At 67.9% G+C, this 56,803-nt stretch carries 56 protein-coding genes, 1 tRNA gene and 1 pseudogene (1 of these 58 cut by a window edge); 16 read left to right on the forward strand and 42 right to left on the reverse strand.

The window, feature by feature from the left end; genetic code table 11:
- From A5663_RS01705 to A5663_RS01715, 3 genes are all read right to left on the reverse strand, one after another.
- Positions 1 to 908, reverse strand: a 908-nt coding sequence (locus A5663_RS01705; RefSeq protein WP_068143258.1) for a branched-chain amino acid ABC transporter permease, incomplete at its 3' end; no start/stop codon positions are given.
- 10 nt (positions 909 to 918) lie between these two features.
- On the reverse strand, positions 919 to 2,142 hold the full coding sequence (locus A5663_RS01710) for a branched-chain amino acid ABC transporter substrate-binding protein (protein ID WP_068143390.1): 1,224 nt from the start codon (positions 2,140 to 2,142) through the stop codon (positions 919 to 921).
- A gap of 73 nt (positions 2,143 to 2,215) precedes the next feature.
- Positions 2,216 to 2,824 (reverse strand): ANTAR domain-containing response regulator, encoded by a 609-nt coding sequence (locus tag A5663_RS01715; protein WP_068143260.1) that lies wholly within the window; start codon positions 2,822 to 2,824, stop codon positions 2,216 to 2,218.
- A 71-nt stretch (positions 2,825 to 2,895) separates the two neighbouring features.
- On the opposite strand from A5663_RS01715, the gene A5663_RS01720 reads away from it, so the two are divergent.
- Together A5663_RS01720 and A5663_RS01725 are read left to right on the forward strand one after the other, a co-directional pair.
- Positions 2,896 to 2,972, forward strand: a tRNA-Leu gene (locus tag A5663_RS01720).
- A 23-nt stretch (positions 2,973 to 2,995) separates the two neighbouring features.
- Complete coding sequence (locus tag A5663_RS01725) at positions 2,996 to 4,300, forward strand: adenylate/guanylate cyclase domain-containing protein (RefSeq protein ID WP_068143262.1); 1,305 nt, start codon at positions 2,996 to 2,998, stop codon at positions 4,298 to 4,300.
- Here A5663_RS01725 and A5663_RS01730 read toward each other — a convergent pair.
- The 8 genes from A5663_RS01730 to A5663_RS01765 are packed head-to-tail and all read right to left on the reverse strand — an operon-like array spanning position 4,272 to position 11,351.
- Positions 4,272 to 4,733, reverse strand: coding sequence for an SRPBCC family protein (locus A5663_RS01730; protein ID WP_068143264.1), 462 nt, complete (start codon positions 4,731 to 4,733; stop codon positions 4,272 to 4,274). The two genes, A5663_RS01725 and A5663_RS01730, sit on opposite strands and share 29 nt — an antisense overlap.
- 19 nt (positions 4,734 to 4,752) lie before the next feature.
- A complete protein-coding gene (locus tag A5663_RS01735) occupies positions 4,753 to 5,241 on the reverse strand; it encodes a Dps family protein (protein ID WP_068143266.1) in 489 nt (162 codons plus the stop codon).
- A gap of 38 nt (positions 5,242 to 5,279) precedes the next feature.
- Positions 5,280 to 7,007, reverse strand: coding sequence for a DUF2339 domain-containing protein (locus tag A5663_RS01740; RefSeq protein ID WP_068143268.1), 1,728 nt, complete (start codon positions 7,005 to 7,007; stop codon positions 5,280 to 5,282).
- A 44-nt stretch (positions 7,008 to 7,051) separates the two neighbouring features.
- Entirely contained in the window at positions 7,052 to 7,702 is a 651-nt protein-coding gene (locus A5663_RS01745; RefSeq protein ID WP_068143270.1) for a response regulator transcription factor, read from the reverse strand.
- Positions 7,675 to 8,802 carry a MacS family sensor histidine kinase gene (macS, locus tag A5663_RS01750; protein WP_068143273.1) on the reverse strand — a complete coding sequence of 376 codons (1,128 nt, stop codon included), beginning with the start codon at positions 8,800 to 8,802 and terminating at the stop codon, positions 7,675 to 7,677. Before macS ends, A5663_RS01745 begins: the two co-directional genes overlap by 28 nt.
- Positions 8,803 to 8,806: 4 nt before the next feature.
- On the reverse strand, positions 8,807 to 9,559 hold the full coding sequence (locus A5663_RS01755; protein WP_068143392.1) for an amino acid ABC transporter ATP-binding protein: 753 nt from the start codon (positions 9,557 to 9,559) through the stop codon (positions 8,807 to 8,809).
- Positions 9,560 to 9,564: 5 nt separating this feature from the next.
- Complete coding sequence (locus A5663_RS01760) at positions 9,565 to 10,494, reverse strand: amino acid ABC transporter permease (RefSeq protein WP_068143274.1); 930 nt, start codon at positions 10,492 to 10,494, stop codon at positions 9,565 to 9,567.
- A gap of 11 nt (positions 10,495 to 10,505) precedes the next feature.
- Complete coding sequence (locus A5663_RS01765; RefSeq protein ID WP_082973887.1) at positions 10,506 to 11,351, reverse strand: ABC transporter substrate-binding protein; 846 nt, start codon at positions 11,349 to 11,351, stop codon at positions 10,506 to 10,508.
- Positions 11,352 to 11,548: 197 nt separating this feature from the next.
- Here A5663_RS01765 and A5663_RS01770 point away from each other — a divergent pair, with 197 nt between their 5' ends.
- The 6 genes and pseudogenes from A5663_RS01770 (at position 11,549) to A5663_RS01795 (ending at position 18,287) form a co-directional block, all read left to right on the forward strand.
- Positions 11,549 to 12,163 carry an HdeD family acid-resistance protein gene (locus tag A5663_RS01770; protein WP_068143278.1) on the forward strand — a complete coding sequence of 205 codons (615 nt, stop codon included), beginning with the start codon at positions 11,549 to 11,551 and terminating at the stop codon, positions 12,161 to 12,163.
- A gap of 62 nt (positions 12,164 to 12,225) precedes the next feature.
- Complete coding sequence (locus A5663_RS01775) at positions 12,226 to 13,680, forward strand: cytochrome ubiquinol oxidase subunit I (protein ID WP_068143280.1); 1,455 nt, start codon at positions 12,226 to 12,228, stop codon at positions 13,678 to 13,680.
- A gap of 16 nt (positions 13,681 to 13,696) precedes the next feature.
- Positions 13,697 to 14,737, forward strand: coding sequence for a cytochrome d ubiquinol oxidase subunit II (gene cydB, locus A5663_RS01780; RefSeq protein ID WP_068143282.1), 1,041 nt, complete (start codon positions 13,697 to 13,699; stop codon positions 14,735 to 14,737).
- Between the two features lie 23 nt (positions 14,738 to 14,760).
- Positions 14,761 to 16,311, forward strand: a complete 1,551-nt coding sequence (gene cydD, locus A5663_RS01785) for a thiol reductant ABC exporter subunit CydD (protein WP_068143394.1) — start codon at positions 14,761 to 14,763, stop codon at positions 16,309 to 16,311.
- Positions 16,304 to 17,805, forward strand: a pseudogene (locus tag A5663_RS01790) (ATP-binding cassette domain-containing protein). The gene cydD and the pseudogene A5663_RS01790 overlap by 8 nt, the downstream one beginning before the upstream one ends.
- Positions 17,802 to 18,287, forward strand: a complete 486-nt coding sequence (locus A5663_RS01795; RefSeq protein ID WP_068143285.1) for a DUF4190 domain-containing protein — start codon at positions 17,802 to 17,804, stop codon at positions 18,285 to 18,287. The pseudogene A5663_RS01790 and the gene A5663_RS01795 overlap by 4 nt, the downstream one beginning before the upstream one ends.
- Here A5663_RS01795 and A5663_RS01800 read toward each other — a convergent pair.
- From A5663_RS01800 to A5663_RS01850, 11 genes are all read right to left on the reverse strand, one after another.
- Entirely contained in the window at positions 18,284 to 19,150 is an 867-nt protein-coding gene (locus A5663_RS01800) for an acyl-CoA thioesterase II (RefSeq protein WP_068143287.1), read from the reverse strand. The two genes, A5663_RS01795 and A5663_RS01800, sit on opposite strands and share 4 nt — an antisense overlap.
- A 16-nt stretch (positions 19,151 to 19,166) precedes the next feature.
- Positions 19,167 to 20,585, reverse strand: a complete 1,419-nt coding sequence (gene pyk / locus A5663_RS01805; protein ID WP_068143289.1) for a pyruvate kinase — start codon at positions 20,583 to 20,585, stop codon at positions 19,167 to 19,169.
- Positions 20,586 to 20,651: 66 nt separating this feature from the next.
- Positions 20,652 to 21,062, reverse strand: a complete 411-nt coding sequence (locus A5663_RS01810; RefSeq protein WP_068143291.1) for a DUF2752 domain-containing protein — start codon at positions 21,060 to 21,062, stop codon at positions 20,652 to 20,654.
- A complete protein-coding gene (locus tag A5663_RS01815; RefSeq protein ID WP_068143293.1) occupies positions 21,052 to 21,459 on the reverse strand; it encodes an NINE protein in 408 nt (135 codons plus the stop codon). The genes A5663_RS01810 and A5663_RS01815 overlap by 11 nt, the downstream gene beginning before the upstream one ends.
- A gap of 133 nt (positions 21,460 to 21,592) precedes the next feature.
- Complete coding sequence (locus tag A5663_RS01820) at positions 21,593 to 23,038, reverse strand: HNH endonuclease signature motif containing protein (RefSeq protein WP_068143295.1); 1,446 nt, start codon at positions 23,036 to 23,038, stop codon at positions 21,593 to 21,595.
- Between the two features lie 59 nt (positions 23,039 to 23,097).
- Complete coding sequence (lgt, locus tag A5663_RS01825; RefSeq protein ID WP_068143297.1) at positions 23,098 to 25,773, reverse strand: prolipoprotein diacylglyceryl transferase; 2,676 nt, start codon at positions 25,771 to 25,773, stop codon at positions 23,098 to 23,100.
- Positions 25,770 to 26,558 carry a tryptophan synthase subunit alpha gene (gene trpA, locus A5663_RS01830; RefSeq protein WP_068143299.1) on the reverse strand — a complete coding sequence of 263 codons (789 nt, stop codon included), beginning with the start codon at positions 26,556 to 26,558 and terminating at the stop codon, positions 25,770 to 25,772. Before trpA ends, lgt begins: the two co-directional genes overlap by 4 nt.
- Positions 26,555 to 27,814: a tryptophan synthase subunit beta gene (gene trpB, locus A5663_RS01835; RefSeq protein ID WP_068143300.1), complete on the reverse strand. Its 1,260-nt coding sequence runs from the start codon at positions 27,812 to 27,814 to the stop codon at positions 26,555 to 26,557. Before trpB ends, trpA begins: the two co-directional genes overlap by 4 nt.
- Positions 27,815 to 27,817: 3 nt before the next feature.
- A complete protein-coding gene (gene trpC / locus A5663_RS01840; protein ID WP_068143301.1) occupies positions 27,818 to 28,636 on the reverse strand; it encodes an indole-3-glycerol phosphate synthase TrpC in 819 nt (272 codons plus the stop codon).
- A gap of 72 nt (positions 28,637 to 28,708) precedes the next feature.
- Positions 28,709 to 29,302 carry a TIGR02234 family membrane protein gene (locus A5663_RS01845; protein WP_068143303.1) on the reverse strand — a complete coding sequence of 198 codons (594 nt, stop codon included), beginning with the start codon at positions 29,300 to 29,302 and terminating at the stop codon, positions 28,709 to 28,711.
- Positions 29,299 to 30,828 (reverse strand): anthranilate synthase component I, encoded by a 1,530-nt coding sequence (locus A5663_RS01850; protein ID WP_068143304.1) that lies wholly within the window; start codon positions 30,826 to 30,828, stop codon positions 29,299 to 29,301. Before A5663_RS01850 ends, A5663_RS01845 begins: the two co-directional genes overlap by 4 nt.
- A gap of 132 nt (positions 30,829 to 30,960) precedes the next feature.
- Between A5663_RS01850 and A5663_RS01855 the strand changes: the two genes are divergently transcribed.
- On the forward strand, positions 30,961 to 31,425 hold the full coding sequence (locus A5663_RS01855) for a peroxiredoxin (RefSeq protein WP_068143396.1): 465 nt from the start codon (positions 30,961 to 30,963) through the stop codon (positions 31,423 to 31,425).
- Here the strand turns inward: A5663_RS01855 and A5663_RS01860 are convergent.
- The 9 genes from A5663_RS01860 to hisD are packed head-to-tail and all read right to left on the reverse strand — an operon-like array spanning position 31,413 to position 38,804.
- A complete protein-coding gene (locus A5663_RS01860; protein WP_068143306.1) occupies positions 31,413 to 32,411 on the reverse strand; it encodes an alpha/beta hydrolase in 999 nt (332 codons plus the stop codon). The two genes, A5663_RS01855 and A5663_RS01860, sit on opposite strands and share 13 nt — an antisense overlap.
- 9 nt (positions 32,412 to 32,420) lie before the next feature.
- On the reverse strand, positions 32,421 to 32,768 hold the full coding sequence (gene hisI / locus A5663_RS01865; protein ID WP_068143308.1) for a phosphoribosyl-AMP cyclohydrolase: 348 nt from the start codon (positions 32,766 to 32,768) through the stop codon (positions 32,421 to 32,423).
- On the reverse strand, positions 32,765 to 33,547 hold the full coding sequence (hisF, locus tag A5663_RS01870) for an imidazole glycerol phosphate synthase subunit HisF (protein WP_068143310.1): 783 nt from the start codon (positions 33,545 to 33,547) through the stop codon (positions 32,765 to 32,767). Before hisF ends, hisI begins: the two co-directional genes overlap by 4 nt.
- Positions 33,547 to 34,362 carry an inositol monophosphatase gene (locus A5663_RS01875; RefSeq protein WP_068143313.1) on the reverse strand — a complete coding sequence of 272 codons (816 nt, stop codon included), beginning with the start codon at positions 34,360 to 34,362 and terminating at the stop codon, positions 33,547 to 33,549. Before A5663_RS01875 ends, hisF begins: the two co-directional genes overlap by 1 nt.
- A complete protein-coding gene (gene priA, locus A5663_RS01880) occupies positions 34,363 to 35,106 on the reverse strand; it encodes a bifunctional 1-(5-phosphoribosyl)-5-((5-phosphoribosylamino)methylideneamino)imidazole-4-carboxamide isomerase/phosphoribosylanthranilate isomerase PriA (RefSeq protein WP_068143316.1) in 744 nt (247 codons plus the stop codon).
- A gap of 5 nt (positions 35,107 to 35,111) precedes the next feature.
- Positions 35,112 to 35,732, reverse strand: coding sequence for an imidazole glycerol phosphate synthase subunit HisH (gene hisH, locus A5663_RS01885; protein ID WP_068143318.1), 621 nt, complete (start codon positions 35,730 to 35,732; stop codon positions 35,112 to 35,114).
- Positions 35,729 to 36,340, reverse strand: coding sequence for an imidazoleglycerol-phosphate dehydratase HisB (hisB, locus tag A5663_RS01890; protein ID WP_068143320.1), 612 nt, complete (start codon positions 36,338 to 36,340; stop codon positions 35,729 to 35,731). Before hisB ends, hisH begins: the two co-directional genes overlap by 4 nt.
- Positions 36,334 to 37,464 (reverse strand): histidinol-phosphate transaminase, encoded by a 1,131-nt coding sequence (locus A5663_RS01895; protein ID WP_068143324.1) that lies wholly within the window; start codon positions 37,462 to 37,464, stop codon positions 36,334 to 36,336. The genes hisB and A5663_RS01895 overlap by 7 nt, the downstream gene beginning before the upstream one ends.
- Entirely contained in the window at positions 37,461 to 38,804 is a 1,344-nt protein-coding gene (hisD, locus tag A5663_RS01900; protein ID WP_197503264.1) for a histidinol dehydrogenase, read from the reverse strand. The genes A5663_RS01895 and hisD overlap by 4 nt, the downstream gene beginning before the upstream one ends.
- Before the next feature lie 36 nt (positions 38,805 to 38,840).
- Between hisD and A5663_RS01905 the strand changes: the two genes are divergently transcribed.
- Positions 38,841 to 39,251, forward strand: coding sequence for a nitroreductase family deazaflavin-dependent oxidoreductase (locus A5663_RS01905; protein WP_068143326.1), 411 nt, complete (start codon positions 38,841 to 38,843; stop codon positions 39,249 to 39,251).
- 1 nt (position 39,252) lies between these two features.
- Here the strand turns inward: A5663_RS01905 and A5663_RS01910 are convergent, their stop codons facing one another.
- From A5663_RS01910 to nadA, 4 genes are read right to left on the reverse strand one after another with little or no spacing between them, the layout of a single operon-like run.
- A complete protein-coding gene (locus A5663_RS01910; protein WP_068143328.1) occupies positions 39,253 to 39,735 on the reverse strand; it encodes a hypothetical protein in 483 nt (160 codons plus the stop codon).
- Positions 39,736 to 39,755: 20 nt separating this feature from the next.
- Positions 39,756 to 40,613: a carboxylating nicotinate-nucleotide diphosphorylase gene (gene nadC, locus A5663_RS01915; protein WP_068143404.1), complete on the reverse strand. Its 858-nt coding sequence runs from the start codon at positions 40,611 to 40,613 to the stop codon at positions 39,756 to 39,758.
- Positions 40,613 to 42,178, reverse strand: a complete 1,566-nt coding sequence (locus A5663_RS01920; RefSeq protein WP_068143330.1) for an L-aspartate oxidase — start codon at positions 42,176 to 42,178, stop codon at positions 40,613 to 40,615. Before A5663_RS01920 ends, nadC begins: the two co-directional genes overlap by 1 nt.
- Entirely contained in the window at positions 42,175 to 43,188 is a 1,014-nt protein-coding gene (gene nadA / locus A5663_RS01925) for a quinolinate synthase NadA (protein ID WP_068143401.1), read from the reverse strand. Before nadA ends, A5663_RS01920 begins: the two co-directional genes overlap by 4 nt.
- A 47-nt stretch (positions 43,189 to 43,235) precedes the next feature.
- Between nadA and A5663_RS01930 the strand changes: the two genes are divergently transcribed.
- Positions 43,236 to 43,928: an NUDIX domain-containing protein gene (locus A5663_RS01930; RefSeq protein WP_068143332.1), complete on the forward strand. Its 693-nt coding sequence runs from the start codon at positions 43,236 to 43,238 to the stop codon at positions 43,926 to 43,928.
- Positions 43,929 to 43,970: 42 nt separating this feature from the next.
- Positions 43,971 to 45,308 carry a lipase family protein gene (locus tag A5663_RS01935; RefSeq protein WP_068143334.1) on the forward strand — a complete coding sequence of 446 codons (1,338 nt, stop codon included), beginning with the start codon at positions 43,971 to 43,973 and terminating at the stop codon, positions 45,306 to 45,308.
- Here the strand turns inward: A5663_RS01935 and A5663_RS01940 are convergent.
- Genes A5663_RS01940 through bioB form a run of 3 tightly spaced genes read right to left on the reverse strand, consistent with a single transcriptional unit; the run spans position 45,265 to position 47,085 of the window.
- On the reverse strand, positions 45,265 to 45,879 hold the full coding sequence (locus A5663_RS01940; protein ID WP_068143337.1) for a DUF2567 domain-containing protein: 615 nt from the start codon (positions 45,877 to 45,879) through the stop codon (positions 45,265 to 45,267). The two genes, A5663_RS01935 and A5663_RS01940, sit on opposite strands and share 44 nt — an antisense overlap.
- Positions 45,876 to 46,067: a hypothetical protein gene (locus tag A5663_RS01945; RefSeq protein WP_068143338.1), complete on the reverse strand. Its 192-nt coding sequence runs from the start codon at positions 46,065 to 46,067 to the stop codon at positions 45,876 to 45,878. The genes A5663_RS01940 and A5663_RS01945 overlap by 4 nt, the downstream gene beginning before the upstream one ends.
- Before the next feature lie 22 nt (positions 46,068 to 46,089).
- Positions 46,090 to 47,085, reverse strand: coding sequence for a biotin synthase BioB (gene bioB, locus A5663_RS01950; protein ID WP_068143340.1), 996 nt, complete (start codon positions 47,083 to 47,085; stop codon positions 46,090 to 46,092).
- A gap of 46 nt (positions 47,086 to 47,131) precedes the next feature.
- On the opposite strand from bioB, the gene A5663_RS01955 reads away from it, so the two are divergent.
- A complete protein-coding gene (locus A5663_RS01955; protein WP_068143341.1) occupies positions 47,132 to 47,695 on the forward strand; it encodes a TetR family transcriptional regulator in 564 nt (187 codons plus the stop codon).
- Here A5663_RS01955 and A5663_RS01960 read toward each other — a convergent pair.
- Genes A5663_RS01960 through A5663_RS01975 form a run of 4 tightly spaced genes read right to left on the reverse strand, consistent with a single transcriptional unit; the run spans position 47,688 to position 51,346 of the window.
- Positions 47,688 to 48,197, reverse strand: coding sequence for a 2'-5' RNA ligase family protein (locus A5663_RS01960; RefSeq protein WP_068143343.1), 510 nt, complete (start codon positions 48,195 to 48,197; stop codon positions 47,688 to 47,690). The two genes, A5663_RS01955 and A5663_RS01960, sit on opposite strands and share 8 nt — an antisense overlap.
- Before the next feature lie 2 nt (positions 48,198 to 48,199).
- Positions 48,200 to 48,865 carry a dethiobiotin synthase gene (bioD, locus tag A5663_RS01965; protein WP_068143344.1) on the reverse strand — a complete coding sequence of 222 codons (666 nt, stop codon included), beginning with the start codon at positions 48,863 to 48,865 and terminating at the stop codon, positions 48,200 to 48,202.
- On the reverse strand, positions 48,862 to 50,010 hold the full coding sequence (locus A5663_RS01970) for an 8-amino-7-oxononanoate synthase (RefSeq protein WP_068143346.1): 1,149 nt from the start codon (positions 50,008 to 50,010) through the stop codon (positions 48,862 to 48,864). Before A5663_RS01970 ends, bioD begins: the two co-directional genes overlap by 4 nt.
- A gap of 52 nt (positions 50,011 to 50,062) precedes the next feature.
- On the reverse strand, positions 50,063 to 51,346 hold the full coding sequence (locus A5663_RS01975) for an adenosylmethionine--8-amino-7-oxononanoate transaminase (RefSeq protein ID WP_369816575.1): 1,284 nt from the start codon (positions 51,344 to 51,346) through the stop codon (positions 50,063 to 50,065).
- Between the two features lie 32 nt (positions 51,347 to 51,378).
- On the opposite strand from A5663_RS01975, the gene A5663_RS01980 reads away from it, so the two are divergent.
- The 3 genes in view from A5663_RS01980 to treY are tightly spaced (at most 5 nt apart) and all read left to right on the forward strand, a layout consistent with a single transcriptional unit that may run on beyond the window.
- On the forward strand, positions 51,379 to 53,550 hold the full coding sequence (locus tag A5663_RS01980; RefSeq protein WP_068143350.1) for an acyltransferase family protein: 2,172 nt from the start codon (positions 51,379 to 51,381) through the stop codon (positions 53,548 to 53,550).
- Complete coding sequence (gene glgX / locus A5663_RS01985) at positions 53,550 to 55,670, forward strand: glycogen debranching protein GlgX (RefSeq protein ID WP_068143406.1); 2,121 nt, start codon at positions 53,550 to 53,552, stop codon at positions 55,668 to 55,670. The genes A5663_RS01980 and glgX overlap by 1 nt, the downstream gene beginning before the upstream one ends.
- A gap of 5 nt (positions 55,671 to 55,675) precedes the next feature.
- On the forward strand, positions 55,676 to 56,803 hold the beginning of the coding sequence (gene treY, locus A5663_RS01990; RefSeq protein WP_068143352.1) for a malto-oligosyltrehalose synthase. The gene runs 1,161 nt beyond the window's last position; 1,128 of the gene's 2,289 nt are visible here — the first part of the coding sequence; it begins with the start codon at positions 55,676 to 55,678; its stop codon lies beyond the right edge, outside the window.

Genomic DNA, 56,803 nt, shown 5'->3' on the forward strand with positions numbered 1-56,803 from the left:
ATGATGCCCAGCAGCAGCCCGCCCAGCAGCGCTCCGCGCAAGTTGCCGATGCCACCGAGCACCGCGGCCGCGAACGCCTTGATTCCGAGGAGGAACCCGCCGGAATAGATGATGCCCTGCGGCACCTTCAGCGTGTACAGCAGCGCCGCCGCGCCGGCCAGCAGACCGCCGATCAGAAACGTCAGCATGATGACGCGTTCGCGGGACACGCCCATCAGCGTCGCGGTGTCGGGATCCTGGGCCACCGCGCGGATTCCGCGCCCGAATTTCGTCCGGTTGATGGCCAGGTCCGTCATCAGCGCGAGCACGAGCGCCGCGCCGACGATGATCAGCGTGATGTTGGAGACCGCCGCACCGGACACCGTGAACTGGGTTTCGGGCGCCACCAGCCTGATCGGCTGTTGTGCGTTGGAGCCGCCGTACCCGTGGATGATCTTCGGCAGGATGAAGTGCACGAACTCCTGCAGCACGAACGACATGCCGATCGCGGTGATCAGGAACGACAGTCGATCGGCGTTGCGTCTGCGCAGCGGCCGGTACGCGACCGCCTCCAAGCCGACCGCGGTGGCACCGGACACCGCCATCGCGAACAACATCGCGATGCCGAGGTACAGCACCGTCAACACGATGCCCTTGTTGTAGGTATTACCGCTCGGCGTGAACCCCAGGATCATGTCGAGGCAGAAATATGCGCCGAACATGCCGAACATGAAGACTTCGGAGTGCGCGAAGTTGATCAGCTTGAGCACGCCGTACACCAACGTGTAGCCGACGGCCACCAGAGCGTAGATCGCGCCCCACGAGAGGCCGTCGATTGTCAACTGCCAGAAGCCGTTTCGCAGCCCGTCGAGGTTGAAGCTGATGTTGGCGGCCAAACAGGCGTACTGCTCGACGCACAGGTGAGTCATCCGGTGGGGACTACTGAACCTTGAAGATCCAGATCAGGGTGGTGGTCAGCTCGCCGGTGGGGTCCCACTGGTATTTGCGCCCGATCCCCTGGCCGTCGTAGGTGCGGACGAAGTCGAGCAGGTCGGGCCGCGTGATCTTCCCCGAGTCGATGCCCTTCACCATGATCGTGCCGAGGTCATAGCCTTCGACGCTGTACGTCCCCGGATCGGCGTTGAACGCCTTCTTGTACTCGTCGGCGAACTTGGGCGGCGCCGGCGTGCAGGGGCACGACAGGATCGCGTCCTTGGCCGCGTCGCCGGCCTGCTTGACGAACTCCGGGTCCTTCGTGCCGTCGGCGCTGACGAACTTGCCCGTATAGCCACCGTCTTTGAGCTGCTGGGCGAACGGCGCGGCCTCGGCGTAGTAGCCGCTGAAGAACACCGAGTCGGGGCCGGCGCCCTTGATCTGGGTCACCGCGGCCGAGAAGTCCTTGTCGCCCTTCTTGACCGAAATGTTGCAGGCCGAGTCGGCGACGGGACCGAGCGTGTTCCGCACCACGGTGGCCAGGCCCAGGCCGTAGTCGGTGCTGTCGTCGACCACGCAGACCTTCTTCTGCGACAGCGTGTTCTTGAGGTAGTTGCCCACCGCTTCACCCTGCTGCCCGTCGTTGCCGAGGCCGCGGAAGAACGTCTTCCACCCCTTCTTCGACAGCGTGACGTTGGTGGCCGACGCGGTGGCCGCCACCAGCCCGGCCTGGTTGTACACGTCGCCGGTCGCCATGGTCTCACCGGAGAAGGCCGGGCCGATCAATCCGATGATCGAGGCGTCGTTGATGATCTGCGGTGCGATCTGGGTGGCTTTCTGCGGATCACCCTCGGTGTCGAACGTCTTCAACTGCACCTGGCAGCCCTGGTTGGCGGCGTTGTGCTGGTCGACCGCCAACTGGATGCCGTTCTTGATGTTGATGCCCAGCGCGGCGTCCGGACCGTTGAGCGCGCCCGCCATCGCGATCGACACCGGCGCGCACTGCGCCTTTCCGTCACCGGCCGGATCGGTCGCCGCAGCGGCGTCGGGCGGCTTGATCTCCGCGCCGTTCTCGTCGATCGGCACCTGCTCGACGATCTTGAGGTCGGTTTGGGCCGTACCGCCCTGGCTCGGCTGGGACTGTTGGCACCCGGCCATGGCCAGCGCGCCGAACACCACCAGGCCCGCACTACTGACAGAAATCGCTTTCCGTGCCACGCGACCGCGCACCTTCACCTCCGGGTCTGTAGTTCCGGGACGACCTTAGCCAACGCTCGGCGCTGGTGCGCACTTTGAAACGAAGCTAGCCGGACTCCGCGGCGTCGCCCGGCGTGTCGAGGGTCTCGAGCACCACCTCGGCGACCCGTTTCATCGTGGTGCGCCGGTCCATCGCGGCCCGCTGGATCCACTTGAACGCCTCGGGCTCCGTCATCCCGTGTTTGGCCTGGAGCAAACCCTTCGCGCGCTCGACGAGCTTGCGTGTCTCCAGCCGGTCGGACAGGGTGGCCACCTCGCGCTCCAGCGCGGAGAGCTCGCCGAACCGGCTCACCGCGACCTCGATGGCCGGGATGAGGTCGGTGATCGTGAACGGCTTGACCAGATAGGCCATCGCACCGGCATCCCGGGCCCGTTCCACCAGTTCGCGTTGGCTGAACGCCGTGAGGATGACGATCGGCGCGATCCGCTTGCTCGCGATCTCCGACGCCGCGTCGATGCCGTCGCGGCGCGGCATCTTGACGTCCATGATCACGAGGTCGGGCTTGAGGCTCTCGGCCAGATCGACGGCCTCCTGCCCGTCGCCGGCCTCACCGACGATCTCGTACCCCTCCTCGCGCAGCATCTCGGCCAGGTCCATCCGGATGAGCGCTTCGTCTTCGGCGACGAGAACACGGCGTGCCTCCATGGAACCCATTGTGGCGGTAGCGGGCCCGTCCAGCGACCGCGGGGCATCCTCTATCGTGGTAAGCCGCACTACAGCGGACCGCCCTCGTAGCCCAATTGGCAGAGGCACACGACTCAAAATCGTGACAGTGTGAGTTCGAGTCTCACCGAGGGCACCAGCGCTACTCTCTAAATTGTGGACATGAGGCTGCGGCCGGTCTGCGTGCCGGATGCCGCGCTGGAGAGCCGGATGACGGCTCGCGTTCGTCACCACGCCCAGAGCGCCTCTCGCCACCGCCGCGTGCTCGACGTGACCGCGATGATCAGCGCCGCGATCAGTGCGTTCTTCGGGGTGCAGGGTCTGCTGATCGGGCTGGAGATCTGGTGGATCCCGATCGTGAACATCGTCAGCGCGGTGGCGTTCGCGGCGATCCCCCTGCTGTGCCGGTACGGGGAACTCGTCGCGCCGTTGGTGTTCTTCGCGATCGCCTACACGATGATCACCATCCAATGCATTCAGTTGGGCACCGGTTCGGGTCTGCAGTTCTACTACGTCGTCGCCGCCGCGATCATGGTGACGGTGCTCGGCATCGACCACATCCTGCTCGCGTCGATGTTGTCGGCACTGGGCGCGGTGACCGTGATCCTGCTGGAATATCTCGTCCCGAACGACACCGGTGCCCAGCCGCCGTGGGCGTTCACCAGCTCGTTCATCCTCACCGTCATGACCGCGTGGATCCTCGTCATCGCCACGCTGTCGTACGCCCTGCGGGAGATCCGCCGCGCCCGGCTGGCGATGGAGGCCGAGTACGAGCGCTCCGAGCGACTGCTGGCCAACATCCTGCCCGCCCCCATTGCCGAGCGGCTGAAGGACCCGACCCGCGCCGTCATCGCCGACAAGTATGACGACGCGTCGATCCTGTTCGCCGACATCGCCGGCTACACCAAGCGCGCCAGCGACACCACGCCCACCGAGCTGGTGCGGTTCCTGGACCGGCTCTACACCGACCTCGACGCGCTCGTCGACCGCCACGGCCTGGAGAAGGTGAAGACCAGCGGCGATTCGTACATGGTGGTCAGCGGCGTGCCGGAGCCACGCCCGGATCACCTCGAGGCACTGGCCTGCCTGGCATTGGACATGGCCGACGCCGTCGCCGACCTACACGACCCGCACGGTCGTGAGGTGCCGCTGCGGATCGGGCTCGCCGCCGGGCCGGTGGTCGCCGGCGTCGTCGGCGCGCGCAAGTTCTTCTACGACGTATGGGGCGACGCGGTCAACGTCGCTTCCCGAATGGAGACCACCGACGTCGAGGGCCGTATCCAGGTGCCTCAGGACGTCTACGAACGCCTGCGGAGCAAGTTCGAGCTGGAACGCCGCGGCGAGGTCGACATCAAGGGCAAGGGCCTGATGACGACGTGGTATCTGGTCGGGCGCCGCGACGACTCCGCGGTGCGCGGCGCCGTCGAACTACAACCGGTCAACGCTCAGACAGCTCAGTCGGTTTGAGCCGTTCGGCCAGCGCGGCGAGCCGCCACAGGGTTTCCCTATTGCGCGGATAGACGGCGATGTCGGACAGCCGGTTCGGCATGATCGCGGCGGGCCCGCTGACCGGGAACTCCTGCATCTCGACCCGGCAGCCCTCGGGAACGTCGCTCAGGCGCAAGACGATTCGGGCCCCGCCGAACGGTCTGCCCTTGGCGTGCAGCACCAGCTCCTCGAGCGGCACGCTCTTCTCGACGACGGTCACGTCGTTCAACAAGAGCGGCCACACCCCGATCGAATGGCGGATCTCCGAGCCGGGGGCGGGCCAGTCCACGTCCACGGCCCGCATCCGGCTGTTGCCGACGACCCACTGCGAGTAGGTCCATCCGTTGGCCATCACGTCCCACACCTGCTGTCGCGAGGCGTGGATGTCTCTAGTCACGGTCACGGCGGTCATATACCCGCAACGGCGAAGATCAGACCTTCCGGTTCTCCGATTTGATCAGCCACGCCAGCTTCTCCAGCCCGTCGATCAGCTGATGCAGCATGTCGGCGGTGCTCGAGTCCTCGGCGTCGACCGCGTCGTGCACGTCCCGCATGGTGTGGACGGCGGCGTAGATGCGGCCCGTGATCAGGTCGACCGCCTCCTGTGTGTTCACCTCGTAGGCAGGGAACTGCGGCAGCGTCGTGCCGGCGGTGACGGTGTCCGACCGGCCGTCGGGCACTGCGTCGAGTGCGCGCATCCGCTCGGCGACCGTGTCGCTGCCTTCGCGGGCGAAGTCGACGAGTTCGTCGAGTTGGAGGTGCAGGTCACGGAAATTGCTGCCGATCACGTTCCAATGCGCTTGCTTGCCCTGCAGCTGTAACTCGATCAGGTCGACGAGAACCCGCTGCAGGCTGCTGCTGAGTTCCGGCGAGGCCTGGAATCCCTGGACATCTGTTTCTAGACGACGTGTTGTGCTCATGGTTTCTACAACGCCTCCTAATCTTGAATGAGTCCAGTTTAGCATGTGCTTGATGTCACAGGCGGTTGCTGCTGCTGGTCTTGCTTGTCCAGCAGTCGCGCGTACCCGGCGCCCATGCCCAACAGCACCAGACCGGCGACGATGAAGACGCCCACGCGGAACATGCCGTCCAAGGTGCCGAGATCGAAGAGGAACAGCTTGGCCATCGCGGCGATGACCAGGGCCAGTCCCCCGCCGATCGGCAGCGAGCGATCGGCGCGGGGCAGCCGCGCCGCGTAGCCGAACAAGGCCGCCGCCAGGCCGATCCAGCAGATCGTCGCGGCCATGTGGCCCGCGAAGAATCCCGCGTCGGTGCCGCCGATCAGCACGCCCGCGGTCACCGTGAACGTCGTGATCGCATAGCCGGCGACTGCTGCCGCGACCGCCCAGACGGCGTTGTTCCGGCCCTGGAACGACCAGGCGATGACGGCCGTGCACGCCACCAACAGGAGGCTCGTGACCAGAACGGAAGCGCCGGCGGCGGCCGTCGTCGCGGTTGCTCGCATCAGCGTCGACGGCGGCGCGTAGCTCAGCTGGAAACCGGCGCCGACGAGCGCGAACCCGGCGGCGATGTACCGGGGCGTCGCGTGGCGGCGACCGGTGGTCGCGACGACGAGCGCCATGGCCAGCAGCACCGGACCGGCGATCCTGCCGTCGAACGCGACCACCACTGCGATCAGCGCGGACAACGCCGACAGCACTGCCCAGATTCGCTGCACGCTGCGGTCCACCCCGGGGAGTTGCTCGCCGGCGAGCACGATCGCGAGCAGGACCGCCGCGAGGGTGGCCGCCATGAGCGCCGCGACGACACGGTCGACGGCCAGCCCGACCGCCAATGTCGGCGCTACTCCCGCCGCGGTGAGGACGGCCATCGCCGGTTTGTTGGTGGCGTGCGGAAGCAGGATCAGCGTCCCGGCGATCGCCAGCAGCGCCGCGATTCCACATGCGCCGGCCAGCCATCGATCGCGGCCGTCGTCGAAGGAGACCGCGACCAGCGCCGCCAGCAGCGGAAAGGTGCTCGCGGCGATGCGCGCGGCGTGCAGCCACAGCCAGTCCCTGCCGAGTTGCACGCGCAGTGCTGCCGCCGACAGCGCGAGCATGAACGCGACGAGCAGCAGCGTGAACCCGCCGACCACGACGGGCGCCAGCACCAAGAGTGGGACCAGCACGAGAAGACCCAGTTGCTCGGAATTCCAGCGACGCGCCAGCGCGAGCCCGGCTCCCCCGACCACCGCGGCGATGAGCAGGCCGGTGGGCGCCGATATCCAGCCGTAGATCGTCGTCACGGCGATGACGTCCATGTAGGCGGCAGCCGTACCGGTCGAAGCCAGCGCGATCGCGCCCGTGCGGCCGCCGGGACGCGCATGCAGCCACCGCGCGGTGACCACCAGCCCGGCGGCGAGTACCACCCCGGCCCCCACCCGGATCTCCGGCCGTAAGACACCCGCCTGCGCGGCCAGCACGAGCAGGAACACCACGCCGATCAGCGTTACCGCGACACCGGCGACGGCGAGGAACTTGCCGATCCACCCCTCGTCCCGTGGCGGCGGTGCCGGCCGAGCGATCGGCGGCGGCGGCGCAGCGATCGGCGGCGGCGGTGCCCAATAGGACGGCGCGAGCCGCCGGTCGAGTTCGGCCAGATCCGCCGAAGCGCGGGCCAACTGCATCGAGATGGCCCCGAGATCGGCGGACAACCGGGTGATGACGGCACGGTGTGGTTCGGTCATGGCGCCATCGTCACAGCCCGCACACCGCTCGCGGATGAGTAGGACTACTCGTCCAGCCCGTGTTCTATCGCGTAGCGGGCCAATTCGACCCGGTTGGCCACCTGCAGCTTGCGGAACGTGGCCTGGACGTGGTTCTCGACGGTGCGGTGGCTCAGCGACAGCCGGGAGGCGATCTGCTTTGCGGTGAGCCCCTTCGCGACATGGCGCAGGATCTCGGTCTCCCGTTCGGTGAGGCTCGGCGTCTCGGGCCCGGGCGTCTTCGCGATGCGGCGGTACTCGCCGAGCACCAGGCCCGCCAAACCGGGCGTGAACACCGCCCTGCCTTCGGCGGTGGCGCGCACGGCTTCGCCCAGTTCCTGCTTCGAGGCGCTCTTGACCAGATAGCCCGTCGCCCCGGCCTTCACCGCTTCGAGGACGTCGTCGCGCTCGTCGGACGCCGACAGCACCAGGATCCGCGACGACGGCGAGACCGCGAGCACCTCGCCGGTCGCGTGCGCGCCGTCCCCGTCGGCCAGCCGCATGTCCATGACGACGACGTCGGGCTGAACCGCTGCGGCGCGGCGGCGCGCGGCACCGACTCCGTCAGCGGTGGCGACGACGGCGAAACCGTCCTCCGCGAGATCGCGTGCCACCGCCTCGCGCCAGATCGGATGGTCGTCGACGACCATCACCGTCGGGGTACCGTCAGTTCCCATTCCGTCCCGCTCTCCGGCCCGGTGGTCAGCCCGGCGGAGCCGCCCAGCCACTTCAGCCGTCCCACAATGGATTTCGCCACGCCGATGCGTCCCTCGCGCACCGCCTCCTCGAGCCGGCCTTCGGCGATCCCGCGGCCGTCGTCGCGGATGCTGACCGTGACCGCGTCGCCGAGGTCCTCGAGCAGCACATAGGCGCGGGCGTCAGGGCCGGCGTGGGCGGCGACGTTGTCGAGCGCGTTGACCGTGGCCGCGTACAGCTCGGTGGCGACGGCGCCGTCGAGGAGCACAGGTTCGGCCGGCAAGCTCACCGAGACTTGGTCGGACGCGCGTTGTCGTAGTAGCGCACCGATGTCGGTCATCGCCTCGGGCTGCGGCGCCGGCTCTGCAGAGCTGACCAGCCGGCGTAGCGCCCGCTCCTGCTCGCCCGCCAGCTCGGCGAGTTCCGCTGCGGCCCCGCCTAATTCACGACCACGACGGCACACCAGCGCCAGCACCTGGATGGCGCCGTCGTGCACCTCGCGAGACAACCGCTCGCGCTCCTGCTGGGCGGCTGCCAGTCGCGCCGCCTGCTCGAGCTCGGCGTGTGCCCGCCGCGCGGTCTGGGCGGCCAGTCCGACCGCGAGACCGACGGCGAGCTCGATGACGATCGTGGCGTTGCGGCCCAGGTCGTAGTTGACGAAGCCCTTGACGACCGTGCTGGCGATCATCACCAGCACGCCGGTCGCCATACCCGCGACGGGCCCGGCGAGGATCGCCGCGGAGATGGTGGCGTTGGTGGCCCACAGCGTCGTCGGCCAGGACTGGTTGTCGTACGCCCACTGGGGCGAGGCGACCACCTCGGTGGAGAGGATCAAGCCGACGACGACGAGGATTTCGGCCAGCACCCATGCGCGACGCCGGCCGAACCCCTGCAGATAGGCCACAGCGCACACGGCACTCCATGCGAGCAGTCCGGCGAACAGCGACCAGGCGATCCCCGGCCGGTCCAGGTCGCCGTTGACGGACACCTGGAATCCGAGCGCATACAGACAGCTCAACAACCGGAAGAACTGCGCCGCGCGCCACAGCGGTGTGGCCGGATCTGAGAGGTTGCCGTGCATCCGACTACAGCACCTTGGACAGAAACGCCTTCGTGCGTTCGTGTCTCGGGTTGGCCAGCATCTCGCGCGGCGGCCCGCTCTCCACCACGACGCCGCCGTCGACGAACACCAGCTGATTGGCGACCTCGCGGGCGAAGCCCAGCTCATGCGTCACCACGAGCATCGTCATCCCTTCGGCAGCAAGGCTTTTCATCACTTCAAGGACCTCGCCGACCAGCTCGGGATCCAGCGCCGAGGTGGGCTCGTCGAACAACATCAACTTGGGGCTCATCGCCAACGCACGGGCGATCGCGACCCGTTGCTGCTGGCCGCCGGACAACTGGGCGGGATAGGCGTCGGCCTTTGCCGCCAGCCCGACCCGGTCGAGCAGGTCTCGCGCATGCGCGACCGCGACCTCCCTCTTGATCCGCTTGACGTGGATGGGTGCCTCGATGACGTTCTCGAGCGCGGTGCGGTGCGGGAACAGGTTGAAGTGCTGGAAGACCATCCCAATGTCGCAGCGCTGCTTGGCGGCTTCGCGCGCGGAAATCTCGTGAAGTCTGTTGCCGCGCTGCCGGTATCCGATCAACTCACCGTCGACGTAGAGGCGGCCCGCGGTGATCCGCTCGAGATGATTGATGCACCGCAGAAAGGTGGTCTTACCCGACCCGGACGGGCCCACCATGCACAGCACCTCGCCCGTGCCGATCTCGAGCGTGATGCCGTTGAGCACTTGCAGTGCGCCGAAGCTCTTGCAGACGCCTTCGGCTTCGACCATCGCGGTCACGGGTGGGTCTCCCCCGTCGTCTGCGCCCTGGCCAGCGCCTCGAGTTGCTTGGTGGTGAGCTTGCGCGATGCGCCGCGCGAGTAGTAGCGCTCGAGGTAGTACTGGCCGACCATGAGGACACTGGTGATCACCAGATACCACGTCGCGGCGACCAACAGCAGCGGGACGGGTTCGAAGGTGCGGGAGGCGATCTCGCGCGATGTGATGCCGAAGAGGTCCAGCGTGAAAGGCACCGCGGTGACCAGCGAGGTGGTCTTCAGCATGCTGATCACCTCGTTTCCGGTCGGGGGGATGATCACCCGCATCGCCTGTGGAAGCACGGTGCGGCGCATGGTCATCCCCCACGTCATTCCCAGCGCCGTCGACGCCTCGGACTGGCCCTCGGGCACGGAACTGATACCGGCACGGATGATCTCGGCCATGTAGGCGGCTTCGTTCAGTGCCAGCCCGAGGATGGCGAGCAGGAACGGAATCGACAACACCTGCAAGTCAAAGTGCAGCAGCGACGGCCCGAACGGCACGCCGAGCCGGATGTTCTGATAGATCGTCGGCAACAGCCCCCAGAACACCAGCTGGACGTACACCGGGGTGCCCCGGAAAATCCAGAGATACACCCAGGCAACGGCTTTCAGCACCGGATTGGGCGACAACCGCATGACCGCGAGCAACACGCCGAGCCCGATCGCAAGTGTCATCGCGTAGACGGTCAGCTGCAACGTGTTGACCACACCGACTGTCAACACCCGATCGTTGAACAGGTACCGGGTGTAGGTGGACCAGCGGTAGGCCTCGTTGGTCGCCGCACCGTAGAGGAAAAGGCCGAGCAGGACGACGATGACGGCTGCCGCCACCCACCGCCACGGATGACGCAACGGCACCGCGTCGATCGGCTCGGACGCAACGGGCGACGTGCCGACATCGGTCATGTCGAAATCCCCTACGAGACTGCGCCGTTGATGACGGGTTTGTCGATCATCCCGTTCTCCACGCCCCAATTGCTGGCAATCTTCTGGTAAGCGCCGGTCTCGATGAGATGCTCGAGCGCCTTCTGTAGCGACTGCCCGAGCGCGGAGCCCTTTCGCACCGGCCAGCCGTAGGGCGCCGCGGCGAATACGTCACCGGCGGCCTCCAGCTTGCCGTTGGTCTCCTTGACGGCCCACGCGGTCACCGGCGAGTCCGCCGACATCGCGTCGGTCTGACCGAGAACAACGGCGTTGGTGGCGGCGTCCTGGCCGTCGAACCTGACGATGTCGATCGGGGGCTTTCCAGCGTCGGTGCACGCCTTGCTCTTTGCGGGCAGCTCGTCGGTGTCCTGGAACGTGGTGGCCTGCACGGCGACCTTCTTGCCGCACGCGTCGTTCGGATCGATCGGTGCGCCGGGTCGCTGCGCCCAGAGCGTGCCCGCGGAGAAGTACGTGACGAAGTCGACTGACTTCTCGCGTTCTCTGGTGTCGGTGAACGACGACATCCCGACGTCGAACGTGCCTTCCTGGATGGCGGGGATGATCATCGCGAAATCGGCCTCGCGGAAGTCGGGCGTCAGTCCCAGGGTGGCCGCGATCGCGTTCATCAGGTCGACGTCGAAGCCGACGATCTTTCCGCCGGGGTCCTTGAACTCGTTGGGCTTGTACGGGATGTTCACGCCGACGACCAGTTTTCCGGACGATTTGATCGCCTCGGGCACCGTGTTGGCGATGCCGTCGACCTTGTCCGCGGACACGGCCGACGTCGGACTGGTCGACTGCCCGCCGCCGCCTCCGGTCCCACTGGCGCACCCGGACATCAACACGAGCCCGGCAGCGGCGAACACCACTGCCAAGCGCCGAAACCCGCTTCGACGGTCCGGACACTCACCTGACACGTACGGAACAGTAGTTGAGCGTTCACGTGCCGGCACGGGAACGAAACCCGCATCGAATCGATATCGAAATGCGACGACGTTCGCATTTCGGCGCCATTGGGCTGTGTCAAACTGCGGCAATGGAAAATCCCGCACCGCCCAGCTTGCTGCGGCATCTCTGGAAGTCCACCCTGTTCTCAGGCATCCTCGCGATCGCACTCGGCGTGGCCGTCTGGCTGTGGCCGGGCATAACGATCGTCCTCGCCGCGATCTTCTTCGGCGCATACCTTCTGGTCGCGGGCATCGCCCAGGTGATTTTCGCCTTCAGCCTGCATGTTTCGGCCGGCGGCCGGGTGCTGCTGTTCATTTCCGGTGCCGCGGCCCTGATCCTGGCTGTGCTGTGCTTCCGCAGTCTGCAGGAGTCGATCCTGCTGCTGGCGATCTGGATCGGTATCGGGTTCATCTTCCGAGGAGTGGCGACCGCGGTGTCGGCGATCAGCGATCCGACGTTGCCCGGCCGTGCGTGGGAGATCTTCATCGGCGTTCTGAGCCTCATCGCGGGCGTCGTGATGCTGGCGTTGCCGTTCGAGTCGCTCGCGCTGCTCACCGTGGTCGCCGGCATCTCGCTCATCGTGCTCGGGGTGTTCGAAGTGGTCTCGGCATTCGGCATCCGCAAGGCCTCGAAGAACCTGGAACGCCACGGCGGTCCCGGCGGAGCGGCGCCCGCACCTGCGGCGGAAGCTCCGGTGAGCTAACCCACACTGACGTCTACTACACCCCGTCGTAGGCTGTACCCACAGCCACGAAAGAGGGTGAGATGGACGCGCTCGATGTGTCGCGGTGGCAGTTCGGCATCACCACCGTCTACCACTTCATCTTCGTGCCGCTGACCATCGGCCTGGCACCGCTGATCGCGGGCATGCAGACCGCGTGGGTGATCACGGGCAACACCGCCTGGTACCGGCTGACGCGGTTCTTCGGCAAACTGTTCCTGATCAACTTCGCCCTCGGCGTCGCCACCGGAATCGTGCAGGAATTCCAGTTCGGCATGAACTGGAGCGAGTACTCGCGGTTCGTCGGTGACGTTTTCGGCGCCCCGTTGGCGATGGAGGGGTTGGCCGCCTTCTTCTTCGAGTCGACCTTCCTCGGGCTGTGGATCTTCGGCTGGACCCGGCTCCCGCGACTGGTGCATCTGGCGTGCATATGGGTCGTCGCAATCGCGGTCAACCTCTCGGCCTTCTTCATCATCGCCGCGAACTCCTGGATGCAGCACCCCGTCGGGGCGCGCTTGAACCCGGAGACCGGTCGCGCGGAACTGACGAGCATCGTCGCGCTGTTCACCAACAACACCGCGATCGCCGCGTTCTCCCATGCCGTGTTCGGGGCCTTCCTCACTGCGGGCACATTCGTGGCGGGCGTGTGCACGTGGTGGATGATCCGCGCGGCGCGGCGGGACCAGGCCGAGGCGCACACGATGTTCCGGCCGGCTGCGATCATGGGCTGCCTGGTCGTGCTGGCCTCGACCGTCGGTCTCGTGTTCACCGGCGACGTCCAGGGCAAGCTGATGTTCGAGCAGCAGCCGATGAAGATGGCCTCGGCGGAATCCTTGTGCCACACCGCAACCGACCCCGACTTCTCCGTGCTGACTGTGGGCACTCACAACAATTGCGACAGCGTCGTCCATCTCATCGAGGTGCCCTACGTGCTGCCGTTCCTCGCCAAGGGCGAATTCGAGGGCGTCCGCCTCGAGGGCGTCAAAGACCTTCAGAGCCAATATCAGGACAAGTTCGGGCCCGGCGACTACCGACCGAACCTGTTCGTGACGTACTGGTCGTTTCGCGCCATGATCGGGCTGCTCGCCGTCCCGGTGCTGTTCGCGCTGAGCATGCTCTGGCTGACTAGGGGCGGGCGAATTCCGCAGGGGCACCGGCTTTCCCGGTTCGCCCTGGTGACGCTTCCCGCCCCGTTTTTGGCCAACAGCGCCGGTTGGGTGTTCACCGAGATGGGCCGCCAGCCGTGGGTGGTGGTGCCCAATCCCACCGGTGACCCGATGCTGCGGCTCACCGTCGCCGACGGCGTTTCCGGGCATCCGGTCGGCATGGTCGTGCTCTCGCTGACGGCTTTCACCCTGGTGTATGCCGTGCTCGCCGTGATCTGGTTCTGGCTGATTCGCCGTTACACCGTCGAAGGACCGCAGGAGCACGACTCCGAACCCGCTGCGCCGCTTCCCCCCGGCGACGACGAAGTCGCTCCGCTGTCCTTCGCGTACTGAGAGGACGTGGTCGGTTATGGCACTTCAGGACTGGTGGTTCGTGGTGATGGCCGGGCTGTTCCTCGGGTTCTTCGTCCTCGAGGGGTTCGACTTCGGCGTCGGCATGCTGATGGGGCTTTTCGGCCGCGCGGCCGACGGCGAACCCGAGCGGCACCGGCGGGCGGCGCTGAACACGATCGGCCCGGTGTGGGACGGCAACGAGGTCTGGCTGATCACCGCCGGCGGTGCGATGTTCGCCGCGTTCCCCGACTGGTACGCGACGATGTTCTCCGGGCTCTACCTGCCGCTGCTGGCCATCCTGCTGTCGATGATCCTGCGGGTGGTGGCCATCGAGTGGCGCGGCAAGATCGACGATCCAGGTTGGCGTAGATGGGCGGACGTGGGTATCGCGGTCGGTTCATGGGTGCCCGCTGTGCTGTGGGGTGTCGCGTTCGGGGCGCTGGTTCGCGGCCTGCCGATCGACGCCGACAAGCGGATGCACGCCGGGATCACTGATCTGCTCAACGGTTACACCCTGCTCGGCGGCGTTGCCACCGCTGGTCTGTTCCTCTTCCACGGCGCGGTGTTCGTGGCGCTGAAAACCGACGCGGCGGTGCGCCAGGACGCGCTGCGGTTCGCGGGCCGGTTGGCACTTCCGGTCACCGCCGTGCTCGCCTCGTTCGCACTGTGGACACAACTGGCGTACGGCAAGAACTGGACGTGGATTGTCTTGCTGGCAGCCGGTTTCGCGCAACTCGGGGCGACCCTTCGAGTGTGGCGCGGTGTCGGCGAAGGCTGGGCGTTCGCATACACGACGATTGTCGTCGCGGCGCTGGTCACGTTGGTCTTCGGCGTGCTGTACCCGAATGTCATGCCGTCGACCCTGGATCCCGCCTTCAATCTGACCGTCGCCAACGCATCGTCGAGCCACTACACGCTGACGATCATGACCTGGGCGGCGCTGGTGTTCGCGCCGCTGGTGCTGGTGTACCAAGGATGGACGTACTGGGTGTTCCGGCAGCGCATCTCGGCCGATCGAATTCCCGCACCCGCGGGACTGGCACGGCGGATGACGTGAACCTGTGGCGGACGTCCGGGGCGATGCGGCGATATCTGGTTGCATCGGTGTTGTGCGGCGTCGTCATCACGGCCGCGACGATTGCCGCGGCCGTCGTGCTGGCCGACATCGTGGCCGGCGTCATCACCGAACCGCCGTCCCGTGATGTCGGACAATGGGCGGGGTCGCTCGCACTCCTGGTGGGGCTCTGGTCAATTCGTACGATCGCGCACTGGGTCCAGGGCCGGCTCGCATCGACGGGGGCGACCCGCGTGATCGCCGATCTGTCGGGTCAGGTGCTGCGCGCAGTCACCGCACTGCCGCCGCGATTGCTCGCCGTCGAACGCGACGCCGCCGCCGCGCTGGTCACCCGCGGCCTCGACGGTCTGCGGCCGTTCCTCACCGCGTATCTGCCCGCGGTGTTCCTGGCGGGGATCCTCACTCCCGCAGCGGTGTTGGTGATCGCCGTCATCGACTGGCGTTCGGCGCTCATCGTGCTCGTCGCGTTGCCACTCGTTCCGGTGTTCATGGTGCTGATCGGCTTGCTGACGAAAGACCGCTCCGAAGCGGCGCTGGCAGCGATGACCACGCTCCAGTCACGTCTGCTCGACCTGGTCGCCGGCATCCCCACGTTGCGGGCGTTGGGGCGGATCGACGGCTCGGTCGGACGCATCGGGGAACTCGCTGCGGCACACTGCCGTTCGACGATGGCGACGCTGCGAATCGCCTTCCTTTCGGCGCTCGTGCTCGAACTGCTGGCCACGTTGGGAGTCGCGCTCGTCGCCGTCGGCATCGGGCTGCGCCTGGTCTTCGGTGAGATGACGCTGACGGCTGGGCTGACAGCACTACTGCTCGCGCCGGAGGTGTTCTGGCCGCTGCGCCGGGTCGGCGTGGAATTCCACGCCGCACAGGACGGCAGAACCGCCGCCGACGCCGCGCTTCGCCTGCTCGACACGCTGCCCCGCAGGCCGGAGGGGCGCCGGACCGTCGTCGCCGCCGGTGCCGAGATTCACCTCGAAGTGCTGGACGCCGATGTCGAACCCGGGCGGGTGACGGTGCTGACCGGGCCCAACGGATCCGGCAAAACGACACTGTTGCATACGATCCTGGGCTTGCAGCCCGGGCGGGTGTCGATCGGCGGGATCGACGTCGCGGACCTCGACCGCCGAGCGTGGTGGGACCAGATCGCCTGGCTGCCACACCGTCCGGTGTTGGTGCCGGGCAGCGTGCGCGACAACCTCGAGCTCTTCGGCCCACTGCGCGACCTTCAACAGGCCTGCCGGGCAGCAGGTTTCGACGAAGTCCTCGCGACGCTTCCGGACGGACTGGACACGATGCTCGGGCGGGACGGTTCTGGCTTGTCACTCGGTCAGCGCCAGCGGTTGGGACTGACCCGGGCACTGGGTTCGGCCGCGCCGGTGCTGCTGCTCGACGAACCGACCTCACACCTCGACGCGGCCATGGAGGCCCGTGTCCTGGACGCGATCGTGCGGCGGGCGCGGGGTGGGTCCACCGTGCTGGTCGTCGGCCACCGCGATCCGGTGCGTGCGATCGGTGATCGGGTCCTGACGGTGGGAGCCCTGGCCGATGCGTGAACTGCTGCTCGAGTCGTTGCGGCCACGGTGGGGGCGACTGGCCCTCGCGGTGTTGCTCGGCGTCCTGTCGCTGGGCAGTGCGTTGGCACTGGCGGCGATCGCGGCGTGGTTGATCACCCGGGCATGGCAGATGCCACCGGTGCTGGACCTCACGGTCGCGGTGGTCGCGGTCCGCGCGCTGGGCATCTCGCGCGGCATCCTCGGGTACTGCCAGCGGCTGGCCGCGCATGACACAGCGCTGCGCTCGGCCGCCGACACCCGCCAAGCGCTGTACCGGCGACTGGCCGAAGCGCCGGCCGACACCGTGACGCGGATGCCCAGCGGCGAGTTGGTGGCCCGGATCGGCGCGTCGGTGGACGATCTCGCCGACGTGGTGGTGCGCGCGGTACTGCCGATCGCCGTGGCCGTCCTGCTCGGACTGGCAGCGGTCGTGGGCATCGGCGCCGTGTCCACCGCAGCGGCGACCGTGCTGGCGCTCTGTCTGCTTGTCGCGGGTGTCGCGGCGCCGGCGATGGCCGCTCATGCCGCCGCGGAGACCGAAACCGTCGCTGCCCGACATCATTCGGGACGCGACGTGGCGGTGCTGCTCGCGCTCGAACATGCGCCGGAGCTCCGCGTCAGCGGGCGCCTCGAGACAGTCATCGCCGAAGCGCAACGACGACAACGTGATTGGGGCGACGCGACGGATCGCGCTTCGGCACCGGCGGCGGTGGCCACCGCGGTGTCGACGGCCGCCATCGGCGCCAGTGTGTTCGGCGCCGTGATCACAGCGATCGCGATCGCCGACTCGGTGGCGCCGACCACCCTGGCGATCCTGATGTTGTTGCCGCTGTCGGCATTCGAAGCGTCGGCGGCGTTGCCGGCGGCCGCGGTACAGCTCACCCGGTCGCGCATCGCGGCCCGTCGCCTCGCCGAACTCACCACACCGGCCGAAGCAGAACGACACCGGCCGGCCGTGCCGCACGTCGCACTGGCGGCCGGTGACCGCCTTGCCATCGTGGGGCCCAGCGGATCAGGCAAGACGACGCTGCTGCTGGCCATGGCCGAAAGCGACGGGTCGGCAATGTTTTTCGCGGAGGACGCTCACCTGTTCGCGACCACTGTGCGGGACAACATGTTGGTTGCCCGCGGCGACGCCACCGACAGCGAGATCCGAAACGCGCTGCAGCGCGTCGGTCTTGGTGAATGGCTCGACACGTTGCCCGACGGGCTGGCCACCGTTCTCGTCGGCGGGGCAGCTGCTGTGTCCGCTGGGCAGCGTAGGCGGCTGCTGCTGGCGCGCGCGCTTCTCACCACAGCTGCGACGGTGTTGCTCGACGAACCGACCGAACATCTCGACGCCGCCGACTCCAGGCGGTTACTGGCCGAACTTCTCACGCCCGGTGGCCTTTTCCCCGCTGAGCGCAGGTCGTCGTCGCCACGCACCATTTACCGGACGACTTTGACTGTCCTACCCGCATTCTCGGTGGCCGCGGAGTAACCTCTTGCGCATGAGCGAACCGGAGCAGCCCGCGACGCCTCCGCAACCGCAATACGGGGCGTATCCCGGCAGTTACCCGCCGCCACCGCCGCAGGGTTATGCCGGTTATCCACCTCCGCCGACCGCCCCCAAGAACGGCTTGGGAATCGCTGCACTGGTGATCGCGATCGTCGCGCTGCTGTCCGTTTTCGGTGGCGTGGTGCTCGGCGTCGTCGCGGTCATCCTGGGATTCCTCGGCTGGAACAGGGCCAAGCGCGGCGAGGCGACCAACGGCGGCATCGCCGTAGCGGGCATCGTGTTGGGGTTCTTGAGCATCATCGAAGCCATCGTGCTGATCTGGTTGGCCGTCTGGGGATTCAACCAGGTCGGCGGCACTGATTACATCGACTGCGTTTCACGCGCCGGAAGTGATCAAGACGCCGTACAGCAGTGCTCCGATCAGTTCCAGCAGCGCGTCGAAGACCAGTTCTCGGTGACGTTGTCGCCGACGCCCTAACGCGCCGGGAAGTACTTGACGATCCCTTCCTGCACCACGGTCGCGATCGGCTGACCTGACTGGTCGAAGTAGTGACCGGTGCCCAGCCCGCGTGAATCGGCGGCGACCGGTGACGACGTGGAGTACAACACCCATTCGTCGAAACGGACCGGCCGGTGGAACCACACCGAGTGGTTGGTGGTCACCGCGAAGATCCGGTCGAATCCCCAGGACAGTCCGTGTGTGGTGATGATCGAGTCCAGAACCGTGGTGTCCGAGGAGTAGATCAGCGCCGCGGCGTGCAGCACCGGGTCGTCGGGCATCTGCCCGAGCGCCTTCATCCACACGCGGTTGTGCGGGAGCTTCTCGCCTTTGCGGCGCATCACCCAACTCGGGTCGTTGGTGTAACGCCAGTCGATCGGCCGGAGCGCGTTGACGAAATGCGGGACCACGTCCTCGTAGCCGCGAAGCAGGTCGTCGACCGGCGGTACCGCTTGCGGGTCAGGCAGATCGGGCGGCGCGACGCCGTGCTCGAGGCTGCGACCGCCCGACAGGAACGACATCATCGCGGTGGTGAGCAAGTGCCCGTCCTGCATGACGTCCACGCGGCGGTTGGCGAAGCGGCGCTCGTCGCGCAGCCGGAAGACATGGAATTCGAGATCTTTGTCCGGGTCGCCGCCGGCGATGAAGTGAGCGGACAGCGCGCTCGGTGGCGTCGGATGGTTCAGGCTGCGGCTGGCCGCCACGAACGACTGGGCCAGCATCTGACCGCCGAAGGTGCGCACCGGGTTCTTGCTGGGGTGTGATCCGATGTAGATGTCGCCGTCGGTGTGGCGGAGGTCCAGTATCGCGAGCAGCTCGTCGAAGTCTGCTGTTTCTGACACTCAGACCATCCTCCTGTCAGACGTCGTCCTCCCCGATCCGGTGCACGTGGATCAGATTCGTGGAGCCTACTGTGCCCGGCGGAATGCCGGCGATGACGACCACCAGATCGCCACGCTTGTAGCGGCCCAGCTCGAGCAGGCTCTTGTCGACCTGCCGGATCATTCCGTCCGTGGTCTGGATGTGCGGGACGATGAACGTCTCGGTGCCCCAGCTCAGAGCCAGCTGACTGCGCACCTCCGGCAGCGACGTGAACGCCAGCAGCGGAAGCGGGGTGTGCAGCCGCGCCACTCTGCGCACGGTGTCCCCCGATTGGGTGTAGGCCACCAGGGCTTTGGCGTCGAGACGCTCGCCGATGTCGCGGGCCGCGTAGGAGATGACGCCGCGCTTCGTTCGGGGCACATGAGCCAGCGGCGGCGCGGCCACTGAGTTCTCCTCGACCGCATGGATGATGCGTGCCATGGTCTTGACGGTTTCGAGGGGGTACTTGCCGACCGAGGTCTCGCCGGAGAGCATCACCGCATCCGCGCCGTCGAGGACCGCGTTGGCGACATCGGACGCCTCGGCTCGCGTGGGTCGCGAGTTCTCGATCATGGATTCGAGCATTTGTGTCGCGACGATGACGGGTTTCGCGTTCTCCCTTGCCATTTGGATGGCTCGCTTCTGTACGAGCGGGACTTCTTCGAGTGGCAACTCGACGCCGAGGTCACCGCGCGCGACCATGATGGCGTCGAACGCCAACACGACCGCCTCGAGATTGTCGATGGCTTCGGGCTTTTCGAGTTTGGCGATGACGGGGACGCGCCTGCCGACGCGGTCCATGACCTCGTGCACGAGCTCGATGTCGGCCGGGGAGCGGACGAACGACAGCGCGACGAAGTCCACGCCGAGACCGAGCGCGAATTCGAGGTCCTCGACGTCCTTCTCGGAGAGCGCGGGCGCCGAGACGTTCATGCCGGGCAGCGACATGCCTTTGTTGTTGCTGACCGGACCGCCTTCAGTGACGGTGCAGACAACGTCGTTGCCTTCGATCTCTTCGACGACCAGGCCGACGTTGCCGTCGTCCACCAGCACTCGGTCGCCGGGCGTGGCGTCCTCGACCAGCCGCTTGTAGGTCGTCGAGACGCGCTCCGGGGTGCCCTCGATGTCGTCGACGGTGATGCGGACTGTCTCGCCGTTGGACCAGAAGGTTGGGCCGTCCTTGAACCGGCCGAGTCGGATCTTGGGGCCTTGTAGATCGGCGAGGACGCCGACAGCGTGTCCGGTGGCGTCGGATGCGGCTCGCACGCGTTTGTAAGTAGCTTCGTGGTCGGAGTATTCGCCGTGGCTGAAGTTGAGCCGGGCGACGTCCATGCCAGCCTCGACCAGTGCACGAACGGCGTCGTCGGTGGCGGTCGCCGGACCGAGAGTGCAGACGATCTTTCCGCGTCTATTCACAAAAGTGGAGCATAGTCGTTATCGATTCAGACGACGCGGGTCAAAATCGCCCGGGCCGGTGGCCGATCAACCGCCGAGAAGAGTCGGAACCAAGGGGAATCCGGGCAGGTTGCGCACAACGGTCCACGTCATCGCCGATACGACAATCGTGACGATGGCGGCTGTGTTCATCAAGGGTTTGTCTTGCCGCCACCGGACGAGAAGCCACAGGAGCAAGAGGGGTAGGCCTACGAGCAGGTAGGCGTTGTCGACGACGGCGGCGGCGAGGTCGCGGTGCAGCAGGTCGTGTGTCATCCGCAGGCCGCCGCAACCGGGGCAGTAAAGGCCGGTCAACGCATGGAACGGACAGGCCGGGAAGGCGAAGTTCGGGCGATGCGGGTCGGCGATGCCGATATAGGCCAGCGCACCGGTCAGCAGGGCGCCGGTTCCGAGGGCGCCGTAGAGCCGATTACGCCCGGTGGCGACGCTAGGTGCCATCTCGCAGAGGACGTCCCTGAGGGTCACGGACCTTGTCGGTCAGCATCAGGATCGCGTCGATGATGCCCCAGATGATGGCCCCTATGCCGCAGGTGAGCAGCCCAACCGCGAGTTGGGCGATGCCGAGCCCCGTATAGCCGAGGTATATGCGACCGATGCCGACCAGCCCGAAGAGGCCGACCAACTGCAACAGGCCGGCAACGAGTTTGGATTTGTCGGAGTACGGCTCCCCTGTCAGCGGATGACGTCCATAGGGGGCCATCGGATCGCTGTAGGGAGGCGGGTAGCTGCCGGGTGGCGGGCCGTACTGGCCCGGCGGAGGTGGATAGGGCTGCTGGTATTCCGGCTGTGGTGGCGGGCTGCCGTATTCACTGCCACCGAACTGCGGTTCAGTCATGGCACAAGCATGCCAGACGTCCGGGTATCCGGTCAGGGGTAAACGTCGAGACATTTCAGACGTACTGCGACGGCTTCTCGTACCTCATGGAACGTATTGCTGCCGTTGTTGTTTCATGTATTTCGAGCACCATTCAGAACGGCGGTGGCTCGTAAATCGCAGCAAGCCAGGCCTGGCGTTGGCGTTCTTCTTCGGCGATCAGATCGGCGCGTTGGCGCCGTTCGGCGTTGATACGGTCACGACGGTTCTGCTCGCGGGTCTGCTTGCGCCGCGGCATCATCGCCAACCGGTTCACCTCGTCGGTGTTGTCGTCGAGCTGATGCACGGTGACGCCGAGGTCGCCGGTCGGCTGTCCCAGCGCCGGGAACATGGCGGCCCCGTGCGGTTCGCATCGGTACACGTGCCCAGTCGGAGCCGTGAGCACGACCGTTCCGTCGGGTCGCTGCTCATCACGCCAGCCACCCACACCGGTCAGGAAGGTCTTGATCAAATGATGGGTGCGGCAGTAATGCTTGGTGTTCGACGGATGCGTCGGCCCCGACGGCCATGCCACCGTATGGTCCACATCGCATTTCTCAACCGGCTTGTCGCAGCCCGGCCATCGACAGGTCAGATCGCGCCACTGCAGGAAATCGGTCAATTTTGCGCTGGGTCGGTACCCGGCGTGGGCGGCGGCATCAGCCGCGGGCACCACAACCGGTTTCAACTTGGCGCCGCGTGCCACCTCACGCACCGATTCGGCCGGCAACACTCCGAATCCCGGCAGATACCCCGGTTTGTCGCTGGTGCCGTCGACAGTTCCTTGTTCGGCGAGCACATGGATCACCGCCGCGGTCGCCTCGGCATGTCGCGCGGCTGCCGGGCAGTCGTCTGATCCACACTGGCAGGCCAGCCTGGACTCCATCCGCGACAACGGACCGCAGGCATCGGCGCGGCGCTGGCCTTTTGTCCGCGGATCGTTGTCACAGACGGTCGCAGCCAAAGCATCCAACCGAGCGTCCAATGAGGCGCCATCTTCGGCGCGCAGCGACGCCGACATCCAAGCCATTCCGGCCGTGTCTGCCGGGACGATCTCGACGTAGCGGTGCTCTCCTACTTCAGGGGGCACTCTGACTGCGGCTGGATCATATTGGGAGACAAAGAGATCGATACGGTCGCGCAACTTGTTCTTGGACAGCTTCATCCACTTCTCGACCCGTGCGGCCAACGCTTCGTCCAGGCCGGCGATGATCTCGTCGTCGACGTTGGCAGTACGCGAAATGATCATCCAGACCATTCGGTAATCGACAACGCCGCGGCAGAACCTCTTCAGAATCTGCGGCAACCGCTTGCGCAGCGTCACCGCCGTTTCGACCTGGCTGATAGCGCGCGCATGGCTGATGTTCTGCACGGGCGAAATCTCGGCCGCCACCGCCGCTGTCAGATCCGTGGTGCACAGATCGTCCAAGGCGAAGCCCGGATATCGCCGCTCGAAGAGTTCTCCGACCGACGCCAGCCGCCGTCCCATCGCGGCAGACTCTTCCCGAGTTTCCTCACCCATGAAGGTGATCAACTCCTCATCGGAAACTTCCTCGAACATGTGTTCGATACTATATCGAGGGTCCGACAAGTGCCTCGCCGTTCGGAATGACCTGCGGTTCAGCGGTTTCGGCGCCGACGCGCCCAGCGGCGCAGCCGACCCCCGGGTTTCTCCATTGGGCCGTCCTCGTCGGCCGGTGCCGCGGTTGCTGCCCCATCCTCGGGGTCAGAAGCCTGGCTCGATTCCTCTGCCTCATCTGCCAAGGCTTCGGCCGCAGCCTCGCCCTCAACGGCCGCCTCATGTGCCTCGGCCGCGTCAGAGAGTGCGTCGCTGGCTTCCTCACCCTCGACCGCACCCACGCCACCGACATCAGCGCTTCCGTCGGCCTCAGCCGATTCCTGCGCGTCGTCGGCTAACTCCTCAGCCACAGCCTCACCCTCGACGGCCGCCTCATGGGCTTCCTCCGCGTCAGAGAGCGCGTCGCTGGCTTCCTCACCCTCGACCGCACCTACCCCGCCGGTGTCGGCGCTTCCGTCGGCCCCGCCCGATTCCTGCGCGTCGTCGGCTAACTCCTCAGCCACAGCCTCGCCCTCGACGACTGCCTCATGAGCTTCGGCCGCATCGGCGATAGCATCGCCGGCTTCCTCGCCCTCGACAGCGCCTACCCCGCCGACGTCAGCATCGTCAGCACCCTCAGCCGATTTCGGCGACTCGTCGGGTTCCGGCTCTTTCGGCTCATCGGCCACATCGTCTGTCAACTGCTCGGCGGCAGCCTCGCCCTCGAGAGCTGACTCATGTGCCTCGGCCGCATCGGCGAGCGCATCACTGGCTTCCTCACCCTCGACCGCGCCCACACCGCCGACCTCAGCGCCCTCATCGGTCTCAGTCGATTCCTCGACCACATCGTCGGGCAACGCCTCAGCATCAGCCTCACCTTCGACGGCCGCCTCATGCGCCTCGGCCCCATCGGCGAGCGCATCGCTGGCTTCCTCACCCTCGACCGCACCCACACCACCGACATCAGCGCCATCACCGTCCTCGGACGGCTCGTCCACGTCGGCACCGCCGGATTCCGACTCTCGCGACTCGTCGACGACATCGTCTGTCAACTGCTCAGCATCAGCCTCACCCTCGACGGCCGCCTCATGGGCCTCGGCAGCGTCGGCGAGAGCGTCGCTGGCTTCCTCACCCTCGACCGCACCCACACCACCGATGTCCGCGCCCTCACCGGCCTCTGCGAAATCTTCGGCCTCGACGATCTCCTCCGCGGGTGCCTCAGCGACATCGTCCGCAAGGGCATCGGCCTCAGCGACCGCCTCCACGGCAGGTGCCGGCGATGTCTTGGACCGACGCTTCGGCCATCTCTTCAGCCATGACTTCGGCCTTTCGGCGAAGATGGGCTGGTCAGCCGCCGCCGCTGCTTCGGCTGCCACAGCTCCAGCCGCTGCCTCGGCCTCCACCGCGACCTCATGTGCCTGTGCCGCTTCGACAAGAGCGTCGCTGGCTTCCTCCCCCTCTACGGCGCCTACTCCACCGCCGTCAGCGCCCTCTCCGGCCGCTGCGAACTCCTCCGCTTCGGCGATGTCTTCCGCCGGGGCTCCGGTGACCTCCTCGGCCAGGGCTTCGGCCTCGGCGACGGCCTCTATGTCAGCGACGGCCTCCACATCAGATTCGGAGCCTTCGAGCGCGAACTCCTCAGCGTCTTCGACGCTGTCTGCCGGCACGCCGGCAACATCGGCGCCGAGTTCCTCCGCCGAAAGATCGTCGGCCGAGGGCTCAAAGCCCTCCTCGACGTCCGCGGTGAGCGCCTCAGCCTTGGGGCTGCTTTCCTCGTCCGCGGCCGCAGCTCTCGCGGCCGCCACCACTCCCGTCGTCGCCGCAACGGCGGCCAACTCCTCGGTGAGCGCTTCGACAGGCGTCGCGTCGTCACGAGCCTTGCCTTTGAGCGTCGCGGGGTCCTCTCGGCCCTTCGGCGCGGCCATGATGTACACGACGGCGCCGATGAACACGAACGTCGCGGTGAAGGAGTTGATCCGCACGCCTTCGATCAACGTCGCGTCATCAGCGCGCAACAGCTCAACCCAGAACCGGCCCAGGCAGTAGCCCGCGACATAGAGCGCGAAAAGCCGGCCGTGCCCGATTCTGAACCGCCGGTCGACGTAGATGAGAACCGCGAAAACGAAGAAGTTCCACAGCAGTTCGTAGAGGAACGTCGGATGCACCAGGTGCACGACTTCGCCGGTCGAGACACCGTTGAGGTTGTCCACCATGCCCGCGGCGTCTCGTCGCTCGTAGATCTTCAGCGCCCACGGCAGCGTCGTCGGACCGCCGTACAGCTCCTGGTTGAAGTAGTTGCCGATCCGGCCGATCCCTTGGGCCAGAATGATTCCCGGCGCGATCGCGTCGCCGAAGGCGGGCAGCGGAATACCTCGACGACGGCAGGCGATCCATGCGCCGACACCGCCGAGAGCGACCGCGCCCCAGATCCCCAGGCCGCCGTCCCAGATTCGGATCACCCCGACCAGACCGGCGCCGTTGTCGCCGAAATAGCGCCACCAGTCGGTGATCACGTGGTAGAGCCGGCCACCGATCAACCCGAACGGCACCGCCCACAAGGCGATGTCGTAGATCACCCCGCGCTCGCCGCCGCGGGCCTCCCAGCGTCGGTCACCGATGATCAACGCGGCCACGATGCCGGCGATGATGAAGAGCGCATATGCCCGAACGGGGAAAGGACCGAGGTGCCAAACGCCTTGGGCTGGGCTGGGGAACGCGGCCAGCAGAGTCGTCGTCACGCAGTGATCCTCTGCCTGACACCGTCGGCGAGTTCAGCGGTCAGCGTTCTCAATGCCTCCACACCGTTCTGCAGCGCCGACACCAACGCCGACCCGACGATCACCCCGTCCGCATAGGCGCCGATCTCGGCGGCCTGAGGTCCCGACCGGACACCGAGACCGACACCCACCGGGACATCCGAGACCGCCTTCACCCGACGCACCAGCTCAGGTGCGTTCGTCGAAACCGCATCGCGCGCACCGGTCACTCCCATCGTTGATGCCGCGTAGACGAATCCGCGCGACGCGTTCACGGTCATCGCCAGCCGTTCAGGGGTGGACGACGGCGCAACCAGAAAGATTCGGTCCAGATCGTGGACCTCGGACGCTTCCATCCAGTCGGCGGCCTCGTCGGGGATCAGGTCAGGTGTGATGACCCCGAGTCCCCCTGCCGATGCCAGGTCTCGGGCGAAAGCATCGATACCCCAGCGCAGCACAGGATTCCAATAGGTCATCACGACCGCTCGTCCACCGGCGTTGCTGATCGCCTCGACCGCGGCGAGTAAATCACGCACCCGCACACCGCCTTGCAGTGCGGCTTCGGTCGCTGCGGCGATGGTAGGACCGTCCATCCCCGGATCCGAGTACGGCACACCGACTTCCACCAGATCGCACCCGTTCTCGACGAGGCTGGTCATTGCCGAGATGGACGACGGTAGATCGGGAAATCCGGTCGGCAGGTAACCGATCAGCGCGCTGCGTCCCTCGCCCCGGCATGCATCGAACATCGGAGCCAGCCGACTCATCTGTCACCGTCCAGCAATCCGAACCACTTCGCCGCCGTCTCGACGTCTTTGTCCCCGCGCCCGGACAGGTTCACCAGCACGATCGAGCCGGGTCCGAGTTCTCGGCCCAGCGCAAGCGCCCCGGCGACGCCGTGCGCGGACTCGATCGCGGGAATGATGCCTTCGGTCCGGCAGAGCAACGAGAACGCGTCCATCGCCTCGGTGTCGGTGATCGGGCGATACTCCGCGCGACCAATGTCCTTGAGATACGCGTGCTCCGGCCCTACGCCGGGATAGTCCAAACCCGCTGAGATGGAATGCGATTCGATGGTCTGGCCGTCTTCGTCCTGCAACAGATACGAGAACGAGCCCTGGAACGCGCCCGGCGAACCGCCCGTGAAAGTCGCTGCGTGGCGGCCGGTTTCGACACCGTCGCCCGCGGCTTCGTATCCCACCAGCCGCACGTTGGGGTCATCGATGAACGCGTGGAAGATACCGATCGCGTTCGATCCGCCGCCGATGCACGCTGTCACCGCGTCGGGCAACCGGCCGGCCTGCGCCTGGATCTGGGCGCGCGCCTCCAGCCCGATCACCCGCTGGAAGTCGCGCACCATCGTCGGGAACGGATGAGGTCCGGCCGCGGTGCCGAAGCAGTAATACGTGTTGTCGGCGTTGGTGACCCAGTCGCGGAACGCCTCGTTGATCGCGTCCTTCAACGTCTTCGAGCCGGCCTCGACCGACACCACCGTCGCACCGAGCAACCGCATCCGCGCGACGTTGAGTGCCTGGCGAGCGGTGTCGACGGCGCCCATGTAGATCACGCACTCCAAGCCGAGCAGCGCGCACGCGGTGGCGGTGGCCACACCGTGCTGGCCCGCGCCCGTCTCGGCGATCACCCGGTTCTTGCCCATCTGCTTGGCGAGCAGGGCCTGGCCCAGGACGTTGTTGATCTTGTGGGAACCGGTGTGGTTCAGGTCTTCCCGCTTCAGGAAGATCCGTGCGCCACCGGCATGTTCTGAGAGTCGTTCGGCTTCGTACAGCGGCGACGGACGACCGCTGTAATGACGCTGCAGCCGGTCCAGCTCGTCGAGGAAGGCCTGATCGCCGCGGGCTTTCTCGTAGGCAGCGGTGACCTCCTCGATCACCGCCATCAGCGCCTCGGCGACGAATCTTCCGCCGTACACGCCGAAGTGGCCGCGCTCGTCCGGGTCATGGGTGGACGGCTCGGCGACCGCCGCGCTGGAACGGGGCAGCTCAGGCCCGGCGAGATCGGCCACTTCTCAGCGCGAGGGTTTCGGGCACGACGGATGCCTGCCTGCGGTGACCAGATCGGCGACGGCACTGCGGGGATCACCGCTGGTGACCAGCCCCTCACCGACGAGCACCGCGTCTGCGCCTGCCCCTGCGTACGCCAGGAGATCGGCGGTGCCGCGGACCCCCGACTCTGCAACGCGGATGACATCGGTCGGCAGACCCGGCGCGATACGCGCGAAGCAGTCCCGGTCGACGTTCAGAGTCTTCAGATCGCGGGCGTTGACGCCAATTACGGCGGCGCCCGCCGAAAGCGCGCGGTCGGCCTCCTCTTCGGTGTGCACCTCGACCAGCGCGGTCATGCCCAGCGACTCCGTGCGTTCCAGCAGCGACTCCAGCACCGGCTGCTCCAACGCGGCCACGATCAGCAGCAGCATGTCGGCACCGTGTGCCCTGGCCTCGTGGATCTGATACGGCCGGACGATGAAGTCCTTGCGCAGCACCGGAATTGAAACCGCGGCCCGAACCGCGTCGAGATCCTCGAGTGAACCGTTGAACCGGCGTTGTTCGGTGAGCACGCTGATGATCCGCGCCCCACCGCTCTCATAGGCACTGGCCAGGTTCGCCGGGTCCGCGATCGCGGCCAACTCACCACGTGACGGGCTGGCACGCTTCACTTCGGCGATCACCGCGATGCCCGGTGCGCGAAGGGCGGCCATGACATTCAGCGGCGGCCGCGCATCCTTGGCCTTGGCTTTGATCTCGGCGAGCGGAATCGCGGCTTCCCGGGCGGCGACGTCGGCACGGACTCCCTCGATGATCGAGTCGAGCACGGTTGCCGAACTCATGACTGCCGCTTCCCTTCCCCCACGAGAACGATGTTCAACCACGAAGGGTAGCCGCCACCGCAACATCTGCGATCACCGCCCCTTCGTGTCGGGATCGGTCTGCTCCCGCGTGGGATCCGAGCCCTCATCGAGGGCGTCCCAGATCTCGCGTTCGGACATCTGGCCTGCCGTTTCGTCAGGTGAAGGGACCGCGCGACGCGTGTACCGAGCCGCACCGGAGCGCTCCCGACCCGCGGCCCGCATCAACAACACCGAGCATCCGAGCGCGAGGATCGCGGTGACCAGCGTGACCACCGCCCCGGCGTAGTGCCGCTGTGTTCCGACGATGTCGGCGACTGGAGCCTCGGCGATGTGCGAGGCCCGCACCGCCACGTCCTTGACCACCCACAAGCTGATCGCCAGATACGCCGTGCCCGCGCTGGCGACCGCGACCAGCACCGCCAGGATCCGCAACGGCCACCCGCGCACGGCCAGCGGCGCAACCGCCGCAGCCACCAGCAGGACGGCCAGCGGCACCAGCGCCGTGGACCACGTCGCCCCCGACAGCGCGACCGTTCTGGGCTGCCCCAGCCCGTCGAACGACGTGACGTCGACCCAGGTCATCCGCGACGCCCCCCACAGCGCCGCGGCGGCGAGCACCAGCCCTAGTTGCGCAACCCGGATCACGGCTCGGTCAGCGTTTCCGCGGCGGCGATCGCGTTGAGCACCGCGCGCGCCTTGTTGGCGGCCTCGGTGTACTCGTAGGGCCCGTTGGAGTCGGCGACGACGCCGCCGCCGGCCTGCACGTACGCGGTGCCGTTACGCATCAGCGCGGTGCGAATGGCGATTGCGAAGTCCGCGTTGCCCGCGAAGTCGAGGTAGCCGAGCACGCCGCCGTAGAGCCCGCGGCGCGTCTTCTCGACCTCCTCGATCAGCTCCATCGCCCGCACCTTCGGCGCACCCGACAACGTGCCCGCCGGGAAACAGGCGGTCACCGCGTCCAGCGCTGTCTTGTCGTCGGCCAGCAGCCCCGTCACCGTCGACACCAGGTGCATGACATGGCTGTAGCGCTCGATGTGGCTGTAATCCTCGACGCGCACCGTCCCGGGCCGGCACACCCGGCCGAGATCGTTGCGGCCGAGGTCGACCAGCATCAAGTGCTCGGCGAGTTCCTTCTCGTCGGACTGCAACTCCTTCTCCAGCAGCAGGTCCTCTTCTTCGGTCGCCCCGCGCCACCGGGTGCCGGCGATGGGATGCGTGGTCGCCCGGCCGTCCTTGACCGTGACCAGCGCCTCGGGACTGGAGCCGACGATCGAGAAGTCCGCTCCCCCAGCCTCATTCGGCACGTTGAGCAGGTACATGTACGGGCTGGGGTTGGTGACCCGCAGCATCCGGTACACGTCGAGTGGGTCTGCCGCGGTGTCCATCTCGAACCGCTGCGACGGCACCACCTGGAAGGCCTCGCCGGCCTCGATGTCGCGCACCAGTTTCTCGACGATCGCGCCGTACTCCTCGAGCGTGCGCTGCGCCCGGTGTGACGGCTCCGGTCTGCCGAACGTCGCGACGGACGACGGCAGGTGCTCGCCGAGCGCCGCCGTCATGACGTCGACGCGGGCCACAGCGTCGTCGTACGCCCAGTCCACGCGCTCGTCGGTGCCGTTCCAGTTGACGGCGTTGGCGATCAGCGTGATCGTGCCCTCGTGGTGGTCGACGGCCGCGATGTCGGTGGCCAGGAGCAGCAGCATGTCCGGCAGGCCGAGGTCGTCGACGGCCAGTGACGGCAGCTTCTCCAGCCGGCGGACCATGTCGTAGGCGAAGAAGCCGACCAGTCCGCTGGACAGCGGCGGCAGACCCGGCAGCGGTTCGGTTTCGAGGAGTTGCAGTGTCGCGCGGAGCGCCTGCAGCGGGTCACCGCCCTGCGGGGCGTCCTTCGGCGTGGTGCCCAGCCACACCGCCTCGCCGTCGCGCACCGTGAGCGCCGACGGGGCGCCCGCGCCGATGAATGACCAACGCGACCACGAGCGCCCGTTCTCGGCCGACTCCAGCAGGAACGTCCCCGGCCGGTTGGCGGCGAGCTTGCGGTACGCCGACAGCGGTGTCTCGCTGTCGGCGAGCACCTTGCGGGTCACCGGCACGACACGGTGCCCGGCGGCAAGCGCCCGGAAGTCCTCGCGCGATGTGGTGTTCGCCAGCGAGTCGGCGGTGGTCTGCACGCATCAAGTGTCCCAGACGCGTTCCGGGCCTCGGCGTAGCGTGCGTCGGCCCTTGAAACCGACGCAATGGTCGATCCGACGGCCGAAAACCAGCCAAAACGTCGGTCCGGCGCGCGGCGTAGCGTGACCCTCATGAAACAGGGTGACCGAGTTGCCGAGTTCGAACTGCCCGACCAGACGGGCAAGATGCGAAGTCTGAGCGAGTTGCTCTCCGACGGGCCGATCGTGTTGTTCTTCTATCCGGCCGCGATGACGCCGGGTTGCACGAAGGAGGCCTGCCACTTCCGTGATCTGGCAGCGGAGTTCGCCGCGGTGGGCGCGAGCCGGGTCGGCATCAGCACCGACGCGGTCGACAAGCAGGCGAAGTTCGCCGACAAGGAGCGCTTCGACTATCCGCTGCTGTCCGACGCCGACGGCACGGTCGCGACGCAGTTCGGCGTGAAGCGGGGCCTGCTCGGGAAGTTCATGCCCGTCAAGCGGACGACGTTTGTGATCGACACCGATCACACGGTGCTGGCCGTGATCGCCTCGGAGATCAGCATGGACAGCCATGCCGACAAGGCACTCGAGGTGCTGCGCGAGCGTCAGTCCGCGTGAAGCAGGTGTGTCCGTAAGTGGTCGGTGAGGCCGCGCTGAAAGTCCTTCATCGGGGCCGATTCCGGCGCGTATCCGTCGGCCGCGTGGTACATCCCCGGAACGGTGACGAGCTCACACGGGACGCCGCACGCGCGTAGCCGCTCGGCGTACTCCACCGATTCGGGGAGGAACAGATCGAGTTCGCCGACGCCGATCCAGGCCGGCGGAAGTCCGGACAGATCGTCGCGGCGCGCGGGTGCTGCGTAGGGCGGCGCGTCCGACACCCGAGGCTCCCGGCCGAGGTAGGCCGTCCACGCGTATCGATTCGACGCCGGCGTCCATGACAGGCGGCCCCGTCCCCCGAAATCGTCGTTCAGCACGGTGCGATCGTCGAGCATCGGATACACGAGTCCCTGCGCCCGCAGCGGGATTCCCTCGTCGAGGCTGCGCTGGGCGATCGCCGCCGAAAGTCCGCCACCGGCACTGAACCCGGCAACGGCGATGCGGTCGGCATCGATGCCCAATTCGCCGGCGCTGTCGCGCATCCAGCGAAGTGTGGTCATGCAGTCGTCGAGGGCTGCCGGGAAGGGATGCTCGGGGGCCAGGCGATAGGCCGGTGCGACGACGACGGCCCCCAACTCACGGGCCAGCCGGCCGCAGGTGCGCAGCTCCAACTGGGGGGAGCCGACGATCATGCCCCCGGCGTGGGGCATGAGCACGGCGGGACGCAGGACGCGGCCGTCCTGGGGCGTCGTGACGAGTACCCGCAACGCGTTCGGGCCGACGTGGTGTTCGGTGACCTCGACGCCGGGTCCGGGTGCACTCTTCGTCCGGTACACCGCGCGCAGCAGAGGCAGGGATCGGGCGTTGTAGGTGACGGTGACGAACGGCAATCCACGGCTGCGGAGCTCGGGCAGTGCTGCTGAAAGCGGTTCCCGGAAAGACGCATAGCGACGAACAGCGAGCGCAGCGACGGCAAGGAGGGCAGCACCAGCGGTCTTTTTCACGCCGCCAATCTAACCGTCGGGGCTCAGCAGCACGTCGGCGTCGAAGCAACTGTGGTCGCCGGTGTGGCACGCGCCGTCGACCTGGTCGACCTCGAGCAGCACGGTGTCGCCGTCGCAGTCGAGCCGCACCGAGTGCACGTATTGCGTGTGGCCCGACGTCTCACCCTTCACCCAGTGCTGTTGGCGCGAGCGCGAAAAGTACGTCGCACGACGGGTTTCCAGGGTGCGCGCCAGCGCGATGTCGTCCATCCACGCCACCATCAACACCTGCCCGGTGCCACGTTCCTGCACCACCGCGGTGATCAACCCGTTGGCGTCGCGCTTGAGTCGCGACGCGATCGCTGCGTCCAGGCTCACCTCACCACGATCCCTTCCGCCGCCATCGCGTCCTTCACCTGTCCGATGGTGAGCTCACGGAAGTGGAACACGCTGGCGGCCAACACGGCATCCGCTCCGGCGAGAACAGCCGGTGCGAAATGCTCAGGGGCGCCCGCTCCGCCGCTCGCGATGACCGGAACGTTGACGGCTCCGCGCACCGCCTCGATCATCGGAAGGTCGAAACCGGCTTTGGTGCCGTCGAAGTCCATCGAGTTCAGCAGGATCTCGCCGACACCGAGTTCCGCTCCGCGCGTGGCCCATTCGACGGCGTCGATGCCCGTGCCGCGCCGGCCGCCGTGCGTGGTGACCTCCCACCCCGACGCTGTCGGCTGCTGGTCCTGCGGAACGGTGCGTGCGTCGACCGACAACACGATGCACTGCGAACCGAACTGCCGGGACAGCTCGCCGAGCAGATCGGGGCGGGCGATCGCGGCGGTGTTCACCGCGACCTTGTCGGCCCCGGCCCGCAGCAGCACGTCGACATCGGCGACCGACCGCACGCCGCCGCCGACCGTCAACGGAATGAACACCTGCTCGGCGGTCCGCTGCACCACCTCGAGCATGGTGGCCCGACCGGAAGACGAGGCGGTGACGTCGAGGAAGGTCAACTCGTCGGCGCCCTCGGCGTCGTACGCCGCCGCCAGCTCCACCGGATCGCCTGCGTCACGGAGGTTTTCGAAGTTGACGCCCTTGACCACCCGGCCGTCGTCGACATCCAGGCACGGGATGATGCGGACCGCGAGGTCCTTCGGATCCATCAGAAGTCCCCGGGGTCGCCGACCGCGCGCAGCAGATCCAGCAGTTGCCCGTGGACTCCGGGCACTCCGGCCAGGGCGGACGGCGACTTGACGGTCCAGTCGTTGCCGGCCAGGTCGGTCACCACACCACCGGCGGCGCGGATCAACGCGACACCCGCGGCGTGGTCCCACACGTGACCACCGAAACTGATGGCGCCACCGAGGATCCCGGCTCCCGTGTACGCGAGGTCGATGCCCGTGGCGCCGTGCATGCGCATCCGCGAGCACTGACGGCTCAGGCTTTCGATCACCGCCAAGCGGTAACGCCCCGGCACCCTGCCCCGGGAGTCGACGTTGAACGTGCTCACCCCGACGACCGAGTCCGAGAGATCCGCGGGCTTCAACGTCGGCTGGTCGATCCCGTTGCTGCGCAACGGTTTACCGAGGACCGCGGTGAACCGCTCACCGGTGAACGGCACCCACGTCAAACCGGCCACCGGATCGCCGTCACGCACCAGACCGAGCAGGATCGCCGCCATCGGCGAACCGGCGGCGTAGTTGAACGTGCCGTCGATGGGGTCTAGCACCCAGACCAGCGGCGAGTCCAGATCGGCGCCGCCGAACTCTTCACCGTGCACCGCGATTCCGGTCCTGGCGGTAAGCGCATCGACGACCTGCCGCTCGATCGCGAGGTCCACCTCGGTGGCGAAGTCGTTGCCCTTCTTCTGCACCGCCGAATCCGCTCGGTGGCCCTCGATGAACGGCTTCGCGGCATCGTCGAGGATCTGCGCCGCCTCGGCGACGAGTGCGTCGAGGTCTGCCTCGCCGAGCGCCATCTACCGCTCCACCGCGGCCAGTGCCTCGGGGAGCGTGAACCGCCCGGCGTACAAGGCTTTTCCGACGATCGCCCCCTCGACGCCGCGATCGGTCAGCGTCGCGATGGCCTCGAGGTCGTCGAGGCTCGACACCCCGCCGGACGCGATGACCGGTGCGTCGGTGCGCTCGGTCACCTTCGACAGCAGCTCGAGGTTGGGCCCGTTCAGGGTGCCGTCCTTGGTGACATCGGTGACGACGAACCGCGAACAGCCTTCGCGGTCCAGCCGTTCGAGCACCTCCCACAGGTCGCCGCCATCGGTTTCCCAGCCGCGGCCGCGCAGCCGGTGATCGCCGGCTGCGTCGATCTTCACGTCCAGCCCCACGGCGACCTTCTCGCCGTGTTCGGCGACCACTTTCGCGCACCACTGCGGATTCTCCAGCGCCGCGGTGCCGAGGTTGACGCGGGCGCAGCCCGTTGCGAGCGCCGCCGACAGCGAGTCGTCGTCGCGGATTCCGCCGGACAACTCGACTGCCACGTCGAGCTTGCCGACCACCTCGGCCAGCAGTTCGCGGTTGCTGCCCCGGCCGAACGCCGCGTCTAGGTCGACGAGGTGGATCCACTCCGCGCCGTCGCGCTGCCAGGTCAGCGCGGCCTCCAGCGCCGAGCCGTACTCGGTCTCGCTGCCGGCCTGGCCTTGCACCAGGCGCACGGCGCGGCCCTCGACCACGTCGACGGCGGGAAGAAGAATCAATCGCTGCGGCACGTCGGTCAACCTAGTGCCTTCACCCAGTTGGCGAGCAACGCGGCACCGGCGTCGCCGCTCTTCTCCGGGTGGAACTGGGTGGCCGACAGCGGTCCGTCCTCCACGGCCGCCAGGAACGGCACGCTGTGGGTGGCCCAGGTCAGCTTCGCAGCCGGATCGCCTTCCCACTGCTGGGCGGCGTACGAGTGCACGAAGTAGAACCGCGTGCCCGCATCCATCCCGGCGAACAACGTGCTGCCTTCGGGTGCGTCCACGACGTTCCAGCCCATGTGCGGGATCACCGGCGCGTCGAGTCGCACGACCGCGCCGGGCCACTGCCCGCAACCGGTGCTCTCCACGCCGAACTCCACGCCGCGCGAGAACAGGATCTGCATGCCGACGCAGACGCCCAGCACCGGACGGCCCGCCGCCACCCGCTCGGCGATGAGCGTCGCGCCGTCGATCTTGCGCAGCCCGGCCATGCATGCCTCGAACGCGCCTACGCCGGGGACCACGAGGCCGTCGGCGCCGCGCGCCGCATCCGCGTCTGCGGTCACCGTGACGTCGGCGCCGACGCGCTCCAACGCCCGCTGTGCCGAGCGCAGGTTCCCCGAGCCGTAATCGAGGATGACGACTTTAACTGTCACAGTGTGCCTTTCGTCGACGGCACACCGATAACCCGCGGGTCCAATTCGACGGCCTGACGCAGCGCACGCGCGACCGCCTTGTACTGGGCCTCGGTGATGTGGTGCGGGTCGCGGCCGTAAATGGTGCGCACGTGCAACGCGATGCGCGCGTTCATCGCCAAAGACTCGAACACGTGCCGGTTGACGACCGTGTGGTAAGGCGCCTGCGAACCTTCGATCGTGAAGTGCAGCAAGTGATCCGGCTCGCCGGTGTGCACGCAGTACGGCCGGCCGGACACATCGACGGCGGCGTGCGCCAGCGTCTCGTCCATCGGGATCCAGGCGTCGCCGAACCGGCGGATTCCCTTCTTGTCGCCGAGCGCCTGGCCCAGCGCCTGGCCCAGCACGATCGAGGTGTCCTCGATCGTGTGATGGCCTTCGATCTCCACGTCGCCCTTGGCGTGCACCGTCAGGTCGAAGCTCGCGTGGCTGCCCAGCGCGGTCAGCATGTGATCGAAGAACGGCACGCCAGTGTCGACCTGCACGCTGCCGGTGCCGTCGAGATCGAGTTCGACGACGATGTCGGACTCCTTGGTCTTGCGTTCGATTCTCGCGCGACGGGTCACGATGCTCCTACTTTGACGAGTTCGGTGGAGGCGAGCCGGGCGCTGGCGGCCAGCAGCGCGTCGTTCTCTTCGGCCAACCCGGTGGTGGCCCGCAGATAACCGGGTATGCCGACGTCGCGGATCAAGATTCCCGCGTCGAGGTAGCGCTGCCAGGTGGCGGCCGCGTCGGCGAACTCACCGAACAACACGAAGTTGGCGTCGCTGACGATGACCCGAAAGCCCATGTCCGACAGCGCATCTGTGACACGGTTGCGTTCCGCGATGAGGGTGGCCACGCTGCCCAGCGTGTCGTCGGCGTGCCGCAGCGCGGCGCGGGCGGCGGCCTGGGTGACCGACGACAGGTGATAGGGCAACCGGACCAGCAGCATCGCGTCGATCACCGCGGGCGCGGCGATGAGGTACCCCAGCCGGCCGCCGGCGAACGCGAACGCCTTGCTCATGGTGCGGGTGACGACGAGTCTGGCCGGGAACTCGTCGATCAGCTGCACCGCGCTCGGCTGGGACGAGAACTCGCCGTAGGCCTCGTCGACGATCATCACGCCGGTGTGCATCGCGTCGAGCAGGCGGCGCAGATCGTCGAGCGGAACGCTCTGCCCCGACGGGTTGTTCGGGCTTGCGACGAACACGATGTCGGGGGTGTGCGCGGCGACGGCCGCGACGGCGACATCGACGTCGAGAGCGAAGTCGTCGGCGCGGTTGGCCACCAGCCATGCGGTCTGGGTGCCGTCCGAGATGATCGGGTGCATCGAGTAGGACGGCACGAATCCGATCGCGCTGCGGCCGGGGCCGCCGAACGCCTGCAGGAGCTGCTGCAGTATCTCATTGGAACCGTTTGCCGCCCAGACATTCTCCGTACTGATCGCCGTTCTGGTCTGCGCCGAGAGGTAGGCGGCCAGGTCGGCCCGCAGCGCCACCGCGTCACGGTCCGGATAGCGGTGCAGGTCGCCCGCGACCGCGGCGACCGATGCCGCCACGTCGTCGATGAGCGCCTGCGTCGGCGGGTGCGGGTTCTCGTTGGTGTTCAGCCGCACCGGCACGTCCAACTGCGGTGCCCCATAAGGGGATTTGCCGCGCAGGTCTTCGCGCAGCGGCAGCCCGTCGAGGGTCACCTTCTCGCCGACGGTCACCGTTCGAACCTCCGCCGCACCGCTTCCCCGTGCGCGGGCAGGTTCTCGGCTTCGGCGAGCGTGATGACGTGTCCCGACACGTCTTTGAGCGCTGCCTCGTCGTAGTCGACGACGTGTATGCCGCGCAGGAACGTCTGCACCGACAGCCCGCTCGAGTGCCGGGCACAACCCGCCGTCGGCAGCACGTGGTTCGAGCCCGCGCAGTAGTCGCCGAGGCTGACCGGTGCGTAAGGACCCACGAAGATCGCGCCGGCCGACCGGATGCGGCCGGCCACCTCGCGTGCATCGACCGTCTGGATCTCCAGATGCTCTGCGGCATAGGCGTTCACGGTGCGGACGCCCGCCTCGAGGTCGTCCACGAGCACCGTCGCCGACTGCTTGCCACCCAGCGCCGCACTCACCCGTTCGCGGTGCACCGTGGTCTCGAGCTGGTTGGCCAGTTCGCGGTCGGTGGCGTCGGCCAATTCGACGCTGGGCGTGACCAGCACGCTGGCCGCCATCTCGTCGTGCTCGGCCTGGCTGATCAGGTCAGCCGCGACGTGGGCCGGGTCGGCGGTGTGGTCGGCCAGGATCGCGATCTCGGTGGGACCGGCCTCAGCGTCGATGCCCACCTGTGACCGGCAGATGCGCTTGGCGGCGGTCACATAGATGTTGCCCGGGCCGGTGATCATGTCGACGGGCGCCAGCTCCTCGCCGTCGGTGTCCGTGCCGCCGTAGGCCAGCAGCGCGACGGCCTGCGCTCCGCCGACCGCCCACACCTCGTCGACGCCGAGCAGCGCCGCGGCGGCCAGGATGGTCGGGTGCGGCAGCGCTTCGAAGTCGGCCTGCGGCGGGCTGGCGATGACGAGCGAGTCCACCCCCGCGGTCTGCGCAGGCACCACGTTCATCACCACGCTCGACGGGTAGACGGCGTTGCCACCCGGCACATAGAGCCCGACCCGCTCCACCGGCACCCAGCGCTCGGTGACCGTTGCGCCGGGAGCCAGCGTCGTGGTGGTGTCGGAGCGGCGCTGGTCGGCGTGCACGGCGCGGGCGCGCTCGATCGCGACCTCGAGCGCGGCGCGGACGTTCGAGTCCAGGTCGGCCAGCGCGGCGGCGAGGCGCTCGGCCGGCACACGGACCCGCGCCGGCCGCACGCCGTCGAACGTCTCGGTGAACTCCAGTGCCGCTGCCGCGCCACGCTCGGCGACCGCGTCGACGATGGGACGGACCCGCGGCACCACCGCGTCGACATCCACGCCGCCGCGCGGCAACGCGGCCCGCAACCCTGCGGCAGACAGACGCGCGCCGCGCAAGTCGATGCGGGCGATCGGCCCCGGCGATAGATTCACGCTGTCCATTCTCCCAGAGCAGACCAAATCGGTTATGGAGGCGCCATGCGAGCCAGTGAGCATCCCAACAACGCCCCTGGCGTGCCGATGGTGTTCCCGCCGTGGTTCGAAAACCTGCAGGTCAAGTACCTCAACCGGCTGATCAGGCCGTTCTCGCGGCTGATGCCGGGAATGGCCAGGATCGAACATCGGGGCCGCAAGTCCGGAAAGCCCTACGAGACGATCGTCACTGCCTACCGGAAGGGCGACACCGTGGCCATCGCGCTCGGACACGGGAAAACCGACTGGGTGAAGAACGTCCTGGCCGCCGGCGAAGCCGATCTGCACCTCGTGCGCCGCACTCTTCACCTGGTGAATCCGCGGATCCTGCCGGCCGGCAGCAATCCCGACGGGTTGCCGGCGATGGCGCGGATGCAGGCGGGGCGGATGGCGATCTTCGTCGCCGACGTCGCCTGACTCAACTGCAGAGCGCGGTGATCGCGTTGTTCTCGGCGTCGGCGTCGGACAGCCGCTTCGACTGGTCTGGGTCGTCGTTCGGGACGCCCGCGGTGGCATGGGCGCCGATGTCCGACAGGTTGTTCGCGAACTGGCGGATTTTCTCGGCGAGCTCGGCCGGGGTGGCCGGATCCAGCCGTTGCAGTAGGTACTGACCGCCGTCGTAGAGCGAGATGCGCGCGTTGGCCGCGACGGCCTGTGCTCCGGTGACGTCCTGCGGGCCGCCCGCCGGCCGCAGGTTCGTGTTGAGCGAGATGCCTTTGCGGACGATGTCGGCCGCGCCGCACGCCTTGGACTTGGCGTCAGCGATCTGCGTGGCGTCGTACTTCGGCTCCGACGTCCTCGACTCGTACAGCGTCCACCCGGCGACGGCCAAGGCAGCCACCGCGATGACCAGGCTGGCGGTGGCCAGCAGAGTGAGACGGCGCGACGAGTCCTCATCCACGCGACCGATGGTAGTGGCCGTTACAGATCGAGCCCGATATCGAGGACCCGCACCGAGTGGGTGAGCGCGCCGACCGCGAGGTAGTCGACGCCCGTGCCGGCGTACTCGGCGGCGCTGTCGAGCGACAACCCGCCGGACGATTCCAGCTTCGTTGCCGGCGACCGGGAATCGCGGCGCTGCACGGCGATCTGCGTCTGCCACACCGGAAAGTTGTCCAGCAGCACCAGCTCGACCTTCTCGGCGAGCACCTCGTCGAGCTGCTCGAGCGAGTCCACCTCGACTTCGCATTCGACGTCGGGGGCGGCTGCGCGCACGGCCTGCAGCGCCGCCACGACCGATCCGGCGGCGGCGACATGGTTGTCCTTGATCAGCGCCGCGTCACCGAGGCCCATCCGGTGGTTGACGCCGCCGCCCACACGCACCGCGTACTTCTGCAGCGCCCGCAGGCCCGGCAGAGTCTTGCGGGTGTCGCGGACCTTCGCCGCGGTCCCGGACACCGCGTCCACCCACGCCGCCGTCGCGGTGGCGATACCGGAGAGATGACAGACCAGGTTCAGCGTGGTCCGCTCGGCGGTGAGCAGTCCCTGGGTGGGCGCCTCGACCGTCAGCACGACGCCGCCCGGCTCCAGCCGGGCACCGTCCTCGACGCGGTCCTTGACTGAATAACCCTCAGACCCGAGCACTTCGTCGAGAACGAGCAGTGCGATGTCCACCCCGGCGATCACGCCCGCCTCGCGCGCCACCATCGACGCCGTGGTCCTCGCGTCCGCCGGCACAGTGGCGAGCGTGGTCACATCGGGTCCGTAGCGCAGATCTTCTTCCAGTCCGCGCGCGATCACCCTGCGAGCCTCGGTGAGCTCGTCGGCACTCAGCTCCATCAGCAGCACACTCCGGCCGCGACCAGACCTCGCGCCTGTGCGGGGTCGGTGAGCGGGTAGTCGCGCCGGTGATGACAGCCGCGAGATTCGGTACGGCTCAGCGCCGCGGCCGCGACGGCTGCTGCGGTCGTCGTCAACGCCGCGTCCTCGAAGTCGGCGCGCGAACCGATCGCACGCGGCGGTGCGGCGTCCAAATCGGCGGCCAGGACCCGTAAACCGTCGGCGTCGCGCACCACCCCGGCGTTCTTCGTCATCGCCCGCTGGAGAACGGCGCGCGGAAGGGCTCGCCGTACCACGGGCTCCGGTGGCCGCGCCGCCACCGGTCCGGCGGCCAAAGCGTGTGCGGCAGCGGCATTTCCGGCCCGGCCGCCGACGACGAGGCCTTCGAGCAGGCTGTTGGAGGCCAGCCGGTTCGCACCGTGCATCCCGGTACGCGCCACCTCGCCCGCGGCGAACAGCCCGGCGATGTCGGTGCGCCCGTGCACGTCGGTGACGACGCCGCCGCAGCTGTAATGCGCGCCGGGAAGCACGGGAATAGCCTCCAGGGTGGGGTCGATGCCCGCCGCCCGGCAGGCCGCGGTCACCGTCGGGAACCGCTTCGCGAAGCCGTCGATCCGCCTCGCGTCGAGGAAGACACACGGTGCACCGGTCTCCTCGAGCCGAGCGTGGATCGCTGCCGCAACGACATCGCGCGGCGCCAGGTCGCCCATCGGATGGACACCGGCGGTGACCGAACGTCCCTGCGAATCCACGAGTACGGCGCCCTCGCCGCGGACCGCTTCGGTGATCAGCGGCCGCCGTCCCGCGTTGTGACCGTCGAACAGCATGGTCGGGTGGAACTGGATGAACTCGATGTCGCTGACCGGTGCGCCCGCCCACATCGCAAGCGCGACACCGTCTCCGGTCGACCCGTCGGGGTTCGTAGTGGCCGAGTACAGATGACCCAGTCCGCCGGTCGCGAGGATCACCGAAGGGGCGTGTACGACCCCGAGGCCGTCGTCGCTGAGCACCAGAACGCCGGTGACGGCGCCGGCCTCGTGCAGGATCTCGACCGCGACGTGGTTGTGGCGGATGTCCAACGTGGCCGACGCACTGTCGAGCGCCCGCTGCACCTCCGCGCCCGTGGCGTCGCCGCCGGCGTGGATGATCCGGCGCCGCGAATGGCCGCCCTCACGGGTGAGCGACCACGATCCCCGCACCGTCTCGTCGAAACGCGCTCCGTCGCTGACCAATTCGACGACCGCGCGGTAACCGTCGGCGACGATCGAGCGCACGGCATCGGGGTCGCACAAGCCCGCGCCCGCGGCCAGCGTGTCGGCCACATGGGCATCGACCGAGTCTCCGTCTTCCCGCAACGCCTCCGGCAGCACCACCGCGATCCCGCCCTGGGCGTAGAACGTCGCAGAGTCAGGGGTCTTGCTGAGCACCATGACTTTTCGGCCCCGTCGGTGTGCCGCGAGCGCGGCGACCAGGCCCGCCACGCCCGTACCGATCACCACGACGTCGGCGCGTTGCTGCCAATGACCCGACCAGCGGCCGGAACCGCAGGCGGCCGCGCGCGTCATTCGCCGCCGCCGGGCTGACCGATGGCGATCATGCGCTGGACGCTGGCCCGCGCCAGTCGAGCGGTCTCGGGATCGACGTCGACCTCGTCGGCGCCCTCCACCAGGCACCGCAGCAGCGCGGCGGGCGTGATCATCTTCATGAACTTGCACGATGCCCGGTCGTTGACCGCCATGAAGTCGACATCCGGTGCGGCGCGGCGCAACTGGTGCAGCATGCCGACCTCGGTGGCAACCAGCACCTGACGCGCCCCGGTCTCACGTGCGGCGTCCAGCATTCCACCGGTGGACAGGATCTTGACGCGGTCCTCCGGAAAAGCGCCCTCGCCGGCGAGGTACAACGCCGATGTGGCGCAGCCACATTCGGGGTGCACGAAGAGTTCGGCGTCGGGGTGGGTGCGGGCCTGGTCGGCGAGCTCGTCGCCGTTGATGCCCGCATGCACGTGGCATTCGCCCGCCCACACATGCAGGTTCGTGCGGCCGGTGACGCGCCGCACGTGGGCGCCGAGGAACTGGTCAGGACAGAACAGCACCTCCCGGTCCTCGGGGATCGACGCCACCACCTCGACGGCGTTCGACGAGGTGCAGCAGATGTCGGTCTCGGCCTTCACCGCTGCCGTGGTGTTGACGTAGGAGACCACGACGGCGCCGGGGTGCTCGGCCTTCCATGCGCGCAGTTGCTCGGCGGTGATGGAGTCGGCAAGCGAGCAGCCGGCCCGCTGGTCGGGAATCAGCACGGTCTTGTCCGGGGACAGGATCTTGGCCGTCTCGGCCATGAAGTGCACGCCGCAGAACACGATCGTGTCCTCGGGCGCATCGGCGGCGATTCGCGACAACGCCAGCGAGTCACCGACGTGGTCGGCGACGTCCTGGATCGCGGGCAACTGGTAGTTGTGCGCCAACAGCGTCGCGCCGCGCAGGTCGGCGAGGCGGCGGACCTCGGCGGCCCACCGCTCGTCCCCGTCGACGCCGGAATAGCCGGTCGGACCGTCGATGATGTCGAGCACCGTCATGGCCATCCCCTTCGTCAAATCCGAGTTTTCGACTTACAATCGAAAACATGGCCCATACTAGCACCGCACACGAGGTGCTCGCCGCCGTGTTCCAGGTTCGCGAACTGGCCGCCCGCAAACCGGCACTTCACGTGCTGTTGTGGCAGCGAGCGCTCGACCCGCAGCGCGACAGGTGGTCCCTTCCCGGCGGGCGGCTCGGCGACGACGAGGACCTGATCAGCTCGGTGCGGCGGCAACTGGCCGAGAAGGTGGACCTGCGTGAGCTTGCTCACCTCGAGCAGCTCGCGGTGTTCTCCGATCCGCGCCGCGTGCCCGGCGTGCGGACGATCGCGTCGACGTTCCTCGGCCTGGTGCCCTCCCCCGCGACGCCGGAGCTGCCGCCGGACACCCGCTGGCACCCGGTGAGCGACCTTCCGCCGATGGCGTTCGACCACGGCACCATGGTCGAACACGCGCGCACCCGGCTCGTCGCCAAGTTGTCGTACACGAACATCGGGTTCGCCTTGGCGCCAACGGAATTCGCGCTGTCGAGCTTGAGGGACATCTACAGCGCCGCGCTCGGCCACAGCGTCGACGCGACCAATCTGCAACGTGTGCTCGAACGGCGCAACGTCATCACCCGCACCGGCACCACGGCGCGGTCCGGGCGCAGCGGTGGCAGGCCCGCGGCCCTGTACCGGTTCACCGAAGCGCGCTACCGGGTGACCGACGAATTCGCCGCACTTCGCCCGCCCGGGTGAGTCGACTGGATTCTTAACGCTCTCTTAAGCAAGAATGGCCGAATGTCTCTGGGCAACGCCGCGCCAGCATCAGGTGCCGACTGGATCGGGCACGTACCGCACGAGGAGCTGTCCCGCGGCGCCCGCCCGCGGCTGCCCGCCGACGACCCGTTCTACGAACCGCCGAGCGGTTTTCAGCACGCCGAGCCGGGAACCGTGCTGCGCAGTCGCGACGTCGAACTGGCCTTCCTGGGTCTCGTCCCGCAGAAGTTCACCGCCACGCAACTGCTGTACCGCACCACCGACATGAACGGTGCCCCGGAAGCGACTGTCACCACCGTGATCGTGCCGGCCGAGCGCACGAAGCGGGCGGTGATCCCGGTGATCTCGTACCAGTGCGCCATCGACGCGGTCAGCTCCCGCTGCTTCCCGTCGTACGCACTGCGCCGCAAGGCGCTGGCCCCGGGCGCGCTGGCCCAGTTCGAGTTCCTGCTGATCGCCGCCGCGCTCGCCGAGGGCTGGGCGGTCTCGGTGCCCGACCACGAAGGACCGCACGGCTGGTGGGGCACGCCGTATGAGCCCGGCTACCGCATCCTCGACGGCCTGCGTGCGGCCGTGAGCTGCGAGCGGCTCGGGCTGAGCCCGTCCGCTCCGATCGGGCTGTGGGGCTACTCGGGTGGCGGCCTGGCGTCGGCGTGGGCCGCGGAGATGCACGCGCAGTACGCCCCCGAGCTCGACATCGTCGGCGCGGTGCTGGGCTCCCCCGTGGCCGACCTGGGCCACGCTTACCGCCGGCTCAACGGCAGCCTGTACTCGGGACTGCCCGCGATGGTGGTGGCGGCGCTGACCCACGTGTATCCGGAACTCGACCGGGTGATCCAGGAGCACGCCACCGACGCCGGCAAGGCGATGCTGCTGCGCATCGAGAACATGACCACGGCGCAGGCCGTGTTGCGCTTCGCGGGCATGGACATGGGCAAGCTCGTCGACCGGCCGCTCACCGAGATCCTGGACATGCCCGAGGTCAAGCACGTCTTCGACAGCATCAAGCTCGGTACGGCGGTGCCCACCCCGCCCGTGCTGATCGTGCAGGCCGTCCACGACAAGATCGTCTCGGTCGACGACATCGACGAGCTGAGCGAGATCTACCGCTCGGGCGGCGCCTCGGTCACCTACCACCGCGATCTGTTCAGCGAGCACATGCTGCTGCACCCGATGTCGGCGCCGATGGCGCTGCGCTGGCTGATCGACCGGTTCGACGGCAAACCAACCTCGGAACACCTGGTCCGCACCACCTGGCCGACGCTGCTGAACCCGATGACCTACGTCGGGATGGCGCGGCTGGCCAAGATCGCCGTCAAAGTGATGTCGGGGCGGAAGGTGGAGCGCTCTCCGCTGTGACCGGCGGCCAGGCGCCCAGATCGTCGCGTGCCGCGGACACCGCCATGAAGGAGTACACCAGCGCGGCGACCGCGGCCGGAAACAGCACCGTCAAAGCGACCTGCAGCGGTGAATGCCCGAAGAACACCGGCGGCGTCTCCACGACGTAGTGCACTCGATGTTCGGGCGTGACCGGAGCCCCGGCCACGTCGATCGTCCCGTACCGCAGACGCACCAGCAGCGCGCCGAGCCCGGCGGCCACGCCCGCCGCCAGCATGCACCCGGTCGCCAGCGCCGCCGTCATCACCGGCCCGCGGTGCGCACGCCACTGCCACACCAGCACCGCGGCGACGACCGCCACGACACAGAGCATCCCGACGAGCAGGAAAGCCGCGACGAAGAAATGGTCGCCTTCGTCGCCCAGATAGGCGCGTACGCGATCGCCGTCGCGCGTCAGCGCCACCACACCGTGGACCGGCGGCGCCAGCCAGGACCACAGCGCCCCGATCAGCACACCCGTCGCCGCCGATGTCACCAACACGGTCAACGCCGCGCGAGCCCGCGAAAACTTAGGAGCGGCAACGTCATTCATCGCTGTTCGAGGTCCTTGGAGTCGGTCAGGCCGTGCCGCGAGCAGCGAGCGGACCAGCCGTCGGGGCGTACCTGCACGATCATCCGCCGCCCGCACTCGGCGCAGTAACGCGGGGGCTCCAAGCCCAGCCGCGCAGCGGTCGGCACGGAGGTGCCGTCGGGTTCACCGGTGTAGACGTTGAACGTCATGGGCGTTGCCTACAGGCCGGCTTCACAGAGTGGCATTGAGGGCTTTGATCGGCATCTGCAGGTCGTCGAGCAGTTCGAGGTCCGCCTCGGCCGGCCGGCCGAGCGTGGTGAGGTAGTTGCCGACGATCACCGCGTTGATGCCGCCGAGGATGCCCTTCTTGGCGCCCAGATCGCCCAGGGTGATCTCCCGGCCGCCCGCGAAGCGCAGCATCGTGCGGGGCAGCGCCAGCCGGAACGCCGCCACGGCTCGGAGCGCATCGGCGGCGGGCAGCACCTCCAGGTCGCCGAACGGGGTACCCGGGCGCGGGTTGAGGAAGTTCAGCGGAACCTCGTGCGGATCCAGCTGGGCGAGGTCGGCCGCGAATTCCGCGCGCTGCTCCAGCGTTTCGCCCATGCCGAGGATGCCGCCGCAGCAGACCTCCATGCCGGCCTCGCGGACCATCTGCAGGGTGTCCCAGCGCTCTTCCCAGGTGTGCGTGGTGACGACGTTGGTGAAGAACGACCGCGCAGTCTCCAGGTTGTGGTTGTAGCGGTGCACGCCCATCTCTTTGAGGCGGTCGACTTGCTCCTGGCTGAGCATGCCCAAGGAGCAGGCGATCTGGATGTCGACCTCGTCGCGGATCGCCTCGATGCCGGCGGCGACCTGCGCGAGCAGCCGCTCGTCGGGCCCGCGCACCGCGGCGACGATGCAGAACTCCGTCGCACCGGTCTTCGCGGTCTGCTTGGCCGCTTCCACCAGGCTCGGGACGTCCAGCCACGCGCTGCGCACCGGCGAAGCGAAAAGCCCTGACTGGGAACAGAAGTGGCAGTCCTCGGGGCACCCGCCGGTCTTGAGGCTGATGATGCCCTCGACCTCGACGTCGGGCCCGCACCAGGCCATACGGACCTCGTGCGCCAGGGCGAGCAGGTCGTCGAGGCGATCGTCCGGAAGCTGCAGCACCTGCAGCGTCTGGTCCTGGTTCAGGCCTTCGCCGCGTTCCAGCACCTGCTCGCGGGCCACCGCCAAGATGTCGCTCACCTGGTTTTCCTCTCGTCTTGAACGGTGTTCAGGTTAAGGTACCGGCGTGCAGCTCCACAAACGCGACGTCGTCGATGCGGCGACGGCGCTTCTGGACAGCTACGGCCTGGCCGACCTGACCATGCGACGGCTCGCGCGCGATCTGGCGGTCTCCCCTGGCGCGCTGTACTGGCATTTCGCCAACAAGCAGCAGCTCCTCGGCGCCGTGGCTGACCGGATCCTGGACGGGGTGCCCGCTGCGACGGGGATCGTCGACGTGTGCGATCGGCTGCGCGATGCGCTGCTGTCGCACACCGACGGCGCAGAGCTGGTGTCAGCGAGCTTCGCAGCCGGGCAGTCTGCGGCGATGTCGCAGATCCTCGCGACGCTCGCCGCGGCCGCCGAGGAGGCGGGCGTTCCGGCGGCCCGCGCCGAGCTGGCCGCGCGCACGGTCGTCTACTACGTGCTCGGGTTCACCGTCGACGAGCAGTCACGCCTGCAGTGGGACGCCGCGGGTGCCGAACTGCCGGACGACCAGTCGGTGCTGACCGAAGATCCCAGCGCCCGCTTCCGGTTCGGGGTGGGTCTGCTCGTCAACGGCCTGAGCGTCGCCGACCGGGCGTTCAGCTGAGCGGGTGCTCGATGCGGGCGTTGCCGTCCCAGCGACGCAGCCCGACGAAGCTGCCCGTGATCTCCGACGGTCGCCCCGCGATCCGCAGTGCTCGGTCGAGCTGATTGCCCTGCACTCGTCGCGCGAATGTCGTGTGACCGGTCCACTGTCCGGGTGCTGAGTTCGTCATCGGTCCTGGCTGCATGTGCGGCAGAGACAGCCGGTAGACATCGGCGTGCAGCGCCAGCAATTCGGCTGTCGGGACGATCAGCCGCGTCAGGATCAGCTGCGTGCGGCCGAACACCAGTGGCGCGCCGATCCGGCACGGCAGCGGAAACCGATCCGTCAGCGAGCGAAGCAATTCATCGACCGAAGGGTCGATCCGCTCGGCGACCGTCAAGGTGACGTGCGGGCGACTGGCCGGCGCCTGACTGCGAATTCCCGCGTCGCGCAGGTCGTCCCAGATCCGGCGGATCGCGGCCTCGGTGTCCGGATCGAAAACCAACTCGACCGAATGCACCATCGTCACACCAGGCTTGCGACCCACGCGGGGTCGAACGCCGACGCGCTCATCCGCTCGAACTCCGTCGCATCCAATGCGCCGGCACCCGCCGGCAGCACCGCCCGCACCGGCGCCAGTTCGGCGAGCGCATGCCGGTTGCCCTGCTCGGCGACCCCCGGATCAGCCGGCCACGAGCCGATCACCAACCCGGCGCATGAGAGACCTTGTGCAGCAAGGGCATCCAATGTCAGCGCGGTGTGGTTCAGCGTGCCGAGCCCGGCAGCCACGACGACCAGGACGGGCGCGGAGAGCTCGACGGCGAGGTCGCGCAACGTCATTCCGTCACCGACCTCGACGAGCAGGCCGCCGGCGCCCTCGACCAGCGCCAGTTCAGCAGCCACGTCGCGCACCGACGCCACCAGTTCGGCACGGCTCGGCAGACGCATACCGGCCCGTTCGGCGGCGGCGCGCGGCGCGAGCGGTTCGGGGTATCGCCACCCGCCGAGCAGGTGGGTCACCCCCGAGAGCCGGCCGACGTCGGCGAGGTCGTCGTCGATCGGGCTGCCGGTCTGCACAGGTTTGCACACTGCAACGTCGATACCCGCCAGGCGTGCGTGACAGGCCAAGGCCGCGGTGGCCACCGTCTTGCCGACGCCGGTGTCGGTGCCGGTGACGACGAGCGTGCTCACCGGCGCGCGTTGCTGAGCACGTCGGTGAGAACCTCGCGCGCCAGTGACATCTCGTCGCCGGTCAGCGACGCCCGCGCGGTGAGCCGCAGCCTCGACGTCCCCGCGGGCACTGTCGGCGGCCGGAAGCAGCCGACCCGCACACCCCGGTCCAGACACGCCACCGCCGCGCCGAGCGCCACTTCAGGATCGCCGAGAACCACCGAAACCACCGCAGACTCCGGTCGGTGCGACACCGAACAGATCGAGGCCAACTCCGCGGCGTGGTCCAGCACCGCCCGAGCACGCCACGGTTCGGCGATCAGCACATCGAGCGCCGCCCACGCCGCCCCGACCGCGGCGGGTGCGAGTCCGGTGTCGAAGATGAACGGCCGCGCGGCATCGATCAGGTGGTCGCGCACCGCGGTCGGACCCAGCACCACGCCGCCCTGGCTGCCGAGCGCCTTGGACAGCGTCGTGGTCATCACGACGTCGGGCGCTCCGGCGAGGCCGATCTCATGCAGCAGGCCGCGGCCACCGGCACCGCGCACACCGAGACCGTGGGCCTCGTCGACGAGCAGCAGCGCGCCGTGCCGTCGGCACACGTCGTGCAGAGCGTGCAGCGGGGCCAGATCCCCGTCGGCGGAGAACACCGAGTCGGTCAACACCAGCGCGCGTTCCTCGGAGCGGGCCGCCAGGGCGGCCTCGACCGCGGCGACATCCCGGTGCGGCGCGACGACGACCCGGGCGCGCGACAGCCGGCAGGCGTCGACCAGCGAGGCGTGCGTCAGCGCGTCGGAGACCAGCAGTGAACCTGCGCCCGACAGGGCGACGACCGCCCCGAGGTTGGCGGTGTAGCCCGAGGAGAACACCAACGCCGACTCGGCGCCGACGAATCCGGCCAAGGCGCGTTCGAAGCCCTCGTGCAGTTCGGTGTTGCCCGTGACAAGGCGTGATCCCGTCGATCCCGCACCCCAGGTGCGCAGCGCCTGCACGCCGCCGTCGATCACGGCGGGATGCTGCGAGAGGCCCAGGTAATCGTTGGATGCGAGATCGAGTTCAGCGCCGACGGGCGGACGGGCGCGCAGGGACCGGCGCAGACCGTCGGCGCGCCGCTGCTGCTCGACGTCATCGAGCCACGACAGCGGCGAAAGACCGGCGCGCGTCAAGAGGGCCCCTTTGAAAATTGAACACGTCGGCGAGCCGACAATTGAACACCGTTCAGGTTAACGCACGCGCGACCGCGACCATGCCGGCGGTGATCTGGTCGACCTCGTCGGGTGTGCAGATATAGGGCGGCATCGCGTAGACGAGGTTGCGGAACGGCCGCAGCCAGATGCCGTGCTCCAGCGCAACCGGCGTCGCCACCCGCAGATCCACCGCCCGGTCCATCTCGATGACCCCGATCGCGCCGAGCACCCGCACATCGGCCACTCCGGGCACTCCCGCGGCAGCGGCCAACCCGTCGCGCAGTCCCGCCTCGATCCCCCGCACCGACGCTCGCCAGTCGTGTGCGAGCAGCACCTCGACCGACGCCACCCCGACCGCGCACGCCAGCGCGTTGGCCATGAACGTCGGGCCGTGCATGAGGGCGCCCGGCTCGTTCGAGCTGATCGTGTCCGCGATCCCGCGCGAGCACAGGGTGGCCGCCAGCGTGATGTAGCCGCCGGTGAGCGCCTTGCCGACACACATGATGTCCGGGCTGACGCCCGCGTGGTCGGCTGCGAAGAGCTCACCGGTGCGCCCGAACCCGGTGGCGATCTCGTCGAAGATCAGCAGGACGTCGTGGCGAGAGCAGATGTCGCGCAGCTCGGCGAGGTAACGCGGCTCGTGAAATCTCATCCCGCCGGCACCCTGCACCACGGGCTCGACGATCACCGCGGCGAGTTCGTCGGCGTGCTCGGCCAACTGGGTCTCGAACGCCGTGACGTAGTCCGGGTCGTAGGCCGTCGGCACCGGCGGTGCGAACTCCTGGCGCGCCAGCACGTCGGTCCACAACTCATGCATCCCACCGTCGGGGTCGCACACGCTCATCGGTGTGAACGTGTCGCCGTGGTAGCCACCGCGCCACGTCATCAGCCGGTGCTTGGCGCCGCGGCCCAGGCTGCGCCAGTACTGCAGCGCCATCTTGACGGCGACCTCCACCGACACCGAGCCCGAGTCGCTGAAGAACACGGTGTCGAGCCCCTCGGGGGTGATCTCGACGAGCAGCTGCGCCAGCCGCGCGGCCGGCTCGTGCGTCAGCCCGCCGAACATGACGTGGTTCATGACTGCGAGCTGGTCGGCGATCGCCGCGTCCAGCACCGGATGACCGTGCCCGTGGATCGCGGTCCACCACGACGCCATCGCGTCGAGAACCACCAGCTCACGACCGTCGTGGTGCAGGGTCAGCCAGGCTCCGCGGGCGCCGACCGCGACAACCGGAGCCAGGGCTTCGGCCCCGATGGTGCTGTAGGGATGCCAGACGTGGGCGGCGTCGACCGCGCTGATCTCGGCGGGCGTCATGGCTGGCACCTTCGGTAGATTATCCGTCGACCATGATGACCCTCGCTCCTCCCCGGCCGGCACCCGTCACCGGCCCGGGACCCTCGGTGCGCGCCGCGACAGCGTCGAGCAGTCGCCGCGCATCGGCGTCATACCGGCTCGATCTCGACGGTTTGCGCGGTGTGGCGATCGCCCTGGTCGCGTTGTTCCACGTGTGGTTCGGCCGGGTGTCCGGAGGCGTCGACGTGTTCCTGGCGCTGTCCGGCTTCTTCTTCGGCGGCCGGCTGCTGCGCACCGCGATGACGCCGGGCGCCTCGCTCTCGCCGACGCCGGAGGTGACCCGGCTGATCCGCCGCTTGTTGCCGGCGCTGGTGGTGGTGCTGGCGGCGTCGGCGGTGTTGACCATCCTCATTCAGCCGCAAACCCGTTGGGAGACCTTCGCCGATCAGAGCCTGGCCAGCCTCGGGTACTTCCAGAACTGGGAGCTCGCCAGCTCCGCTTCGAACTATCTGCGCGCAGGCGAGGCGGTGAGCCCGCTGCAGCACATCTGGTCGATGTCGGTACAGGGCCAGTTCTACATCGGCTTTCTCGCGGTGATCTTCCTGTCCGCCTTGCTGTTCCGGCGCATCTTTCGCAGGCACATGCGGCTGGCGTTCGTGGTGCTGCTCACCGCGCTGACGATCGCGTCGTTCGTATACGCGATCTTCGCGCACGACACCGACCAGGCCACCGCGTACTACAACAGCTTCGCCAGAGCCTGGGAGTTGCTGCTCGGCGCGCTGATCGGCGCGCTCGTACCGCACCTGCGCTGGCCGATGTGGCTGCGGACGACGGCCGCGGTCGTCGCGCTGGCCGCGATCCTGGCGTGCGGGGCGGTGATCGACGGCGTCAAGGCGTTCCCCGGCCCGTGGGCGCTGGTTCCGGTCGGCGCCACCATGCTGTTCATCCTGTCGGCGGCGAACCGGGTGGCCGACCCGCACACCGACGGCCGGATGCCCCTGCCCAACCGCCTGCTGGCGACGGCGCCGTTCGTGTCGCTCGGCGCGATGGCCTACTCGCTGTACCTCTGGCACTGGCCGCTGCTGATCTTCTGGCTGTCCTACAGCGGACACGCCCGCGCCACCTTCCTCGAGGGCGCGGTGGTGCTGCTGGTCTCCGGCGTGCTGGCGTGGCTGACGACCAGATACGTCGAGAACCCGCTGCGGTACCGGTCCGCGCCGGCGCCGGTCGCGGTAGCGCCGCGCAGGCGGCGCAGGCCGACGGTCGTGCTCGGTTCGGTGGTCGCACTGTTGGGCGTCGCACTGACCGTGACGTCGTTCACATGGCGCGAGCACGTGCTCGTTCAGCGCACCAATGGTGAAGAGCTGCTTGCGCTTTCGCCACAGGACTACCCGGGTGCTGCGGCGCTGCTGGCCAGGGCGAGAGTGCCGAAGCTGCCGATGCGCCCGACGGTGCTCGAGGCCAAGAACGACCTGCCCGAGACCACCGAAGACGGCTGCATCAGCGACTTCGACAACGTCGACGTGATCAACTGCGCCTACGGCGACACGAACGCCAAACGCACGATCGCGCTGGCCGGCGGCTCACACGCCGAGCACTGGATCACCGCGCTGGACCTGCTGGGCAGGCAGCACCACTTCAAGGTGGTCACCTACCTGAAGATGGGCTGCCCGCTGACCACCGAGAAAGTGCCGCTGGTGATGGGCGACAACCGCCCGTACCCGAAGTGCCACGAGTGGAACGAGCAGGTGATGAAGAAGATCATCGCGGACCACCCGGACTACGTCTTCACCACATCGACGCGACCGTGGAACATCAGACCCGGCGACGTCATGCCGGGAACGTATATCGGCATCTGGCAGGAGTTGTCGGACAACAACATCCCGGTGCTGGCCATGCGTGACACGCCGTGGCTGGTCCGCAACGGCAAGCCGTTCTTCGCCGCGGACTGCCTCGCCGGCGGTGGCGACCCGATCTCCTGCGGAACGAAACGATCCGACGTACTGTCGGAGCACAATCCCACGCTGGATTTCGTCAAGCGGTTCCCAGGGCTCAAACCGCTCGACATGAGTGATGCGGTGTGCCGCAAGGACATCTGCCGGGCAGTGGAGGGGAACGTGTTGCTCTACCACGACGCTCATCACATCTCGAAGACGTACATGCGCACCATGGCACCGGAACTCGGTCGCCAGATCGCGGCCGCCACCGGCTGGTGGGTTGGCTGATGATCTGGCCGGGAACGGCTTATCCCCTCGGCGCCACCTACGACGGCGCGGGCACGAACTTCTCGGTGTTCTCGGAGGTCGCCGATCGCGTCGAGCTGTGCCTGATCGGCAAGGATGGCAGCGAACAGCGCGTCAACCTCGAGGAGGTCGACGGCTACGTCTGGCACTGCTATCTGCCCACGGTCACCCCGGGTCAGCGTTACGGCTTCCGCGTGCACGGACCCTGGGATCCGGCGGCCGGGCACCGGTGCGATTCGAGCAAGCTGCTCCTCGACCCGTACGGCAAGTCGTTCCACGGCGATTTCGATTTCTCGCAGGCGCTGTACTCCTACGACCTCGAGGCCGACGACCCCGCCACCGGGGGCACCCCGCCGCGCGTCGACTCGCTGGGCCACACCATGACCAGCGTCGTCATCAACCCGTACTTCGACTGGGCGACCGACCGGGCGCCGCGCACGCCCTATCACGAGACGGTCATCTACGAGGCGCACGTCAAGGGGTTGACGCAGCGCCACCCCGGCATCCCCGACGAGTTGCGCGGCACCTACGCCGGGATCGGCCACCCGGCGATCATCGACCACCTCAAGTCGCTGAACGTGACGGCGATCGAGTTGATGCCCGTGCACCAGTTCCTGCATGACCACCGGCTGCTCGACCTCGGGCTGCGAAACTATTGGGGCTACAACACTTTCGGCTTCTTCGCGCCGCACTACCAGTACGCGGCCAACAGATATGCCGGCGGCGCGGTCGCAGAATTCAAGACGATGGTGCGGTCCTTCCACGAGGCCGGCATCGAGGTCATCCTCGACGTCGTCTACAACCACACCGCCGAAGGCAACCACCTCGGGCCGACGCTGAACTTCCGCGGCATCGACAACGCCGCCTACTACCGTCTGCTCGACGGCGATCTTCGGCTGTACAAGGACTTCACCGGTACCGGCAACAGTCTCAACGCCCGCCATCCGCACACCCTGCAGCTGATCATGGATTCGCTGCGCTACTGGGTGATCGACATGCACGTCGACGGCTTCCGTTTCGACCTTGCCGCCACGCTGGCCCGCGAGTTCTACGACGTGGACCGCTTGAGCGCGTTCTTCGACCTGGTGCAACAGGACCCGGTGGTCAGCCAGGTGAAGCTGATCGCCGAACCCTGGGACGTCGGCGAAGGCGGTTATCAGGTCGGCAATTTCCCAGGTTTGTGGACGGAGTGGAACGGGAAGTATCGCGACACTGTGCGTGATTACTGGCGGGGCGAGCCCGCAACCCTCGGCGAGTTCGCATCGCGGCTGACCGGTTCCTCCGACCTCTACGAGGCCACCGGTCGCCGGCCGTCTGCGAGCATCAACTTCGTCACCTGCCACGACGGCTTCACGTTGAACGACCTCGTGTCCTACAACGAGAAGCACAACGAGGCCAACGGTGAGGACAACCGCGACGGGGAAAGCCACAACCGGTCCTGGAACTGCGGTGTCGAGGGCCCCACCGACGATCAGCAGATCCTGGCGTTGCGAGGCAGGCAGATGCGCAACATCATCGGCACGCTGATGGTGTCGCAGGGCACGCCGATGATCTCGCACGGCGACGAGATCGGCCGCAGTCAGCAAGGCAACAACAACGTCTACTGCCAGGACTCCGAGCTCTCCTGGGTGGACTGGTCGTTGTGCGAGAAGAACGCCGACCTGCTCGAGTTCACCCGCAAGGTCAGCGCGCTGCGCGCGGCGCATCCGGTGTTCCGCAGGCGACGGTTCTTCGAAGGCAAGCCGATCCGCAGCGGAGACCAGGTTCGCGACATCGCATGGTTGACCCCCGCCGGGGAGGAGATGACGCTGCAGGACTGGGGCACCGGCCTGGGCAAGTCCGTGGCGGTGTTCCTGAACGGAGACGCCATCGCCGCGCCGAACGAACGCGGGGAACGGGTCGTCGACGACTCATTCCTGTTGTGCTTCAACGCAGACGACCATTCGCGGGACTTCGTCACCCCGACGAGCAGCTACGCCAACGAGTGGACCGCGGCCCTGGACACCGCCGATGCCACGGGATCGACCGAACTGGTCGCCAAGGCAGGTGAGAAGATCACGCTGCCCGCGCGTTCTCTCCTGGTCATGCGTAAGACGGCCTGAGCGCAATGCCACTCACCTCCACATACCGCCTCCAAATGCGCGGTGACGCTTTCACTTTCGCCGACGCCGAACAACTGCTCGACTACTTCGCCGCGCTGGGGGTGTCGCACCTCTACCTGTCGCCGATCCTCACCGCCGCCGAGGGTTCCACCCACGGCTACGACGTCACCGACCCGACAACGGTGTCCGCCGAACTCGGTGGCGCCGAGGGCTTCGCCCGGTTGTCGCGGGCCGCTCGCGAGAGGAAAATCGGCCTCATTGTTGACATCGTGCCCAACCATGTGGGCGTGGAGACACCGCGACACAACCCCTGGTGGTGGGACGTCCTCAAGCACGGCCGCTCCTCGGCGTATGCGTCCTTTTTTGATATCGACTGGGATCTCGACGGCGGGCGCGTGGTGCTGCCGGTGCTCGGGTCCGACGACGACGCGAACGCTCTCGAAGTCGACGACAGCGGGGACGAGCCGATGCTGCGCCTCGGCGACCTCGCCTACCCGATCGCACCCGGCACCGGCGACGGCAGCGGCCCGCAGGTGCACGACCGGCAGCACTATCACCTGATCGGCTGGCGCAACGGAATCTGCGGTTACCGCCGGTTCTTCTCGATCACCTCGCTGGCCGGACTGCGTCAGGAGGACCGCGTTGTCTTCGACGCCACCCACGTCGAGGTCAAGCGCTGGTTCGACGAGGGATTGGTCGACGGCGTGCGCATCGACCACCCGGACGGGCTGTCGGATCCGGCCGGCTACCTGAGGTGGCTGCGCGAACTGACGGGACCGGACGCGTGGATCGTCATCGAGAAGATCCTGGCCACCGACGAGCCGTTGGAGCCGACCCTGCCCGTTGCCGGCACCACCGGCTACGACGCGATGCGGGAGATTGGCGGTGTGTTCATCGACCCCACGGGTGAGCCGGCGCTGACGAACCTGTTCGACTCCACCGGCGCGACATACAGCGCGATGCCGGAGATGGCCCGGAGCCTCAAAGCCGCCGCGGTGACCGACACCCTGCGCAGCGAGTCAGCCCGGCTGCGCCGCACCATCGTGGGCGTCACCGGCACCGACCACGAAGACCTACCCGCCGCGCTCGCCGCACTTCTCAGCCGCATCGACGTCTACCGGTCGGACTACCGG

It is taken from the genome of Mycobacterium sp. E740, from assembly GCF_001672895.1.
Lineage (GTDB): Bacteria > Actinomycetota > Actinomycetes > Mycobacteriales > Mycobacteriaceae > Mycobacterium.

Coding starts and splice junctions, on each gene's coding strand:
- cydD (WP_068143394.1), top strand. CDS start 14,761: ATGCGGCGATATCTGGTTGCATCGGTGTTGTGCGGCGTCGTCATCACG.
- glgX (WP_068143406.1), top strand. CDS start 53,550: ATGATCTGGCCGGGAACGGCTTATCCCCTCGGCGCCACCTACGACGGC.
- A5663_RS01795 (WP_068143285.1), top strand. CDS start 17,802: ATGAGCGAACCGGAGCAGCCCGCGACGCCTCCGCAACCGCAATACGGG.
- A5663_RS01960 (WP_068143343.1), bottom strand. CDS start 48,197: ATGGTGCATTCGGTCGAGTTGGTTTTCGATCCGGACACCGAGGCCGCG.
- A5663_RS01930 (WP_068143332.1), top strand. CDS start 43,236: ATGGCCCATACTAGCACCGCACACGAGGTGCTCGCCGCCGTGTTCCAG.
- A5663_RS01755 (WP_068143392.1), bottom strand. CDS start 9,559: ATGGTCGAAGCCGAAGGCGTCTGCAAGAGCTTCGGCGCACTGCAAGTG.
- A5663_RS01905 (WP_068143326.1), top strand. CDS start 38,841: ATGCGAGCCAGTGAGCATCCCAACAACGCCCCTGGCGTGCCGATGGTG.
- trpC (WP_068143301.1), bottom strand. CDS start 28,636: ATGAGTTCGGCAACCGTGCTCGACTCGATCATCGAGGGAGTCCGTGCC.
- A5663_RS01725 (WP_068143262.1), top strand. CDS start 2,996: ATGAGGCTGCGGCCGGTCTGCGTGCCGGATGCCGCGCTGGAGAGCCGG.
- cydB (WP_068143282.1), top strand. CDS start 13,697: ATGGCACTTCAGGACTGGTGGTTCGTGGTGATGGCCGGGCTGTTCCTC.
- A5663_RS01770 (WP_068143278.1), top strand. CDS start 11,549: ATGGAAAATCCCGCACCGCCCAGCTTGCTGCGGCATCTCTGGAAGTCC.
- nadA (WP_068143401.1), bottom strand. CDS start 43,188: ATGACGGTGCTCGACATCATCGACGGTCCGACCGGCTATTCCGGCGTC.
- A5663_RS01730 (WP_068143264.1), bottom strand. CDS start 4,733: ATGACCGCCGTGACCGTGACTAGAGACATCCACGCCTCGCGACAGCAG.
- A5663_RS01920 (WP_068143330.1), bottom strand. CDS start 42,178: ATGACGCGCGCGGCCGCCTGCGGTTCCGGCCGCTGGTCGGGTCATTGG.
- A5663_RS01760 (WP_068143274.1), bottom strand. CDS start 10,494: ATGACCGATGTCGGCACGTCGCCCGTTGCGTCCGAGCCGATCGACGCG.
- A5663_RS01745 (WP_068143270.1), bottom strand. CDS start 7,702: ATGGGAACTGACGGTACCCCGACGGTGATGGTCGTCGACGACCATCCG.
- A5663_RS01935 (WP_068143334.1), top strand. CDS start 43,971: ATGTCTCTGGGCAACGCCGCGCCAGCATCAGGTGCCGACTGGATCGGG.
- A5663_RS01765 (WP_082973887.1), bottom strand. CDS start 11,351: ATGTCCGGGTGCGCCAGTGGGACCGGAGGCGGCGGCGGGCAGTCGACC.
- A5663_RS01735 (WP_068143266.1), bottom strand. CDS start 5,241: ATGAGCACAACACGTCGTCTAGAAACAGATGTCCAGGGATTCCAGGCC.
- nadC (WP_068143404.1), bottom strand. CDS start 40,613: ATGGAGCTGAGTGCCGACGAGCTCACCGAGGCTCGCAGGGTGATCGCG.
- A5663_RS01715 (WP_068143260.1), bottom strand. CDS start 2,824: ATGGGTTCCATGGAGGCACGCCGTGTTCTCGTCGCCGAAGACGAAGCG.
- A5663_RS01945 (WP_068143338.1), bottom strand. CDS start 46,067: ATGACGTTCAACGTCTACACCGGTGAACCCGACGGCACCTCCGTGCCG.
- macS (WP_068143273.1), bottom strand. CDS start 8,802: ATGCACGGCAACCTCTCAGATCCGGCCACACCGCTGTGGCGCGCGGCG.
- A5663_RS01775 (WP_068143280.1), top strand. CDS start 12,226: ATGGACGCGCTCGATGTGTCGCGGTGGCAGTTCGGCATCACCACCGTC.
- A5663_RS01875 (WP_068143313.1), bottom strand. CDS start 34,362: ATGGCGCTCGGCGAGGCAGACCTCGACGCACTCGTCGCCGAGGCGGCG.
- A5663_RS01815 (WP_068143293.1), bottom strand. CDS start 21,459: ATGACTGAACCGCAGTTCGGTGGCAGTGAATACGGCAGCCCGCCACCA.
- A5663_RS01855 (WP_068143396.1), top strand. CDS start 30,961: ATGAAACAGGGTGACCGAGTTGCCGAGTTCGAACTGCCCGACCAGACG.
- A5663_RS01980 (WP_068143350.1), top strand. CDS start 51,379: ATGATGACCCTCGCTCCTCCCCGGCCGGCACCCGTCACCGGCCCGGGA.
- A5663_RS01820 (WP_068143295.1), bottom strand. CDS start 23,038: ATGTTCGAGGAAGTTTCCGATGAGGAGTTGATCACCTTCATGGGTGAG.
- hisD (WP_197503264.1), bottom strand. CDS start 38,804: ATGGACAGCGTGAATCTATCGCCGGGGCCGATCGCCCGCATCGACTTG.
- A5663_RS01740 (WP_068143268.1), bottom strand. CDS start 7,007: ATGACCGAACCACACCGTGCCGTCATCACCCGGTTGTCCGCCGATCTC.
- hisF (WP_068143310.1), bottom strand. CDS start 33,547: ATGGATCCGAAGGACCTCGCGGTCCGCATCATCCCGTGCCTGGATGTC.
- A5663_RS01975 (WP_369816575.1), bottom strand. CDS start 51,346: ATGACGCCCGCCGAGATCAGCGCGGTCGACGCCGCCCACGTCTGGCAT.
- A5663_RS01810 (WP_068143291.1), bottom strand. CDS start 21,062: ATGGCACCTAGCGTCGCCACCGGGCGTAATCGGCTCTACGGCGCCCTC.
- A5663_RS01940 (WP_068143337.1), bottom strand. CDS start 45,879: ATGAATGACGTTGCCGCTCCTAAGTTTTCGCGGGCTCGCGCGGCGTTG.
- trpA (WP_068143299.1), bottom strand. CDS start 26,558: ATGAGTCGGCTGGCTCCGATGTTCGATGCATGCCGGGGCGAGGGACGC.